Raw genomic sequence first — 57,671 nt, forward strand, 5'->3', positions numbered from 1 at the left:
TGTTTGCACTGTTATCTGTATTTGTAATCACTACATAATAATAAGTTGTTCCTGCAGTACCTGTTGGAGCTGTAAATGTTGGACTTGTCGCACCATTGATTGCTTTACCTCCAATTGTGCTGTTCGTTGTGTTGCTATACCATTGATAGCTTAACGATACTCCTCCACTTGCTGTAACATTTAGAGTGGCTGAATCTCCCACATTAATCGTTTGGTCTGTTGGTTGAGTGTGTATGCTTGGTTTCGCTGCGTTTGTATTCACTTGTACCTTTGCCACCGAACTCGTAGCTGTTGCCGTTTGTTGGCCTGTCGCACTGTTATCTGTATTTGTAATCACTACATAATAATAAGTTGTTCCTGCAGTATCTGTTGGGGCTGTATATGTTGGACTTGTCGCACCAGTGATTGCTTTACCTCCAGTTGTGCTGTTCGTTGTGTTGCTATACCATTGATAGCTTAACGATACTCCTCCACTTGCTGTAACATTTAGAGTGGCTGAATCTCCCACATTAATCGTTTGGTCTGTTGGTTGAGTGTGTATGCTTGGTTTCGCTGCGTTTGTTAAACTTGCCGTTGTTACTTGTTTCATCTGGTAAACACTCTTATTTCCTACAGCGTCCTTAACAAGGATATTGAAAAAATATGTAGTATTTGGAGATAAACCAGTAAAATTAAATATGTTAATACCTTTAGATACAAACAACGGGCTAATACCACTTGATTCAATATTACTAACAGTATCAATATTGTTAGTAGTAGATTGATAGACTTGATACTCTAAATCATTTGGGGCGGTATTATCATCTGTAGCTTTTGTCCAACTTAAAGTCAAACCTGAAGTGTTAATATTAGAAGTAGTAATATTACCATTGTTTCCTGCAGATGGAGCATTATCAACTTGATTAGCTATTTCTACGATGTAATATTCATTATCTAATATAAATGAATCAATACCAGTTTCATTAGGTGCAGTATAGTTTAAGATTTCATCTTTATATACCCCCCACTCATCCCATTTGTATTCGATACCTTCATAGATAGAAAACCCTTTACCTTTCTCAGGCATTAGAATATTTTTTGGATTCGATATATCTGGACCACCGTATGTCCAAGAAATTGATTTTCCAGGTGCAACTTTTAATATTTTGGGTATAACACCATTTACTGTAACATCTTTTTCGAATATATTATTTGCACTATCTGTTGCCCTAACTCTGACCGTTGCTTTTTTTCCAGCAGCCAGAGTTTTTCCTTCTTTAATCCGTAACATCCCTAATTTTTTAGAACTATCGATTGTTGATATTTCAAACATATCGTTAGGATTATTTACAATACTATAACTATTAGTATCGTAATAATAGTCGCTACTTTCAATATAACCTACTCTTACTCCTGAATATCCATCAGGTACATTTGAATTTATTAATTTAATATCTGTTGGAGGACCATTGACTACTAAAATTGTAATTGTAATTGGTTCTGTATAAGGAGCCATTTTAGTTCCTTGGAGTCCTTGCCCTGATTGCCAACTAACTTTAAAGGAATAAACCCCTGCTACATCAGATTTAAATTTTATTTGACCTGAATCAACAGTTTCTTTGGGAAAGGAGAATCCAGTTTGTATGTGATTTGTAGCTGATCCGTTTCCTAAATGACTTCCATTTCCAGGAGTAGAGTCAAAATAGATAAACTGATAATCCTTATAGCCCAATTCTTCAGCAAACAAAGAAACCTCTTCACCCATATTCACTGTTTTTGAATAAACTTGAAAGGCAGAATTGTTTGTACTCGCACTTACTTTTTGAAATGGGAATCCAGAAATTATAGAAAAAATCATACAGAAAATCAAAATAAATATAAAACTTTTATTCGCAGTACTTTTTGTATTCATATCAATGCTCCCCTATAATCCTTAAATTATTGGATTTTAATTCCGACTATTTTTCAAATAATCATTTAAAGAATTAATTCCATTTTTCTAAAATCAAATTATTTTAAGAAACACAAGCTTCACAATAAAAACTCCCATCGTTTATGTTTCATCTGATAACACCCCTTTATATGTAGAACAGGTTTTGAACCTATGAAAATCATTGAAAACTATATCAAGTGTTATAAATTCCGCCTACATCATAATCAGCCCACCATATTAAAATCTACTAACTTACAACTACCTTTTACTCTCATCAATTGTTAATTATTCTTTTAGGCATTATGGAAGTCTATTAAACACCCACTTTTTACAAAATTACAACTTCCCTCTATTCCTACTACAAAATTCCTAGTAAACTAAAATGGAATACATACTTTACTAATGTTAGTTTAATTGAAAATGGTTTGTGGGGATGGTTAAGTTTTTCACTTTCAGGTAAAGTTTTCTTATCCTTGGTAAAGGGGGACAACAGTTGAAGAAGATACTTATAATTATGGTTGCTGTTTTCATTATTTCCTTTGTTCCCTTCAATCGGGAGGTTCGTGCAGATAATCTTCAAATCAAACAAGGGGTGCTTGATCTTCAAGAGCAGCCACTTAATAGTCAAGTTCTAAAGCTTGAGGGGGAATGGGAGTTTTATTGGGGAGAGTTATTGACTCCTGAGGATTTTAGCGGACAAACCACACATAAGAAAGATTGGATTCAAGCGCCTGCCGTTTGGTCAATGGCAGAATATACGGGGACAAATGCACTATCAAACGACGGCTATGGTACCTATCGTTTAATCATAAAAATTAATGAAAAAAATCAAAATAAACCGTTGTCGTTTTATTTGCCTTCTGTTGCTTCTGCTTTCCAGCTTTTTGTGGATGGTGAATTACTTGCTAAAAATGGCGTGGTGGGCAAAGATCGAAATAGCATGGAACCAAAATCTTATTCACAAGTAGCCTCCTTTATGCCACAAGCAAATGAAATTGAAGTAATCATGCAAGTATCAAATTTTTATTCGAGAAAAGGTGGAATGTGGTCAGCTGTGAAGTTCGGAACTAGTCAAGAGATATCTAAACTCAGAGAATTAAATGTCATTAGAGAAGTTATCATTGCAAGTAGCCTTTTTGCAATTGGTTTATATCATATTTCTCTTTGGTTGTTTCGGGCAACAACTACACTTCCACTATTCTTAGGTGTTCTTTGTCTAGGTATTTCGCTGCGAACCATTTTAGTTGGAGAACTACTTTTAATCTATCTCTTTCCGACATTCTCATGGGAGCTCAGTGTTAAACTTGAATATCTAACTATTTATTTCGGTATAATGATTATTTTTATTTTTTTAGCTTTTCTTTTTCCGAAAGAAGTAAACAGAAAAATTGTATATGTAGCAAGTATTATTTGTCTATTGTTTAGTTTAACAACCTGTTTTCCTGCAAATATATTTACTCACTATAGGCGACCATTCGAAATCTTTTTAGTGTTCATGTTCATTTACTATATTTATGTTCTTATTCTCGCGACCATTCGGAAACGGGAAGGAGGTTTAATTAGTATTCTCTCAGTGATATTGTTGGCTTTAGGAATTCTCAATGATAGTTTTTACTATGAACAACGAATTAATAGTATGGACTTAACTCCAATTGCGGCACTAACCTGTCTATTTATACAAACTCTAATTGTTGCAAAGAAAAGTTCGAACGCTTTTAAACGAGTTGAACTACTCTCAAACGAACTGCATGAAGTAAATTCATCGCTTGAACAAATTGTTGCAACCCGAACGAAAGACCTTGAAAAAACTAATAAGGAATTACGCTATATTGAAGAAACGCGTAAATCCTTCTTTTCTTCCGTCGCCCATGAATTTGGAACACCGATGCAATCCATTCAAGGCTATATCCAATTGTTACAAACAAAAGCACCTTCAAAAGAACAGGAAAAATACTTAAATATTATGTTTGAAAAAACAAAATTACTTAATCATTTATCAAAGGACTTACTAGATTTAGCAAAAATGGATGAAGGACAATATGAGTTTACTTTTGAACAAATGGATACGATTTATTTACTAGACTATCTTTATCAACGGTATAAGCATGATATCGATAAAGCTGGTTTGAACAGTATATATACCCCACCCCGAGATGTACCAGACGGAGTAAGCATTCTTATCAACATTGATGTCTTTCGTTTTGAACAGGTCATGTCAAATTTAATCAATAATGCGATTAAGTTTACTCCTGTTGGGGGACAAATTCATGTTCAAGCTGAATTGATTTATAAGAATACTTGTTTCAAAGAAAAGGAACAAGGTATACTCCTACTAGAAATATCTGACACCGGGATAGGAATCGACGAGGAATTACTTCCACATATTTTTGATCGGTTTATAAAAGGGGAAAATTCTTTAAAGCAAATAAAAGGCTCAGGATTAGGACTAGCTATTTGTAGGGAAATTATTAAAAAACATGATGGAACAATTTCAGTAAAAAGTAAATTAGGAAAAGGGAGCAGCTTTACAATTAGGCTTCCAGTACAACTAGTGAAGGAGGATGAGGGCCTTGAATTCAAAGATTTTAATCGTTGAAGATGACTTGGATATACAACAATTTCTTGAAGATGCACTTGAAAGTTATGGATTTCAACCAATTTCTTGTGCAACCGGAATTTCTGCATTACAGACATTTGAAACAAATGATATCGATTTAATTTTATTAGATGTACAGCTTCCAGATATGAACGGCTTTGAAATTTGTGAAACCATCCGTAAATTTTCGAATATCCCAATTATTTTTGTAAGTTGTTTACAAGATGGTTCTGACATAATTCACGGTTTAGAATTAGGTGGAGACGATTATGTTACGAAGCCATTTGACTTACATCAGCTGATTGCTCGTATAAAATCGAATTTAAGGAGAGCCCCTTTATATAATCGACAATTGATGACTAATGAAAAACCTCCGCTTGATATCAACCAGATCATCATTGAAAATTTGAAAATTAATTTTTACCTTCAAAAGGTATTTGTGAATGATGAGATTGTACCACTTTCGAATAAGGAATTTCTAATCTTATCAATCCTTGCACAAAATCCAAATAAAGTATTAAACAACCACGAACTTTATACGCTTATCTGGGGAGAAGAAAGTCTTGGTGATACGCGAACATTGAAGGTTCATATTAGTAATTTAAGGAAAAAACTAGAAGAATACACGGGACATTCAAATTTCATACGGACAGTTCGAGGGCTTGGGTATCAGTTTTATTTAGCAGAAAAAAATAGGAACGAATGAAGCTAGGACTATTCAAAAAAATGAATGCACATAGGGGATTCGATTAACTTAATTCTGTTGATTGAATTGTCGATCTCCTTTAGCTGCGAATTCTCTTAGAGGCTGAATACAATAAGGGCTGTCAAAAGTAGACAGCCCCCCAAATTTACTCTACCTTTCATTCTGAAATTACGGTGAATTTAATCCATGGCTCCCAGAATAAGAAATTTATCAGATTTTAAATTATTTACATTGTAAAAGGCTAGTGAGTATTCAAAATTAGCCCCGTAGTAATTGGAGTACGCCAATTGGGTTCTGGTTTTGATGTAGATTATTAATAATAGGAACCATCTTCTGCTTCATTTCTTCTAATTTTTTCATTTCTTCCTCTATATTAATGCTAGTGGTGCGAGAAGTGGAGTTAGTATTTTCTAAATATTCAATACTCGGTTGAATATTTCTAAACATTTTATCTAGCCGATTCGATTCTGCGCCAACAGACGAAAGCTGGTCTGAAATCGTAGACATGGCCTCTTCAATTTTTGAAAATGCAGCAGTAGCATCTGTCTTAGTAGAAATCGATAAACCCGAAATACCCAGATCCCCTGGAAGCATATCTCCAATTTTTCCAGAACGATCATGACCCCCAAGATTGCTCGTCTGCGTCACAAGGTTTAATATTCCATCTAATGCATTCTCCCCATTAATTTTCATTTTATCACCAATTTTTGTGATTTCTTCCGCTAAGCTATTAAATTGCTCTTGATACGAAGAACGATCAGAATCCGAAATATCGTTACTAGCTTTTCCTGCTAATTCTTTCATCTGAAACAACAACGAATCCGTTTCCTTAAGGCCGCCTTCTGCAATATCTAATTTAGCTTTCGTATCTTGGATTTGTTTTTGTGGAGCTGACAATTTATCTATTTCATATCTTCGCCTCGCCAATTCCAAGTTAATCTCATTTGAAGTTGAATTTATATTGTTACGTAAACTCAGCTTCTCAAGACTCTTATTAGTGTCCACTGTGTTTGTAGTTAATTGTTTATACGTGTTATACGCCAATAAATCATGATTAATTCTCATAATAACCACTCCATTCTCTTCTAGTTAATTAAGTTACCAATAAAAACCCAATTTGAATATAAATCATAACACCCTTTTTTAAGTTGTACAGGTTTTGAACATATGAAATTCATTGGTAATTATGACCCGCCTACACCAGATTAATGTTATAAATCTACTAATTAGATTTATCCATATTACTCTTATCCATTGTTGATTATTCTTGGAGGCATTATAAAAATTCGTCAAATTCCAATTTTTTTAAAATAACAACTCCTCTCTATAACTAATTCAAAATTCCTAGTAAAACTAAGAATAATTTACTAATTTCAGTTTAATTGAAAATGGTTTGCGGAGATATTTAAATTTTACATTTTTAGGTAAAATTTTCTTAACCTTGGTAAAGGGGGACAACAGTATGAAGAAGATACATAAAATCATGGTTACCTTTAATCGGGAGGTTCGTGCAGATAATCTTCAAATCAAACAGGGGGTTCTAGTTCTTCGAGAGTAGTCACTTAGTGATTAAGTAAAAAGCTTGAATAATACCAACGAGTGAAGCTACAGTAGTCTAAAAAGTTTCCTCGTACTCCATAGAATGGGATACTTTTTTTTGCAGAAAAAAATACGACTAAATCATAATTCGATTTAGTCGTACTTTGGTTATTTATTATCCAATACTGCCTTCCATCTCGAACTTGATCAGACGGTTCATTTCTACGGCATATTCCATTGGTAGTTCTTTTGTGAATGGTTCAATGAAGCCCATTACGATCATTTCTGTCGCTTCTTGTTCAGAAATACCACGGCTCATTAAGTAGAACAATTGCTCTTCAGACACTTTTGAAACTTTTGCTTCGTGCTCTAAAGAAACGTTGTCATTTAAGATTTCGTTGTATGGAATCGTGTCCGATGTTGATTGGTTATCTAAAATTAACGTATCACATTCAATGTTTGAACGTGCGCCAGTTGCTTTTTTACCAAAACGAACAATACCACGGTACGTTACTTTACCACCTTGTTTGGAGATGGATTTAGAAACGATTGTAGAAGATGTATTTGGTGCTAAGTGAATCATTTTCGCACCAGCGTCTTGGTGTTGCCCTTTCCCTGCAATCGCAATTGAAAGCGTCATACCACGTGCACCTTCACCTTTAAGAATACATGCTGGGTATTTCATTGTTAATTTAGAACCGATGTTACCATCAATCCATTCCATTGTTCCGTTTTCTTCAACAACAGTACGTTTTGTAACTAAGTTGTATACGTTATTAGCCCAGTTTTGAATTGTTGTGTAACGGCAATAAGCATCTTTTTTAACAATGATTTCAACTACTGCTGAGTGAAGCGAGTTTGTTGTATATACAGGTGCTGTACATCCTTCAACATAGTGAACGTGTGCCCCTTCATCAACAATAATTAACGTACGTTCGAATTGACCCATGTTTTCTGAGTTAATACGGAAATAAGCTTGTAATGGTGTTTCAACCTTAACACCTGGTGGTACGTAAATGAATGATCCACCAGACCATACTGCTGAGTTTAGTGCAGCGAATTTGTTATCAGATGATGGGATAACTGTACCCCAATATTTTTTAAAGATATCTTCATTTTCGCGTAAAGCTGAATCAGTATCTTTGAATACGATGCCAAGGTCTTCTAAATCTTTTTTCATATTGTGATAAACTACTTCAGATTCATATTGAGCAGATACACCCGCTAAATATTTTTGTTCTGCTTCTGGAATACCTAATTTATCAAATGTTGCTTTAATTTCATCAGGAACTTCATCCCAAGATTTTTGGGTTGCTTCAGATGGTTTTACATAATATGTGATTTCATCGAAGTTTAATGCAGAAAGATCTCCACCCCATTGTGGCATTGGCTTTGAGTAGAAAATCTCTAATGATTTTAGACGATAATCTAACATCCACTCAGGTTCATTTTTCATATTTGAAATTTCACGAACGATTTCTTCAGTTAATCCACGTTTTGAACGGAAAACTGAAACGTCCTTATCATGGAAGCCGTATTTGTAATCGCCGATATCTGGCATTTGTTTGGCCATTTTTTTCTCCTCCGTTCAGAACTAATTTGATTCGTTTTTAACGCCCTTTTCCATTGCTTTCCAGGCAAGAGTGGCGCATTTAATACGAGCAGGAAACTTAGAAACACCTTGAAGTGCTTCAACATCCCCTAAATCATATTTATCTGTATATTCTTCACCAAGCATCATTTTCGAAAAAATGTCTGCTAGTTCAAGCGCTTCTTCTAATTTTTTCCCTTTAATGACCTCAGTCATCATAGACGCAGAAGACATTGAAATCGAACAACCTTCACCGTCGAATTTCGCATCTTCCACAATACCATCATTTATTTTTAATGTTAAGTGGATACGGTCTCCACATGTAGGATTATTCATATCAATCGTAACGCTGTTTTCTTCTAAAGAACCTTTGTTACGTGGTTTTTTATAATGATCCATAATTACGGAACGATACAATTGATCAAGATTATTAGTAGACATCGTTAAAATACTCCTTCGCTTGGCGTAATCCTTTCACAAGCACATCGATATCTTCTTTGGAATTGTACATATAGAAGCTTGCACGTGCTGTTGCAGACACTTTTAGCCATTTCATAAGCGGTTGAGCACAGTGATGACCTGCACGAATGGCAATCCCATTCATATCTAATACAGTTGCTAAGTCGTGTGGATGTACACCTTCTAAATTAAATGTTATTAAACCACAACGTTTCATTGGATCTTTTGGACCGTAGATTGTAAGTCCTTCGATTTTTTCCATCTCAGACATCGCATATTCTACTAAATTGTGTTCATGTTGTGCGATTTTTTCTAAACCAATTTCCGTTAAGAAATCAATTGCAGCCCCTAAACCAATAGCTCCAGCAATATTTGGCGTACCACCTTCGAATTTCCACGGTAACTCTTTCCATGTAGAATCAAATAATTCTACAAAGTCAATCATTTCACCGCCAAATTCGATTGGTTCCATATTTTCTAAAATTGCTTTTTTACCATATAAAACACCGATTCCAGTAGGTCCGCACATTTTGTGTCCTGAGAATCCTAAGAAATCAACATCTAAATCTTGAACATCAATTGGCATATGTGGTGCAGCTTGAGCAGCATCCACTACAATAATTGCACCATGTTCGTGGGCAATTTGTGCGATTTCTTTAATTGGGTTAATTGTTCCAAGTACATTTGATGCCATTGTAATAGCAACAATTTTTGTTTTGTCCGTAATTGTAGCACGAACCGTATCTAACGTAATCGTTCCATCTTCTTCAAGGTCGAAGTATTTTAATACTGCACCTTTTTCTTTCGCAAGTTGCTGCCATGGAATTAAATTCGAATGATGTTCCATGTAAGAAATAACAATTTCATCGCCTTCTGAAACATTTTGTCGACCAAAGCCTGAAGCAACTGTATTGATAGAAGTTGTCGTGCCTCGAGTATAAATGATTTCTTCTGTTGAAGATGCATTAATAAATTTTCGAATCTTTTCTCGTGCACCTTCATAAGAATCTGTCGCGCGATTACCTAGTGTATGTACACCTCGATGTACGTTGGAATTATCTAAATCGTAATACTTTCTTATAACATCTAAAACTTGTTTCGGTTTTTGTGATGTTGCAGCACTATCAAGGTAAACGAGCGGATGCCCATTTACCTCTTGATCTAGAATTGGAAATTGTTTTCGGATTTCATTCATTAGCGAACTTTCCCTTCAATCACCTTTGTCAATTGTGCTTTTACACTCTCAATTGGAATGTTGTTAACAACTGGCGCAAGGAAACCATGAATTATTAAACGCTCTGCTTCCGCTTTTGAAATACCGCGGCTCATTAAATAGTATAGTTGAACTGGGTCAACGCGTCCTACAGAAGCTGCGTGTCCAGCCATTACATCATCTTCATCAATTAATAACATTGGGTTTGCATCGCCACGAGCGTTTTCAGATAACATTAATACTCGGGACTCTTGTTCAGCATTTGATTTTGTTGCACCGTGTTCGATTTTACCAATTCCATTGAAAATCGTTTGAGCGGACTCTTTCATTACACCATGCTTTAAAATGAAGCCTTCAGAGTTTTTACCCCAGTGACGAATTTCTGTAGTGAAGTTTTGTTTTTGCACTCCGCGACCCACTACTACTGATTTTGAATTGGCTAGAGATCCATCTCCTACTAAATGGGTAATGTTTTCTGAAATTGTATCAGAGTCATTCATTAAACCAAGTGCCCATTCTATTTTCGCATCACGTTTAAGGTGACCACGACGGTTTACATATGTTGTGAATCCTTTTGCAAGAACATCTACCGCACCAAATGTTACTTGGGCATTGTCTAAAGCAACTACTTCTTCAATTAAATTCGCTTGACCTTGAGATTGCTCGACAGTTGATACATAAGTTTCTACATATGTAACTGAAGAATTACTATCCGCAACAACTAGAACATGGTTGAATAATGAAGCTTCTTTATTATCATTAATAAATACAACTTGTAATGGTTTTTCCACTACAACATTTTTTGGTACATATACAAACACTCCGCCATTTACAAGTGCTGCATGGTAAGCTGTTAATTTATGCTCATCAACTTTAACGGCTTCTGTCATAAAGTATTTTTGAACTAACTCGCTATGTTCACGAACAGCCGTTAAAATATCTGTGAAAATAACACCAAGGGATTTAAGTTCTTCTGACATTTTAATAAAAGCAGGTGTATTATTACGTTGAATATAAAGGTTTTCTTGCCCTTTTATATCAATAATTTCTTTAATTTCTGTTGGAAGTTCATCTAATGAATTAAATGGTGCACTTTCAACAGTGTGAACTGGAAACTCAGTAAAGTTCCATTTTGTAATATTTGTTTTATCTGGCTTTGGCATTGGTAGTTCAGCCGCTTTTTCAATTGCAGTAGCACGTAAGTTAGCAAACCAAGTTGGTTCATTATTGCTTTGTGAGAACGAGCTTACTTCCTCCGCTGATAACGCCAATTTTGTTTCAACCGTCATCTGTTTCGTCCTCCTCTAGTTCGCTTGTTCTACTGTTTCGTCTTCAATACCTAATTCTTTTTTAATCCAATCGTAACCTTCAGCCTCTAAACGTTGAGCAAGTTCTGGACCACCAGATTTCACAACTTTACCTTGCATCATAACGTGTACATGGTCTGGTGTGATGTAGTTAAGTAAACGTTGGTAGTGAGTGATTGCGATACATCCGAAACCTTCACCGCGCATTTCGTTAATCCCTTTTGCAACAACTTTTAATGCATCGATATCAAGACCTGAATCAATTTCATCTAAAATTGCAAATGTTGGTTTGATCATCATCAATTGTAGAATTTCGTTACGTTTCTTTTCCCCACCAGAGAAACCTTCATTTAAGTAACGTTGAGCCATGTCTTGGTCCATTTCAAGGAAGTCCATTGTTTTATCTAATTCACGGATGAATTTCATTAATGAAACTTCATTGCCTTCTTCACGACGAGCATTGATAGCAGAACGAATGAAATCTGCATTTGTCACACCTGAAATTTCAGATGGGTATTGCATTGCTAAGAAAAGACCTGCTTTTGCACGCTCATCAACTTCCATTTCAAGCACGTTTTGACCATCTATTTCAATTGTACCTTGAGTAACTTCATATTTAGGATGACCCATGATCGCAGATGCTAACGTTGATTTCCCCGTACCGTTAGGACCCATGATTGCATGAACTTCATTAGTATTAATTGTAAGGTTCAAACCTTTTAAAATCTCCTTATCTTCAATCGATACATGAAGATCTTTAATAACTAAAGTTGACATTGTATAACCTCCGTAATTGTACATTGAATGGTAGAACCATTTCTAATTTATTATCATTCTAATCTTAACCGAAAACATCAAACCATGCAAAACATTTATTCCGCAAACAATATTTTTCAGTTGGAAGCGCTTAAATATTGAGATTTTGTATATTTTTATTATATATGAGAAAAATAATGCGGCGGTAGTTAAGGGAAAATCATTTTCAATAAATAAAAACTAATTGAGAATTTATTTCACTATTGCAATGTTGTTAATCCATGCTTATGACGATGTTAGTTTGCTTCTATTAAATATCATCCTATACATAAAAACAAAAACGGTTTTCAAATTGATGATTCAACTTGAAAACCGTTCAAAATTAGATTGTTACTTTTGTTGTAAAAAATTCATGGACACTTGCAGCGACTGCGCGACCTTCTTTAATTGCCCATACGACTAAGCTTTGACCACGACGCGCATCACCTGCAGCAAATACACCCGGAACATTCGTTTCAAAATCTTTAATGGATGCTTGGATTTTATTATTAGAAAGTTTCACCCCAAACTGTTCTGGTAAAGTTTTTTCTACTCCCTCAAATCCTATGGCAACAAAGACAGCTTGAGCAGGCCAAATTTTTTCTGTACCAGGTAGTTCCTTAAAGTAATGGAATCCATCATCACCTAATATTTTTTCCATTTGAATTGTGTGAAGTTCTTTTACATTTCCTTTATCATCTGCCACAATTTTTTTCGTTTGAATACAATATTCTCTAGGATCTCTACCTGTAATAGCTGCTGCCTCTTCATATGCATAATCTAGTTTATATATATTCGGATCTTGTGGCCATGGACGGTCATCTTGACGAGTTTTCGGTAATTCTGGATGTTTCCCAAACTGGTGAACAGAGCGTGCTTTTTGACGTAGAGCAGTAGCTACACAATCCGCACCAGTATCACCACCACCGATAACAATTACATCTTTCCCTTTTACATCGATAGCCTTATCATCTTGGAAATTTGAATCTAGTAAACTTTGTGTAACACCTGTTAAATAATCCATCGCCAAGTGGATACCTTTTGCGTCACTACCTTCTAAATGAAGTACGCGTTGTTTTTGAGCACCGATACATAAAATAATAGCATCATACTGAGACTTTAATTCATCTGATGAAATGTCTTTGCCAATTTCCGTATTTACAACAAAGTCAATCCCTTCTTGACGAAGCAAATTAATACGTCGCTCAATCACACTTTTTTCAAGCTTCATATTTGGTATACCGTACATTAGTAATCCACCAAGGCGATCATTTCGCTCGTAGACTGTAACACTATGACCTAATTGATTTAACTGATCAGCAGCTGCTAAGCCAGCAGGACCTGAACCGACAACCGCGATTTTTTTCCCAGTACGTGATTGCGGAACTCTTGGTGTAATCCAATTATTTTCAAAACCTTTATCAATGATTGAACGTTCGATTGATTTGATTGCCACTGCTGGCTCATTTATGCCTAACGTACAGGAACCTTCACAAGGCGCTGGACAAACACGCCCTGTAAATTCTGGAAAATTATTCGTCATATGAAGACGATCTAATGCTTCCTTCCAATGTCCTTTATACACTAAATCATTCCACTCAGGGATTACGTTTTGGATTGGACAACCTGCTGCTGCTCCACGAATTTCAACTCCCATGTGACAGAACGGTGTACCACAGTCCATACAACGTGCACCTTGAATTTGCAACGAATCATCGGTTAACCTTGTCGCATATTCATTCCAAGTTGAAATACGCTCATTGGCTGGTTGTTCTTTAATCTTCTCTCTTTTGTACTCCATAAATCCGGTTGGTTTTCCCATTGCTTTCCCCCCTATCGATTTGTAATGGCAAGCTCTTTACCACTAGTTTGCTCAACAAATGCCCGCATTGCTGCATCGCTTTCTTCTAAACCTTGGAATTTATGATATTCAATCTTTTCCAACATCACTTTGTAATCTGTTGGTACAACTTTAATAAATTTCGGTACAATTGAATCCCATTTTGCTAATATATCCAATGCAATCGAGCTTTCTGTATGTTCTAAATGCTTAATGATCATTGAACGAACCGCTTCGATTTCCGATTTGTCGCTTAAACGCTCAAACTCAATCATTTCCTTATTGCAGTTTTCCATAAATGCCGCATCATCTGACGGTAAAACATAGGCAATACCACCGCTCATTCCTGCAGCAAAGTTTTTACCAGCATCCCCTAAAATGACAACGCGTCCACCTGTCATGTACTCACAGCCGTGGTCTCCTATACCTTCAACTACAATGTTTGCTCCACTGTTTCGTACTGCAAAACGATCTCCGGCACGACCATTAATATAAGCAGTGCCACTCGTAGCACCATACAAACATACATTACCAGCAATCACATTTTTCTCTTGTTCTCCTTTAATTGGTGCAATCGCTACTAACTTCCCACCAGATAACCCTTTTCCAAAGTAATCATTCACATCTCCTACACAAGATAAAGTCAACCCACGTGGAGCAAATGCACCGAAACTTTGGCCAGCATGACCTGTAAATTTCAACGTAATCGTTTCATCTTTTAGACCCTTTTCCCCGTACTTTTTCGAAATTTCACTTCCGATAATCGTACCCATTACACGATCTGTATTTTTAATTGTGTATTCAAGTTCAATACGTTCTTTTTCTTGTATACTACTTTCTACTTTTGGCAGTAGCTCACGAAGATCGAAAGTTTCTTCAATCTGTAGATTTTGAGGTGTCTGTTTTGTACGAACACCTTCCACTTGGTAAAGCAATGCGGAAAGATCAAGTTGGCTTGCTTTCCAGTGTGATTTTGCACGGTTACTCACCTGAAGAATATCCGTACGACCAACCATTTCTTCAACTGTTCGGAATCCTAATTTCGCCATATATTCACGCATTTCTTCTGCAACAAAGCGCATGAAGTTTACGATATGATCCGCATTCCCCATAAATTTTCTACGTAATTCTGGATTTTGAGTCGCTACTCCAACCGGACACGTATCTAAGTGACAAGCACGCATCATCACACAACCAAGTACGATTAATGGTGCTGTTGCAAAACCAAATTCTTCTGCTCCAAGTATCGCAGCCATCACAACATCTTTTCCGGTCATAAGCTTCCCGTCTGTTTCTAATGTAACGCGTTCACGAAGGCCGTTTAGCATTAACGTTTGATGTGCTTCTGCTAATCCAAGCTCCCATGGAAGACCTGTATGTTTAATAGAAGTTTTCGGTGATGCACCTGTTCCGCCATCATAACCAGAAATAACAATCACATCAGCTCCACCTTTTGCAACACCTGCTGCAATGGTACCTACGCCAGCTTTGGCTACAAGTTTTACAGAAATACGAGCATAACGATTAGCATTTTTTAAGTCATAAATCAGCTCAGCTAAATCCTCAATTGAATAAATGTCGTGATGTGGCGGTGGTGAAATTAATCCAACACCAGGCGTGGACCCACGAACTTCAGCTACCCAAGGATACACTTTATTTCCAGGTAATTGTCCACCTTCACCTGGTTTTGCACCTTGAGCCATCTTAATTTGTAGCTCTTCTGCATTTACAAGATAGTGCGATTTTACGCCAAAGCGCCCAGAAGCAATTTGTTTGATAGCACTATTTCGATTATCACCATTAGCATCGATTTCATAACGAGAAGAATGTTCTCCACCTTCACCTGAGTTCGAACGACCACCTAAACGATTCATGGCAATAGCTAACGTTTCATGGGCTTCTTTTGAAATCGAACCAAATGACATCGCCCCAGTTTTGAAGCGTTTCACAATACTATCTACTGATTCAACTTCCTCTAAAGGAATTGGATTAGTAGATTTTTTAAATTCAAAAAGATTTCGTAAAAAACCAATTCGCTCTTCATTCGCCATTTCCGCATACATACGATATATCCCGTAATCATTTTTTCTAGTTGCAGTTTGCAATGTATGAATTGTTTTTGGATTAAAGGCGTGATGCTCTCCATTTGCCCGCCATTGATGTTCACTTCCGGATTCTAAATTTTGCGAATCTTGAAGAAATGCTGCTGCATGTCTCCGTTTTACTTCCTCGCCAATCGTTTCTAAATCAATTCCATCAATTTGCGATGCGGTACCTGTGAAATATTGTTCAATCACATCTTTGCTAATACCAACCGCTTCAAATATTTGAGCACCACGGTAAGATTGAACTGTTGAAATTCCCATTTTAGACATCACTTTTACAACGCCTTCAGAAATGCCTTTACGATATTTCTTTACAGCCTCTTGGTAGCTAATTGTAATATGGCTTGATTCAATTGCTTGCTCCACTGATGCATATGCAAGATACGGATTAATTGCATCTGCCCCAAAGCCAATTAATGATGCAAAATGGTGTACCTCCCGAGCTTCTCCACTGTTTACAATAATACTTACTTGTGTCCGCTTACCTATGCGAATTAAGTGTTGATGCAAACCACTGACAGCAAGTAATACAGGAATAGTTGGTGTACTTACATCTTGTAATTCATCAGTTAACACAAGCAATGTAACACCGTTATCGATTGCTGATTCAGCCTCTTTAAATAGACGACCAAGTTCATCTTTTAATGAACCTTTAAATTCTAGTGTTAAAATAGTAGATTTGAAATTCTCCAAAGTTATTAATTGTTGTAACTCATTATTCGTTAAAATTGGTGTCTCTAAAAAGATACGTCGTGCATTTTCAGCATTTGGATGTAGGAGATTTCCTTCTGCTCCTAGAAGAGTCATTGTTGACGTAACGATATGTTCACGAATTGCATCAATTGGTGGATTTGTTACTTGTGCAAATAATTGCTTAAAGTAATTAAATAGTGATTGAGGTCGATCTGATAACACAGCTAATGGTGTATCCGTCCCCATCGAACCAATTGGATCTTTCCCACTACTTGCAATGGGAACAATGTATTTATGAAGGTCCTCATATGTGTAGCCAAAAGTTTTTTGACGTAATGTAAGTTGGTCGAACTTCTTTGGTGATTCTTGATTTTCTTTTAATGTAACTAGATTTTCTTCTAGCCACTTTGCATATGGCTCTGCTTTCGCCATTTCACTTTTTAACTCTTCATCCGAAATAATTTTCCCTTGTTCCAAATCAATTAATAACATACGCCCCGGACTTAATCGCTCTTTATAAAGGACATTTTCTTCATCAATATCAACAACACCAACTTCTGAAGAAAAAACAATCATATCGTCTTTTGTCACGTAGTACCGGGCTGGGCGTAATCCATTTCGGTCTAAAATAGAACCAATTTGTTTGCCGTCTGTGAAACAAACTGCAGTAGGACCATCCCAAGGCTCCATTAAACTTGCATGGTAAGAGTAAAATGCTTTTTTCTCTTCTGAAATATGTGGATTCTCTGACCATGGTTCTGGAATTAACATCATTGCTGTATGCGCGGGCGTTCTACCAGCTAGAACAAAAAACTCAAAAGCATTATCTAACATAGATGAATCAGAACCTGAATGATCGATTATTGGCAACACTTTTTGTAAATCATCACCGAAAGCTTCTGAAATAAATTGTTGTTCACGAGCTGTCATCCAGTTAATGTTTCCTCGCAATGTGTTAATTTCACCATTGTGAACAATATAACGGTTTGGGTGTGCTCGTTCCCAGCTTGGAAATGTATTAGTAGAATAGCGTGAGTGTACAATAGAAAAGGCAGAAATGAAGCTTTCGTCTTGTAAATCAATGTAAAATTCACTAACCTCTTCTGGAGTTAATAAACCTTTAAATACCATTGTTTGGCTCGACATACTCGGACAATAAAATTTGTAGTCATTTTGTTTTGCCCAAAATTCAGCTTGTTTGCGGATTAAATATAATTTGCGTTCAAAGTCTAGAGAATCTTGAATATTGTCATTCTTTTTAATAAAAATTTGACGAACGATTGGTGCAGTTGATTTTGCAATATCACTAAGAGGTTTTTTATTCGTAGGTGCTGTTCTCCAGCCAATCAAATGTTGGCCTTCTATTTCAATTAATTCATTAATTTTTTGCTCAATAGCTTCTCTCTCCACTACATTCTCAGTAAAAAAGAATTGCCCAACCCCATATTCCCCTTTTGCAGGAAGTTGTAATTCCGGACAATTTAATTTAAAAAATGCATCTGGAATTTGAACCATTAATCCCGCACCATCACCTGTTTTACCATCGCCACCACGTCCTGCACGGTGTTCCAAACGACATAACATTTCTAAACCACTTTTTACAATGTTATGTGAAGGACGTCCCTTAATATTTGCGTAAAAACCAATTCCACAAGCATCATGCTCAAAGCTTGGTGAATATAGCCCTTGTGCGTCTGGTAGTTGATGAAAACTCATGTAAATCCCTCCAAAACTTCTTATTTATCTTATTTACATTCTACGTTTTTTGAAATAATATAAACAATATATAGTTTGGATGGAATTAATCTAATAAATAGATAAAGGGGATGAAAATGTTGGAATTACGTCAATTAAGGTACTTTGTAGAGGTAGCAGAACGCGAACATATTTCTGAAGCAGCCGAACATCTTCATGTTGCCCAATCAGCAGTTAGTCGACAAATTGCAAACCTTGAGGAAGAGCTTGGTACACCACTTTTCGAAAGGATAGGACGCAATGTAAAATTGACACCTATAGGGAAGTTATTTTTAGAACATTGTGTTTCCGCATTGAAGGCAATCGATTTTGCAGCCAAACAAGTGGAAGAATATTTAGATCCAGCAAGAGGGACAATTAAGGTTGGATTCCCTACAAGCCTTGCAAGTTATGTACTCCCAACTGTTATTTCAGCCTTTAAAAAAGAATATCCAGACGTCTCATTTCATTTACGTCAAGGCTCCTATAGATATTTGATTGATGCTGTAAAAAATCGTGATCTAAATTTAGCATTTTTAGGACCTGTCCCTCAAAAGGATGAAAGCATCAATACAATGATCCTTTTTAGCGAAAAAGTTCATGCATTACTTCCTGCGAATCATCCTTTAACAGAGAAAGATAAATTGAATTTAGCCGATTTACGAAAGGAAAATTTCGTATTATTTCCGGAAGGTTATATTTTAAATAAAGTGGCAGTGGATGCATGTAAATCTGCAGGCTTTGTCCCAAATGTTACATCAGAAGGGGAAGATATGGATGCATTGAAAGGACTAGTTGCAGCAGGAATTGGGGTTACCTTACTTCCTGAAAGTTCTTTATATGATATAACTCCACGTCTTACAGTGAAAATGAAAATCGAAACTCCTTCAATAACACGTACTGTTGGAGTTATTTACCCTACAAATCGAGAATTAGGACCTTCTGAGAAAGTATTTTTAAATTTCATTAGCACATTCTTCTCTAGATTAAATCAATTTAATGGCTACTCGGACTAATCTAATCCGGGTAGTTTTTTAATGCGAGGAGATAAATAATAGAAACTTTCGTACTAATAATATAAAATTTTGATGCTTTAATAGAAAAATCTGCGAGGTAATAGAAAATCCCACATTAATAGAAAATTTTATACTAATAATAGAAAAATTAACTAAGATAATAGAAAATTTTCATGCATTTATAGAAAAAATCAGTGTGTTAATAGAACATCCCACATCAGTAGACAAAATCTTTGAGTAATAGAATTTATAAACAACAAAAAACCTTCAGGAACAACTCCCAAAGGTTTTTACTGTCAATTATTCATTTACAGGTACTACAGCGCCGCCCCACTCTTCAAGAATGAAGTTTTGGATTTCATCAGTGTGTAATACTTCAATAAGACGTTTGATAGCTTCATTATCTTTATCTTCAGCACGAACTGCGATTACGTTTACGTATGGAGATTCAGATCCTTCGATAGCAATTGAATCTTCCACTGGGTTAATGCCTGCATCGATTGCGAAGTTAGAGTTGATAACTACTGCATCTCCTTCGCCTTCTTCATAATACGTTACTAACATTTCTGGAGCAGAACTTGCATCAATTTCTAAGTTTTTAGGATTTTCAATGATATCATCTACAGTTGCAGCTGTTTTATCAATACCGTCTTTTAATTTAATTAATCCTTGAGTTTCTAATAATGATAAAATACGCCCTTGGTCAGATACAGAGTTTGAAATGATAATTGTTGCGCCATCTGGAAGCTCATCTAAAGATTTATACTTCTGAGAATAAATACCGATTGGCTCGATATGGATTCCACCAGCATTTACAAAGTCATAACCTTTTTGTGCAATTTCAGTTTCTAAGTACGGAATGTGTTGGAAATAGTTTGCATCTAATTCACCAGATTCTAAATCTTGGTTAGGCATTACATAATCTTGGTATGGTTCGATTACTAATTCGATACCTTCTTCAGCTAAAATAGGTTTTGCTTGTTCTAAAATAATGTCATGTAAACCGTTAGAAGCCCCTACAGTTAACGTAACTGTTTCTGAATTTGTTGGTGTTTCTTCTGTACCTTCATCTGTTGCTTTGCTGTTTGTAGCAGCATCATCTTCTTTAGTGCCACAAGCTGCTAAAGCTAGTACGAATACAGCTAATAATAAAAATGATAATAACTTCTTCATTTTTTATATCTCCTTTTATTTTGTTATATGTGAACGGATATTCCGTCTGCACCAAGTTATCGTTTATCTGTTTTTGAAGTAATAAAGTCTCCAATAAATTGGATAACGAACACAACGATTAGAATTACAATTGTAGCCATCAACGTTACATCATCACGGCTACGTTGGAAACCATCAATAAATGCCAAGTTTCCTAATCCACCAGCTCCGATAATACCAGCCATTGCCGTATAACCTACTAATGTAACAGCAGTAACTGTAATACCTGATAATAAAGCAGGCATTGATTCTGGAATAAGTACTTTCCAAATAATCGTGGATGTTTTTGCCCCCATCGACCTGGCCGCTTCAATTACACCTTTATCGATTTCACGTAATGCAATTAAAACCATCCTTGCATAGAATGGAGCAGCACCAATAATTAATGCCGGTAGAGCTGCATTTACTCCACGAATCGTACCTAATAAAAATTTTGTGAATGGAATTAATAAAATAATCAATACAATAAATGGAATTGAACGGAAAATATTTACTAAAGAGCCCGTAATAAAGTTCGCTACCTTGTTTGCCCATATTTGATGAGGACTCGTTAAAAATAATAAAATCCCAATGGCTAAACCTAAAATAAATGTAGCTCCTGTAGAAATGATTGTCATATACAATGTGTCATATGTAGCTTCCCACATTTTGTCCCATTGTACATTCGGAAATAATCCACTAAGCATGATCAATCACCTCCGTTTGTACTTCTTGCTGGTCTAAAAGATGTAACGCTTGGTTAACTTTAACGTCATCCCCATCTATTTGAACAATTAATGTTCCATAGGGGCCACTTGTTGTTTGTGAGATGTTTCCGTGCACAATATTTACTTCAACACCAAAATCTTTAATAAGTCGAGAAATAATCGGTTGTTCTGTTTTATTGCCGATGAACGTTAATTTTACAATCTTCCCTGTAGGATAGTTTGCCAAAATCTGTTCAATTGATTCTTTTGATTCCTTCGTTCCAGAAACTTGCATAACAAAGTTTTTCGTAATATCTGCTTGTGGATTTTGGAATACTTGAAGAACATCGCCTTGTTCAACAACTTGTCCGGCTTCCATCACCGCTACACGATTACAAATTTTGCGAATTACGTGCATTTCATGGGTGATAAGAACAATTGTTAATCCTAGTCGCTTATTAATATCTAGTAATAGTTCTAGGATGGAATCTGTTGTTTCTGGGTCAAGTGCACTTGTCGCTTCATCACATAACAATACTTCTGGATTATTTGCTAATGCACGGGCAATCCCAACACGTTGTTTTTGACCACCGGATAATTGGGAAGGATACGCATTTTCTCTTCCTGATAAGCCAACAAGGTCAATAAGTTCTTTCACACGTTTACTGCGCTCATTTTTTGTAATACCTGCAATTTCTAGTGGGAAGGCAATGTTATCCGCTACTGTTCGAGACCATAGTAAGTTAAAATGTTGAAATATCATACTAATCTTCTGGCGAGCATTTCGAAGTTCATTTCCGGATATAGAGGAGATTTGCTTACCATTGACAATTACCGTTCCGTTCGTTGGTTTCTCAAGGCCATTTAATAAGCGAATCATTGTACTTTTTCCGGCACCACTATATCCAATTATTCCGAAAATTTCACCTTTATTAATAGATAAATTTACATTTTTAACAGCAGTGATCTCACCATTTTTTGATTGATATATTTTCGAAATGTCTTTTAATTCGATCATGATTGTTCTCCTTTAATTCGCTGCTGTATTTATGTAATTTAGTATATTGTTACCAATAAAACCCCTTCTACATAGACAAGTAGAAGGGGTTTCGCACTATATTTTATGTTTATACGAACCGTTCTCTCATCTTCCAAAGTATCCACTTCGCGTGACTTGGCACCTTTTCACTTTAGTGATGGTTGCCGGGCTTCATAGGGCACTTCCCTCCGCCGCTCTTTATAAGAGGTACGATATTTAATTAATTGAATACTACTTGAGTTACTTTATCATGATAGATTTATAAAGTCAACTAGATTTTCAACTTTTCATATAGAAATGGTACGGATTGGAAAGCGTATATTTTATCTGTAAGTTTTCCATTGTGATGTATGAGTAAACAAGGTACGCTCTCTATTTTATAGTCCATTGCTAACTGTTCAATAAAGTTAATATTTGCTTTACCAATTGGTGTGTCAGGCAATACTTCCTCAACAACTGATAGCATTTTTGAAGCTACTGCGCATGTCCCACACATTGGGGTATATAAATAAAATGCTACAATTTTATTTTCAGATAGTTTTTGCTCCCATTGTTGTATCGTCCATTCTTCCATTAAATCAACCCTATTTCTAAATAATTTGTGTAGTACCCCTTTACAAAATAAAATTGCGACTTTTGCTCATAGTATGGGAAAAGTCGTATGGGAAAAGTCGCACATAAATATTTCGTTATTTTAAGAAGATAGATATTGTTTGTGAACAGAAAAACTTGCCTCATTTAACAACTGTGCCAATACTTTTTTCGGTGCATTCGCAACCTCGATATATGTTCTTGGAATGAAAAGATGAACCGCTTCAGAATAAATTCTCTTCGTAAGCTTTCTCAACTTTTCTCCTGATTTATCTGCATCAAATAAAGTATAAAATCTACATTCTTCAAAAGGCTCAAGTAAGTCTAATAACGCATCCTCACTAATTGTCCCATTTGTACATATAATTTGTACATCTTCTGCAAAAATTGGTTCAATGTTTAATTTATCCGATCGACCCTCAACAATTATACACTTTTCAACAATCATTCGCTCACCCCACGATTTTGTAAGTAAACTTGCTAAAAATGTGTGAAAAATATGCATAACAAATGCAAAAAAAGAAGGTGGTTAAATTATTATATTTTATTGTAAAAAAAACGCCAGTGCTAATCTGGCGTTTTTTAATATATTATATTCCTATTCAGCTTCGATTAATTCCTCATATTGCTCAGCTGTTAGTAAAGATTCTACTTCTGCGATGTCAGTAGGTTCAACAACGATCATCCAAGCTTTTTCATAAGGAGATTCATTTACAAATTCTGGGCTGTCTTCAAGGTCAGCATTAACTTCTACAACTTTACCAGAGATTGGTGCATATAGCTCAGAAACTGTTTTTACAGATTCTACACTACCAAATGGTTCGTTTGTTTGAATTTCGTCGCCTACTTGTGGAAGCTCAACGAATACGATGTCACCTAATTCTGATTGTGCGAAATGTGTAATACCAACACGTACTTTTCCATCTTCTACTTTTACCCACTCATGTTCTTCTGAGTAACGTAATTCTTTTGGTGTGCTCACAAATACCCCTCCAAAACATATGTAATATGATTATAAGTTTGACATATTTCAACAGTAAAAACAAGTTAATAACCGTTTTTTATTTCCACGTCTTTGTGAATTCTTCCTCTTTAAAGCCCAGTGTTATTTTTTCACCATTTGTTACGATTGGACGTTTAATTAACATTCCATCTGAGGCTAGAAGGTCTAACTGTTCTTCTTCTGTCATAGTACTTAATTTATCCTTCAAACCAAGTGTTTTATACTTCATGCCAGAAGTGTTGAAAAATTTCTTCAAAGGAAGACCACTTAGTTCCCAAAATGATTTCAACTGCTCTTTTGTTGGTGTTTGTTCTACTATATTAATAAGGTCGTACTGAATTTGGTGTTCATCTAACCATTTGGCTGCTTTTTTACAAGTTGTGCAGCGAGGATACTGGATTAATTGAATTGTCATCGTAGTGCTCCTTATAGTTTATTATTTATACCTATCTTAACAAATAATGTACTCTTCTGATAATAAAAAGAAGAAGGCAGTTTAGTTAGCGCCTTCTTCTTCATTGATTATACTACATATTTTTCAGCGTCAATTAGCTTTTGTGCAGCCTCACGCTTTTTCAAAATTAAATTATATGGGTTGTGACGTGTAAGTTTGCGAAGAGCAGATAAAGTCATTCTTCCTGCATCACCTTCTACTGAAGCAATAATTGTTTCTTTTGCTTCTTTTTCAATTTCTGCGAAGGCTTCTTGACAAAAGATTTCTGTGTAAAGGATTTTTTGTTTTGATTTTTCTACACCATCACGTTCGATTGCTTTTGCCGTACGAAGCACTGCTGATTCCATTGCATATAGTTGATTTGCAATATTTGCAATGTTAACAAGAACTTCTTGCTCCGTTTCTAGCTTTGTACCAAATCTTTGTGCTGCTACTCCCGCTGCTAAAATGCCAATTTTCTTTGCATTTTTCATTAAATACTTTTCTTGCGCTAATGGCTCATCACCAATTTCTTCTGGCATTAGCATTAACAATTCTTCTTGTAGTTGTTGTGCAGCTTGAAGAAGTGGTAATTCACCTTTTAATGCTTTCTTCATAAATGTACCAGGCACAAGTAAACGGTTAATTTCATTTGTTCCTTCAAAGATACGGTTAATACGAGAGTCACGGTAAATGCGTTCTACTTCATATTCAGCCATGAAACCATAGCCACCGTGTAACTGTACTGCTTCATCTGCAATAAAGTCTAATGTTTCAGAACCGAACACTTTGGCAATGGAACATTCAATCGCATATTCAGCAATCGCTGCGGCAACTGCTCTTCCATCCTTTTGTTCCTCGTCTGTTAATTGACTTAAGCGATCTTCAAAATATCCGACAGTACGATAGTTTAATGATTCAGAAGCATATAGTTGAGATGCCATCGTTGCTAGTTTTTCTTTTGTTAAATTAAAACTAGATAATGGTGTTTTAAATTGTTGGCGTTGATTTGTATAGGCAGCAGCTAGCTCGAATGCACGTTTACTAGCTCCCACTGTTCCAACGCCTAATTTATAACGACCAATGTTTAAGATGTTGAAGGCGATAACATGACCACGGCCAATTTCACCTAATAAGTTTTCTACTGGTACTTCTGCATCTTGTAAAATTAATGTACGAGTTGAAGAAGATTTGATCCCCATTTTCTTTTCTTCCGCACCAACTGAAACACCTGGGAAAGTACGTTCAACGATAAATGCAGAGAACTTGTCACCATCGATTTTCGCATAAACAACAAATACATCAGCAAAGCCAGCATTCGTAATCCATTGTTTTTCACCATTTAAAATATAATGTGTTCCTGCATCGTTTAGTTTTGCAACTGTTTTTGCACCTAACGCATCCGAGCCAGAACCTGGTTCAGTTAACGCATATGCTGCTAATAACTCACCTGAAGCAAGTTTCGGTAAGTATTTTGATTTTTGCTCATGATTACCGAATAACACGATTGGTAAAGATCCGATACCAACATGAGCTCCATGTGTTATAGAAAATCCACCTGCTGGAGACATTTTTTCTCCAATTAATGCAGAAGAAATTTTATCTAAACCAAGACCTTCATATTCTTCTGGAATATCAGCAGCAAGAAGTCCAAGTTCACCAGCCTTTTTTAATAGGCGTACGGAATGTTCAAATTCATGGTTTTCTAGGTTCTCAACTACCGGTTTCACTTCAGTTTCTACATACTCTGCAGTAGTTTGAGCAATCATTTTTTGCTCATCTGTAAAATCTTCTGGTGTAAATACGCGATTAACGTCCACATCTTCAACTAAGAAACTTCCGCCTTTAATAATGTTCGTTGTTTGAACCATAATAATTCCTCCCTATTTTTAAGATCACTATGACAATCCGCCAATATTTGTCGAATATCCGCCAAATTGAACCATTTATCCGCCATTACAAGGTTTATAGCAACTCAAATACGCCTGCTGCACCCATTCCGCCGCCGATACACATTGTCACTACTCCATATTTTTTACCTTGGCGTTTTAATTCGTGTATCAGTTTTAATGTAAGCATTGTACCTGTTGCGCCAAGTGGGTGACCAAACGCAATAGCTCCACCGTTTACATTTACTTTTTCCATATCAATTCCTAAATGACGAACGACTTGCAGCGACTGTGATGCGAAGGCTTCATTTAGTTCCCACAAGTCAATGTCACCTTGAGATAATCCAGCAATTTTTAAAGCTTTTGGTATTGCTTCAATCGGACCAATCCCCATTACTTCAGGCGGTACTCCTCCAACAGCAAAACCTAAAAATTTAGCCATTGGTGTTAATCCTTGAGCTTCTGCTTCTTCACGATCCATCACTAGCACAGCTGCTGCGCCATCTGATGTTTGCGAAGAGTTTCCTGCTGTTACGGACCCCTTTATGTTAAACGCTGGCCGAAGTTTTGCTAATATTTCCATTGTTGTTTCCGGACGAACACCTTCATCTGTATCAAAAATAAATGTCTTCTTTTGAAGTTTGTTATTTTCATCTACATAATGGTTTACAACTTCAATTGGGACAATTTCATCTTTAAACTTACCTTCTTGAATGGCTTTTGCTGCTAATTGGTGTGAACGAACAGCAAAGGCATCTTGATCTTCCCTTGATACTTCATAACGTCTCGCTACCTCTTCTGCTGTATGTCCCATGCTCATGTAATATTGCGGTGCTTCTTCTGCTAGTTTCGGGTTTAAACGTACAGTATTACCAGGCATTGGAACTAAACTCATTGATTCAACGCCACCTGCAATTATTGCTTTTGAATGCCCTAGCATGATACGTTCTGCTGCATAAGCAATTGATTGCAAGCCGGAAGAACAATAGCGATTAATGGTAATGGCTGGTGTTGAATCTGGTAAACCTGCCAATGCACCAATATTTCGAGCAACGTTTAATCCTTGTTCAGCTTCTGGCAATGCACATCCCATAATTAAATCATCAATAGGTCCAACATAACCTGCTCTATTTAATGTCTCTTTCACGACAATTCCACCAAGATCATCTGGTCGTACCGTTGCAAGAGACCCCTTTACTGCCTTCCCAATTGGTGTTCTTGCACCTGCCACTATTACGGCTTCACGCATATATCGTATCCCCCTTCTTAAAAAGCTGTACTAGATCATTGTTTAATTTCGTAATGGCTTCCCTTTTATCAGCATGTGTTGCATTCTAGCTTGAGATTTTGGATCCGCAACAAGCTGGATAAATGCTTCTCGTTCAAGATTTAGTAAATAATCTTCCGTCACTTCTGTCCCATAAGGTACTAAACCGCCCGCAAGAACAAAGGCAAGCTTTTTCGCAATCTTTAAATCATGTTCACTAATATATCCTGATTGGTACATTCCTTGAGCACCTAACAGTAAAGTTGCATATCCAGGTGCGCCTACCACTTTAATTTTCTTTGGTACTGGCGGTTTATAACCTGCTTCATAAAGTGCCAATGCTGCTTGTTTCGCATCATAAATTAGGTGGTCAGGATTTACTGAAATACCATCAACAAAATTTAAGAAGTTATTTTCCCGAGCTTCTTCAGCCGAAGTAGATACTTTCGCCATGGCAATTGTTTCAAATACTTTGTTAGCAATTGCTTGATAATCTACATCTACACCTTTTGGCAATCCTTTGATGAATTTTTCGTAAAGGCCAAGATTTCCGCCACCGCCTGGAATTAAACCAACACCTACTTCTACTAGTCCCATATAAGTTTCACTAGACGCTTGAATATGAGCAGCTGGTAAACAAACTTCTGCTCCTCCCCCTAGTGCCATACCAAATGGAGCTGCCACTACAGGTTTTTTACTATATTTAATACGACGCATTGCTTTCTGGAAGGCACGAATCGTGAAATCTAACTCGAAAATGTTATCGTCCTGGGCCTCCATTAGAATCATTCCAAGGTTTGCACCAACGCAGAAGTTTTTCCCTCGGTTTCCAATAACGAGCCCTTTATAATTTGCTTCCACTTCATCAATAGCGAAATTAACCATTTGAATAATATCTAGACCAATTGCATTAGATTTTGAATGGAACTCAAGTAAGGCAATTCCGTCACCTAAATCTATTAAACTAGCTCCAGAATTCGATTTTATGACGCCATGTTTTTTCTTATAACGTTTTAAGTCGATTTCCTTTTCGTTAACTGGAACTTTTGAGTAGTCTGCGCCATTGAAATAAGCAATTTCCCCATCTACTTCTTTATAGAAAGTTTCATAGTCTTTCTCCAATAAATCTTTTACGAATTGTGGGATTTCTCTACCCTCTGCTTGCATTTTTTCTACAGATTGTTTTACACCAATTGCATCCCACATTTCAAATGGTCCTTGAGTCCAGCCAAAGCCCCATTTCATTGCATTATCAATTTCTACAATGTTATCTGCAATGATACCCGTTAGTTCTGCAGAGTAAATAAGTGTTGGTGCAAAGATATTCCACAATAACTCTCCAGTGCGGTCTTTTGCGTAAACTAATGTTTTTACCTTGTTGGAAAGTCCCTTCGTTTGTTTAGCCATTTCGATAGAAGGTGTTTGCAACTTCTTAACCGGCACATATTCCATTGAAGTTGGGTCAATCTCGTAAATGTCTTTTCCTTTTTTCACAAAGAAACCTTGACCAGATTTTGCCCCAAGACTTCCTGCATCTACCAGTTTTTTCATCAATTCAGGCACTTCAAATACTTTTTGCTCTTCACCTGTTGTTTGGTCGTATACAGTTTTTGCTACATGTAAAAATGTATCTAACCCAACAACATCTAACGTTCTGAATGTTGCTGATTTTGGTCGACCAATTAATGGCCCTGTTACAGAATCCACTTCACCAACAGAATACCCACGATCTAACATTTCTCGAAGTGTAATCAGCAGCCCATAAGTTCCAATTCGGTTTGCTACAAAGTTTGGTGTATCTTTGCCAATTACTACCCCTTTACCTAATACATCTTCCGCAAAAGTTTTCATGAAACCTAGTACTTCCTTGGATGTATACTCTGTTGGAATAATTTCTAGCAATTTTAAGTAACGTGGTGGATTAAAGAAGTGCGTTCCTAAGAAATGCTTTTGGAAATCATCAGAACGACCTTCTATCATTGCATTGACGCTAATTCCTGAAGTGTTAGATGTAACGATAGTGCCCGGTGTACGAACCCCATCAATTCGTTCAAATAACTTTTGCTTTATTTCTAAATTTTCAACAACAACTTCGATGATCCAATCTACATCTTTTAATTTTTCAAAATCATCTTCTAAGTTGCCGACAGTTAATAATGCTAAATTTTCTTTGGAAGTGAGAGGAGCAGGTTTTTGTTTTAGTAGTTTTTGAACAGCAGTCTGTGTAAAACGATTACGAACAGCTGAATGTTCTAAAGTTAACCCATTTGCTTCCTCTTCTTTTGTTAACTGATTTGGAACGATGTCTAAAAGTAATGTAGGAATTCCGATATTCACCAAGTGTGCTGCAATACCTGAACCCATAACCCCTGAGCCAAGCACGGCTGCTTTTTGAATTTTATAAGTCATAAGCATCCCCCTTTATCCATCCTCTTGAATGAATACTCATTCATTTTACGTGTAAAAAAAATAATTCCTAAAAAAACTAAATTGAACTACTTTTCTGTTCTTAGTGTAGTTGATTTTGTCAATTTTAGCAATCTTTTTTATCCCAATTTTCAAAAAAATTAGTAGTTTTATATAGATAGTTTATGAGCAGCCATTCATTTAAGTCAAAATGCTTTTATAAAATTTTTTAAATGTGTACACTATTCTATAAGGAGCGTGATTCAAATGAAAGCAATTACTACACAAGATCAATTTAATGAGGTAATCGGATCAGAACAATCTGTTATCGTAAAATTTTATGCAGGCTGGTGCCCAGATTGTACTCGTATGAACATGTTTATCGATCCAATTATTGAAGAATACAGCCAATATGAATGGTATGAAATTAATCGTGATGATTTCCCAGAGATTGCGGAAAAATATCAAGTAATGGGCATTCCAAGTTTACTAATTTTCAAAAACGGAGAAAAATTAGCTCATCTACATAGTGCTAATGCAAAATCTCCTGAACAAGTTACAGAATTTTTAAATGCTCAAGCTTAAAATTGTAGCTATAAGTAACGCCTAATGTGCTTACTTATAGCTTTTTTATTGGTTGGGATGTCGAACCTGTTTTGATTTCCTGCTGACTTCTGTCTTCATCGGCGGAATGAATCATTTTCTCACGGATTCTTTGCTGATTTCTGTCTTCATCCGCGAGATGAATGCATTTTCTCACGGATATCCCGCTGATTCCTGTCTTCATAGCGGAATTAATATCTTCAAAATGATTCCCACTCATTATATCTTTCATCACGAGATTGTTAGTTTGATGGAATAAGTAAAACCAGCCGCTTTTATTCACTAGGTTATTTTATATTTAAAACTTCATAAAGCTCGTCCAACTTCTTTATTTCATAAGTAGGGATTATTGTCGTGTTATTTTCCTTACCTCTAATATTAATCCAGCAAGTATCAATACCTGCATTATGTCCTCCAGTAATATCCGCGCTTAAACTATCTCCAATGATTAATGTGCTTTTAGTATTTAATTCCTCTATATTAGAAAATACATAGTCAAAAAACTCTTTTCTAGGCTTTTGATGACCAACTTCTTCTGAAATGAACACTTTTTTAAAATAACGTTCTAAGCCAGAATCTTTTAACCGCTTATATTGCGTATTTGATTCGCCGTTTGTTACTACATATAAATCGAATTGTTCATAAATGTCTTGTACTAATTCAAGGGCACCTTCAATTAAATGATGACCTTCTGCAAGAAATGTACGATACCTTTTTTCTAAGGCAACTCCATCTACATTTAAACCATAATGTTCAAATAAAAGAGAAAATCGTGAATTTACTACTTCTTCCCGCTCCATATCTCCCACTTCGAAGGCTTTCCATAAACGGTCATTTAAGTCCTTATAGTAAGCTCTAATTTCGGGTGTAAGTTCAATCTCCTGTTCCGAAAAAAGCTTTTGCAATGCTGCGTCTTCTGTTGCTCCAAAGTCAAGCAATGTATCATCCAAGTCAAATAATAAAGTTTTATATCTTTTCAAAATAATTCCTCCATACAAAAGGATTTCCTAAAAAAATTATACCATTCAATTTGGAAAGTTTGATGTAATTCACATATTATAGAAGAAAGAATGTTAGAGGTGGGAAATGAAGGTTGAACTAAATTTAAAAGGAATGTCTCAGTACAGCGAATCAGTAAATTCACAATATCAAAACTCAGCATGTGGACCAACAACCATTTATGTTATTTTAAATTATTTAATGGAAAATACAAAACATGACGTAAACTCTCTGTATAAGTTTCTCGGAAGTACTCCCATTGGCCTTTTTAAATGGCGGCTAATTAAAAATCTTCAGAAACTACTTGGTCCAGATTGGAATGTAAAAAGTTGTACATTATATGAAGCGTTGAAAGAGATTGATGCAGGAAGACCAGTTGCAATGAAATTTGATGAATATTTTACTTTTCAATGGAAAGAAAAGCATTCCTTCAAATATCATTGGGTGCCTTTAATTGGCTATGAAATGAAAGACAACACGCTTTATTTAATCGTCCATGATAATGGAGGCAAAAATCGAGACAGCCAAATTCGTGTTGTAAAATACGCTGAAAATTACAAAGTCTTAAGTTTCGTAAAAATAGAGCCGAAGTGAATCAAATCACCTCGGCTCTAAAAAATTATACTAATGAATATAATGACCTTGCATGTTTCGCTATCAATTTGAACCCTTTATTTTCAAGGTTTTCAAAGATATCGTTTGCATAGTCGTTTAATTGTAATTCATCTAAAGTCGCATGAATAGGCATTTCTCTATGGATTGTTGCTAATTGCAATGACAATTTCAACATATCAACATTATCACTAATTTTTGAACGCTGACCAGGTTTCAAATCTTCTAAGTTATTTAAAACCCCTTCAATAGAGCCATATTTTTGAATTAATTGTAAGGCAGTTTTTGGACCAATACCTTTTACACCAGGATAGCCATCGCTTGTATCGCCCATAAACGCTTTCACTTCAGCAAACTTCTCCGGTTCGATTGCATATTCCTCTTTAAATCGTTCTTCAGTATAGAAATCGTACTCAGTATACCCTTTTTTTGTAAAGGCGATTTTCGTGGAAGCATTTAATAATTGAAGAAGATCTTTATCCCCACTTATTATTGTAATTTCCGCATCATCTTTCCACTTTTCTACCATTGAACCAATTGTATCGTCGGCTTCCATTCCAACTTCCCCAAAGTTTTGCCAGCCAATCATTTCTGAGACTTCTTTGGCCATATCAAACTGTGGCAACATTTCCTCGGGTGGTGCAGGTCTGTTTGCTTTATATCCATCAAATAATTCATTTCTAAAAGTTTGTGCTCCCATATCCCAACATACCGCTAAATGTGTTGGTTTCATTAAGGATTGGGCTGTTAGTACGTGGCGAGCAAACCCTTGCACTCCATTCGTAGGTGTTCCGTCTGCCATTCTTATAAACTGCCCCATTGCACTCGAAGCAAAAAAAGAACGGAAAAGGAGCGCCATGCCATCGACTACTAAAAGATGTGGTTTATTCGTCATCATAACAATCCTCTCTAATTCTAGTTCTTTTATTATAGCAAATTACACGAAGTTATGACGCTACCAAATTATTCATTGCGCTTCATATCTCGGATAGCTTGGATCGATAACCTTACAAGGAGGATTGCGCATAAGAACAACCCTAAATAAGCAGCCGTATTTAAATAGATTGCATAGGCAGTATTAATAAACTGAGAAATAGCAAGTAATGCAACAGATATTAACCCAAATGTAATCCCTACCATTAAAAGGACAAACTTCGAAAATAGTTGAGTAATAAACTTTGAATTATTTTTATCAGAAAAGATATCATGATGTAAAATGACCTTTCCATCTTCCACCCGTTTGAATAACTGGTCAACTCGTCTAGGAATCTTTCTTAAGTTTGGCAAAATCAGTGCCAATTCTTCTTCTAATCGATCCTTAGTAGCAATTGGCTCTTTAAATGGCTTCTTGAATGCTTGTTTTAAATATTGATTGGAGAATTTTTTTGCTTCTTCAAAAATATTGAAAGTTGGTTCAATGATGCGAAGGGTACCATCTAAAGTGACGACAACTCGTAACGCAACGCTAACGGATGGATAAAATTGAAGACCATAATCTCGAATTACTGTAAAAATCGAATATACTAATTCATCCGTTTGAATTCGATCAACATAAGATATTTTTAAAATGATTTGGCTAATCGCTTGTTCCAAATCATGGCGGTCTACATCGTTTTTGTTTTTTACTAAAAGCGAAATACCATCAAATAATATTGATGCGTCTCGTTGTTGAATGCCAATAAAGAATAATTTTAACCCTTCTTGCTGAGTTGTAGGAAGTCGACAAACAGCACCAAAATCAAGTAACGTAATCACTTTTGTCTCTTCATCGTAATAAATATTTCCCGGGTGTGGATCTGCATGGAAAATGCCTGAAACTAAGGCTTGCTCTAAATAAGAAAACAATAATGTTTCTGCAACATCATGACAGTTTGAATTATAAAATTGATAACGATTTGACACACTTCGACCTTGTGCTAAGCCCATTATAAGAATATTTTCGTTACTGTATTGTTCGTATATTTTTGGGATATGCACTTTTAAATTACTATTTTGCATGACGTTTTTGATTTGAATCATATTACGCGCTTCGATATTGAAGTCAATTTCTTCCCTTAATGAAGCTGCAAACCCTTCTGCGATATCACGAAAACCTAAATTTTCAGCCCACTGAGATTTAGAAGAAACCCAATTCGCAAATTCTATTAAAATACTTAAATCTTCCCGCATAATTTCTTTTACTTCAGGACGTAAAAGTTTTACAACAACTTGTTCCTTTGTACTTTTTAATATTGCACGATGAACTTGTCCAATAGAAGCTGCAGCGATTGGTTTCATACTAAAATAAGAAAAAACTTCATCGATTTCCCCGGGTAAATTTTGTTTCATAATACTTTTTACTTGCTCATCTGTTAGGTGCGTTACGTTTTGCTGGAGTTTCTCCAATTCCTCAATAAAGATTGGAGAAAAAAGCTCTTTGCGTGTAGACAACACTTGACCGAACTTAATGAAGATTCCCCCGCACTGCTCAAGAGTATCTCGAAAGGCAACAGCCAATTCCCGATCAGAGTCACGGTTCCGCGCATATTTCATCGTTCGAGTAATACCATTTGTTACAGCAATTCTTAGAACGGTTCTTAATCTTTTTTGGTGTCTCCAGTATCCAATTAATCGCTTGATAAAAGATTTTTTTCCTACTACACGGCCATTGTTTTCATCCAGGGCAATCGGATCAAATAACTCGAAAAATAAATAAATGAGCATGGAAATTAAAAGCATGCTTCCTATCCAAAGCAATGTGGCAACATTCACAACACTATTTACTGTCGTGAAAGAATAATCCATTCCCCTCAAATAGGTATACCAAAAGATAAAGGTTGTGAAGGAGACACTAATAATCACAGATAAAATCCTTTTGAAAATATTCACATTTGAACCAATTAATCGTCCACTTATAAAAAAGATTATGACCGAAACAATAAAAATTTGAACGATTGGTGTAATAATGTGCATTCTCCTCACCCACTTTCTTTATGTAGTAATTGTACAATTCACCGCAACATTTACATTCCCTCTTATAGCTTTACTAATCATACAAGTTTGTTCTGCTTTAATTGCTAAACGATTTGATAGTCGAATATGTTTCTCACTATTTTCTTTTAAAGCGATTTCAACATGATGAATGATTTCTTTATAAGTTAGAGTAGAATTATTTACTTCTACAATTCCTTCAGATTTTAATGTCAAATGAGCTGGTACCTTTGACAGATCCAACATAGTTGCTAAAGAAATGAGATAACAAGTAGCCGCTGCACTTAATAACATCTCATCTGGATTAGTCCCGATACCGGGGCCATTCATTTCTTTTGGTATAGAGACTTCTGTTTTCAAATTGCCACAGGAGATTGTTCCAACCTCGTTACGTCCACCATCCCAAGTTGATTCATAGTTAAAAATATGACGGCCATTTTTTAGCATTGTCTCACTCCTTTTCTTCTTATATATAAGGAAATGAGGACTCTAATATTAAGAGCCCTCACTTAAAGCACCATTGTACTTGTTTTCACAGTTTCATTTCTCGAAGCTGAATATATAATGATTTCATTTGTGTTATTCGAAAAAACCAATCCGTGCAACTGTCCTTTTTCATAAATAGCGCCTCCACCATCAATGCCAATTTTCTTCTTGTCTGGAGAGACCCACACATCACTGGATTGGTCCGTATTTAAAAGGGGCGTTGGTGTGTGACCAAATACGACGATTTCTTTTGCTAAATGGGGGCTCGAGAAAAATTCCTCACGTATCCAAAAATAGTCGTCAAATTTAGTTTCTCTAAAGTTTTCTACTGTTGCATCGATGCCAGCATGAACAAAAAGATATGGTTCCCACAAGTAAAAACTTCTTAATTTTTTAATAAACTTAATAACATCACTATTCTTTTTTCGAATACTTTGGGTTAGTTCTTTTACGGAAAAGTTATCAGATGCGATATTGAAATCCGGCACATCATAAAAACTTTGAACCGTAGCAATGCCTCCAACCTTTTGATTGAAGTAAAATTGGGATACCTCTTCCGGCTTTTCTAACCAGTTAAGAAAAATCTGCTCATGATTTCCGCTTAAAGTAACGATGTCGTACTGCTCGGACAGCTCCATCACCTTTTGTAGAACCTTTAAACTATCCGGCCCACGATCAATGTAATCCCCTAAAAACACGAGTTGTTCCTCTTGCGGATTCCAATAATATAAAATTTTCTCTAATAAATCGTAACTTCCATGTATATCGCCAATGACAAACACTTTCTCCATTCACACACACCCCACTAACAAAGCACTTTTGAAAAAGCCATCTTGAAATATGTATTCTATATATTATTTTACCCTTCTTTTACAAATGCTCAACTATTTATACTAAACTATACCATATTTATTAAAGGATGTTTAATTCATCCAAATAAAAGAAGCCTCAACTTTTAATGTTGAAGCTTGGTTAATTGTAATGAGTAATTTTATCCCTAGTGATTTCGCTTTCTTTTGTCAAGGGTAGCACCACTTCTTTTGAAGGTGTTAATAGTAGTTTGACAGAATATTCTATTATCCCATTATTATTAACTACTTGTACAAAGGTGTTCCATTCATTTTCCCACATGTGATGTGGACCACCATTCTTAGTAGGATTATCATCTGGATTTTGTGCATACATTTCAAACCCATGGCTATCAAAGGCATCCATATAACCTTTGTTAATTAAATAACCTAAAGGAATAAAAGATTTGTTCCCCACACTTGGTCTGACATCACTTTCTTCAATACTCAATAATCTCGTAGCTTCAATCATCGCTTTTGCATTTGCAATATGAGCGTCCTTTTTTGTATTTTCAATTATGTTCCCAATAGCGGGTATTGCAATTGCCGCGATAATACCCAAAACAACGATTACAGCCAATAATTCGATTAAAGTAAGTCCTTTTTCATTTTTCATTCTATTAATTTTCATATTCTAACACCTCTTACATTGCTTTTAAATTGATAGTGTTAAAACCAATTATTGAATTGTAATATCCTCACGTGTAATATCATTCACTTTAGTTAATGGTAAAATAACTTTATTGTTATAGGTAATGAGTTTTACGTAGTATTCAATTGTGCCGTTATTATTATCTATTACTACAAATGAATCTTGTCCGTCCGCCCACTTATTATTAGCATGATCATCAAAAGCTGGTATATGCTCTTTTGTTTGTGCATAACGTTCATATCCTGGACTATCTATCTCATCAAGGTATCCTACATTTATTAAGTATCCTAATGGGACAAAAGTTCTTCTTCCTTCGCTGGGCATAATATTACTTTCAGAAATACTAAGCAATCTCGTAGCTTCTACCATTGCCCTTGCATTTCCGATATGAGCATCTTTTTTTGAGTTTTCTATCATATTACCAATTGCAGGTACCGCGATAGCTGCAATGATTCCTAAAATCACAATCACTGCAAGTAATTCAATTAATGTAATTCCCCTTTGATTTTTATGTGACTTTATAGCTTTCATAATCCACCTCTTAGTCCATCCAGAGATTTAGGAAATATCTTTTTTTGATTTACTTATACATATTATGGATATTTTATCATACTATCGAATAACATTTAACGTATTATGGAAAAACCCACCAATTGAACCAGAGTCGAATCAAGAAAAATAGACAATATTCCTGTTCTCGAGTTAATTTTGGGCGAAAAATAATACAATGGTTTTTGTCTTAATCGAGATATATAGTTCAATCAAGTTAAACTAGCAATAGTCCGTATTTCCCCACTAAACGTTTCACTCCAAACAAAAAAACACATTCTATTCAAAAACGAACAGAATGTGCTTATCCTAATTTAAATTAAGCTGGCGAACCTTACTATTTGCATCTTGCTGTATGTCTGTATATTTTGCAACTAAATCTTCAAAATTGATTGGCTTGCTAATAAAGTATCCTTGGATGCAATCACATTTTTTCATTTGTAGATAATGAAGTTGTTCAATCGTTTCAATTCCTTCTGCCACTACACTTAACTTTAAGTGCTGTGCCATGGAAATAATCATGTCAACTAACGGTTCTCGGTCTTCAATATTATTGATTTTCTGAACAAAACTTCTGTCAATTTTCAAGCAATCGATTGGAAGATCTTTTAAATATGAGAGTGATGAATATCCAGTACCAAAATCATCTATTGCAACAGTAATCCCGATTTCTTTTAAATCTTTCAGTATAGGTGTAATATAATTTGTGTTCATCGTCATGCTCTCTGTTATTTCTAATTCCAACAATTGCGGCGGTAATTTCGTTTCCTGTATAACTTCTTTTATAATATCAATAAAATTTTCTTGGAATAACTGCCCCACGGATAAATTAACTGCAACTTTGAACGGTTTCTTCACTACCTTTTGTAGCTCCATCGCCTGTCTACATGCCGTTTCAAGCACCCATCTGCCAAATGGAATAATTAACCCGGACTCTTCAGCAATCGGAATAAAGTCCATAGGCGAAATCCAACCCTTTGTAGGATGATTCCATCTAACAAGAGCTTCCATTGATCTAATTTCCCCAGTTTGTAAGTCCAACTGAGGTTGATATTGTAAAAACAATTCATTATTTTCAAGTGCTTTATATAAATCATTTTCTAACTCTACACGCTTTGTTCGTAAATTTAGCATTGAAGTTTGGTAGAACAAAATTCTTTCTGGCACTTTACCTGCTTCATACATTGCAAACTGAGCATGTTTAATTAAATTTTCACTTGAAGTAGAGTCTTTAGGATAGTGTGCAATTCCAATGTTTAAATTTCCAATTAATGAAAAGTGTTGAATATGGAACGGTGCAGCCATAATGTTTTGTAGAAGTTTACAAAGTTTCGTAATCTCCTCGTTATCTAAATGATCGTTTATATAAATAACAAATTGATCGATTCTTAATTTACTAATAAAATGTTTATCACCTATAACATTACTAATTCTTTCTGCGGCCATTTTTAACATTCGTTCAGAATAAAATGAACCTAGGGAAGATTTAATCGCTGAGATGCGGTCAAATTCCATTACAATTACCGTTTTTTGAGTCAACCCATTTACGATTGTTTTATTTAAAGTTTCAATTAAAAATCGTTCATTAGGCAATGATGTTATTTCATCATAATAAGCCATTTGATGCATTTCTTTTCTTGAATGTTCAAGATGTGCATTTGCTTCACGCATACTTTTAAATGGAAATTCAACAGTTGTATAATACACAGCTCTAAAAATTACGATAAATGAGAAGAATTGGAACAAATGACCTGTAAAATTATAAATGTCATAAACATCTTTATATGTTGTAAAAAATATATCACTAAAAATTATGTATATGGATGCTGTAATAAATAATAAACTTCTTCTTTGTGCAATTTTAACTTGTTTGATTAAATAAATAATCAAGATAATCTGTACAACGAGTGCTGTATACTGGAGTGTGTTTTTTAATAAAGTTGTGCCGATTCCCTCAACAACTAATGAAGGTAAAATTTTATTAGGCATATAAATTATAAAAATAAATGCTAAAGTAAGTATTAGTGAAATACCAAAGACTACATTTCTTGCTTTAGGTGTACTATTTTTTACTTTTAACACCATAACTGCAAATATGCCAATAGATAATAATAATCGTGTCACTATATAAAACCATGTTGCTTGGTAAGGACTACTATCCATAATAAAAAACGGCATACCTTTATAGGAAATGGTATGGAAAATTGTTAGAATTGCAACTGCAAGAAATAAAGCACCTAAGTAGATATCTTTATTTATTAAATTAAAACGTGTTGTTAACCATAGCTGAGCAGCAATCGACATCGAAACAATTGCACTTAATAATTCAATTACTAAATGAATCGAAGTATAATTTTTCTCTCCAAATATTCCGTATAATTGTTCACTAAAAAGTACAACGAATAATATTAATAGGAGGGAAAGTGAGATATAAAGAGAAATATTTCTAAAGTATTTACGATCAAATGTTTTTGTCATATGTATCTCTCCGTAATTAATTTGCAATCTTACATAATTCTTACAAAAACTTATTTATTATTTTCATCATATCAATTTACTGAACGAATTAAAATACTTTTCGATTAACATTTTTAAATGGTATAGAAAATTAATAATATTCATAAAAATAACCATTTAAAGTAGAAATAAATACCTTTTTCACAAGGAAAGATCCCCCTAAAATGCTAATTCCAAAATATTCTTTAAATTGAAGAGAGAAAAAAGTAGACAGAACTAAATTTATCATGTATATTATAGAAAGTAATTATATCGCTTCTATCTAATGAATTCACATGTTACAAAAAGTAATCGTGATCGTTCGGTACTTTTTGTAATGTGTGAATTTTTTTTAGTATTAGAAGTATTTAATTATGGAATAAATTTTTGGAGGTCTATTTAAATGACACAAGGTACAGTAAAATGGTTTAACTCAGAAAAAGGTTTTGGATTTATCGAAGTTGAAGGTGGAAACGACGTATTCGTACACTTCTCTGCTATCCAAGGCGAAGGTTTCAAATCTTTAGAAGAAGGTCAAAAAGTTGAATTCTCAGTAGAAGAAGGAAACCGTGGACCACAAGCTTCTAACGTAGTAAAACTTTAATCCTTAAATAATCAAAGGACAATTTCAAATTTGAAATTGTCCTTTTTTTTATTCCTCTTCCTCTTTATCAAACCATAGTAATTCTTTGTCATCCACATCACCATTATAATTAATTAATATCTCTTCCCCTGCTTTTATATCTTTATAAGCAAAGAAATCAAATGTGTGGTTGTCAAAGTTTATCTCATATGTCGCATTTGGTTCATATGAGTGGTTAAACAACATCCCATAGCCAAGAAGGATCGCAGTATGGTTTATGCCGTACTCAAAAGCATAGTCCGCAAGTAATGTCTTTTCAATGTGTTCATGTTGTTCGTTCGGATAAGCTATTACAGGGGCTTTATGTAATAGCTCTCCCTTTTTAATGTCGCGTGTTGCAAATACCCCTCTATTGAATTCTCCATCACTTAAGGGTGAACTTTTTACTTCTATCATAATATTCTCCTACTTACATTTAAATTTCTTCTTACTATAACACGAAATTGACCTTTGAGCTTGATATTTACATTATTTTAATCATTTGAACATTGTTTCTTCCAATATTTTTCGCAGCATATAGCGCTTGGTCTGCTATTCGTATCGCTTGTTTCAAAGCCTCACTTTGATTATCGTTTGTAAGTTGTATATTGGAAACGCCAAAACTAGAAGTAACGGAAATTATTTGGTCTTCCACACGAATCATACAATCCGAAATCGTTCTTCTAATTGATTCTGCTAGTTGATATGCTTCCCCTATCTCTAATGATGGTAAAAAGATGATAAACTCCTCTCCACCGTAACGTCCAATTAAATCGTGTGGTCCTATAAGACTCTTTGCCAATTTTGCCACTTCTGTTAGTACGATATCTCCAGCATCATGACCATATGTATCATTAATATTTTTAAAGCGATCAATATCAAACAATATCAACGACGCAACATTTTGTTGTGTTATAAGTCCAAGTTTATTTGTAGATTGCTCCAAAAAATAAGTCCGATTATAAATATTTGTTAAACCATCAAAGCTTGCAAGTTGCTTGAGTTTCTTTTGCATTTCAACTCTATCTGTCATATTTACAAAGGTAATAATATTCCCAATTGGAGTCCCACTTTTATTTACTATTGGAGAAAATCGAACTTGGTAATAGGTGCTTTCGTTATTATTAATAAACTCATAGTCACAATCTTCACCACATTGGATAAGGTTTGCAAGTTTTTCATCTTCGGCTAGTATTGTTTGTATTTCCTTACCAATGGAAAATGAGTTTAACATAGGTAGCACTTGTAAAACGGATTGATTATAGTCAAGTATTGCTCCATGTTCATTAATTACAACAACACCCTCTAACATATTTTCAAACACACTTTCCCTTGCAATAGGAAGTACATTAAACATTTGAAATGAGAATAGTGCAATACCATGAAGAATAAAAGATACACTCATCGAAACAGGACCAAGATCAATTCCATATGGGCTTAATTCATTTAAATAAAAAGTGTTAGCAAAAACAGGAACGAGCAATCCTAAAACCATTGTAAGTATTTGCATTTTAAAACGAAATAACGATTTCTTTAATTGCATTAATAAAATTACTACACTCAACGACAAACATAGAAAGAGGAACAAAGAATGGACATAAAAAAATGGTCCATATTCCATTTGTGCAATAGGAAATGGTGTACCCTCTCGTAAAAAAATTGATTTGTAATATAAGTGATGTAATCCATTCGTGTGGTGAGTAAATACAGTGATTAATGGAATGAAGAGTAAGACCGATAAGAGCATTCGATGTATTTTTATGCCCACATAATCTAAACACATTAATAAGATAAAGCTAGGAATAAACGGCATCACATAATATTCGATACTTATCCAAAACTTTATTTCTTTTAACGAAGAACTCGCCAACTCTAATGCATAGGCAAATGTAAATATTGCCGACAATAAGGTGACCATTGAATAATGCTTAGCACCTGGAGCATTTTTTAACTTAAAATACGAAAATAAGCATAACGATAAACTTAAAACAGTAGCAAAAACATTTAACAGAATATACAATAATAACTCTTCATTCATACATTTTCTCCTAATTTTAAATAACGCTGTAAATTATAATACTGCTAAATTATAACGAGTGGAACTTATTTTTTTAAAACTAGTCATTAGATATCGAACTTCCAATCGTGAAAGGACTAAATGAGCACGTTCATCCATAAGAGTAACAAAGCCCATTTCCCAAATGAGAAGTGGGCTTTTCATTATGACAGTTCTATTTCATCACCAATTGCTGCGTAAGCCATTGTTATTTTTTCTTTTAAATCGTCTAGAAATTGACCACGTTGATCTAGTTTGATTGACTCTTCACTAGTCCAAGTGTATTTCATCACAAAACCTGGACAGATATTCAGACGATCATAATTTTTACTTAATATTTTTTCTTGAATGCTAATATGATCTTCTGCAACAATCAAACCATCCTTTTCAAATGATTGAAATAACTCTGGAAAACCTTCCCGCTTGCATTGATGCAAAGCTGGTGCGTGTTTTTTCCAGTACTGAATATATTCATCAAAAGATAGTCTTCCTTCGAACCATAAAAGATTACTAGAACGATAAGAAACATGGAAGTTGCTAGCAAGTCCAAATCCCTTCATCTTTAATTCCTTTAATTTTTCAATATTTAAGTTTTCAAAAGTTTTCTTAGCCGCATGCATTGTATCTCCAGCAAAGAGCCATAAATGGATTTGCCAATTGTCTCCTTGACCACTCGAATCAAGCGCAATTTGTTTTACTGTATTTTTACGACTTTCAGCATAATGCTTCCATCCACGGTGATACTTCACATTCGCTGGTTCACCGCTAATAATTAAATCTTCTAATAACGCGACACATCGCTTGTTTAATAAAAACGGATTGCCTTTACAAACAGCAAATTGCGTATACGGGTTTAGATAAGAGAATTCGTGATCAACATACTCTACAAAGTCTTCTATTAATTGTTTTTCCAACCCCGAAACCATTTCGTTTAATAACAATATGTTTAACTTTTCAATAACGACACGCCATGATAGTGCACATGGATGCTCCACAATGTGTACCTCTATTTGTTCTGAAAAAGCAGGATTTAATTGACGTGACCAAATATGTTCACGAAGGGGCTTATTTTCTACGATAAAAACCCATCCTGGATCGGCAAAAATGACTCCATCATATCGCGCACCACGGTCATCATTTTCTACTTTCGTATCCTCTACAAATTTGTCATCTGAAATAATAATCGATACAACTTTTCGTCCTTCGATTTCGCTCCCCTTAAAGAGTTCATTCATATGACTTAGCTGTGTGCTCACGGATTCAATTTTTAAATCACCTAACCCAATCGACTCAATTTGTTCTTCTTCTTTCAAGTCATATTTCATAAACTCTTGGCGAACTAATTCAAAAAACATAATTTGTACTGATGGGATATTTTTCAACAGAATTAGAAAGGTTCTCGTTAACTCATCTTCATGATGATGGGGCTTATTTTTATAAGAATTAAAAACATTTAAGTGATTCACTGTAGCGCCTCCTTTAAGACCTTCAAGTAAATAGTTTCTATCGATTATCTCAAAGAAATCAAGAAATATGTAGTAATACGTTAATGAAAAGAGATGTATAAAAATAAAAAGCCGCCATTTTTTAATGACGACCTCTAAATATTACTCTATTATCTCTGTTAATTTTGTATCTTTATTTTTAATCTTTTCTATAGATTGTTCATTATAAGATTTGATATATGAATGTTTTTCACCAACAATGACTAACGCAATTGAAGCGAGTACGCCGGGAATAGCAAAAACGATAAAATTCATTTCAATCGGTAATGAAATTGACAGTAAGAATCCACCTAAAATAGGACCCATCATACCACCCATTCGTCCGATACCCGATGCCATCCCTAATGCTGTAGAACGAATATATGGTGGATAATATTGAGAAACGTAAGCTTGTACAATATTTTGTGCACCAATTGTTGCAGCACCTGCTATAGCAACTAAAACATAAATATAAAATGTATTTCCACCAAGACCAAGTAATGTTAAAGCAATAGCACCAGAAGCATACATCGGAACAAGCATTTTCTTCGATCCATATTTATCACATAGTCGACCAATAATAATTGTACCAACAATAGCTCCACCTTGAAGTGTCACTAGGAAGCCTAAACTCGAGTTTAAGCCATATCCAGCTTCAATCATTAATTTCGGTAACCATGTATTTAAACCATAAACCATTAGTAAACATGAGAAAAATGCAATCCAAAACATTAATGTGCTAAGAGCTCTTTTTTCTTTAAATAGCCCAACAACCGGAACTTTTGAAACGTCTTCCTGAATAGTTTCGATTTCTTCATTCCCATTAAAACTTAAGTTTGGATTCACTTTTTGCAGATTTTTAAATAACTCTTCTTTTCTACCCTTTCTAACAAGGAAAACTGCCGATTCTGGTAACTTCTTATACATTAATGGTAAGAATAGTAGTGGTACACCTGCAAACCAGAAGATTGACTCCCATCCTAAACTTGGCATAACAAATATTCCTAAAATCGGTGCTAGCATCCCGCCAACAGAGTAACCACATAGCACGATTGAAACTACCATACTTCTCATTTTTTTCGGTGAGTAATCTGTTAATAATGCAATAACATTCGGCATTATACCACCTAAACCAAGACCAGCAATAAAGCGGAAGATTGAAAACATTGTAGCACTTGTTGCAAATCCACAAAGTAAAGTAAATAAACTGAATAAAATTAATGAGATAGCGGTTACATTTTTACGTCCTAAACGATCAGCTAATACCCCAAAAATCATAGCGCCGAACATCATTCCAAATAACCCATAGCTCCCAATTGCTCCGGCTTCTACAGTATTTAAGCCCCACTCTTCCATTAATAATGGCACTGCAGTACCGTAAACTACTAAATCATAACCATCGAATAGAATAATAAAAAAACACCAAGCTAATAAACCGAAATGAAAGCGGTTAAATTTACTTTCAGCAATAATGTTTGCAACATTAATTCTGTTCATGATTTTCCCCCTTTAAATCTATTTTCTAGTTAATATTTAACAATATTAAAATGATATATTCTGTTATAATACAATAATATAATATTCTGAATTTCAACAAAATTCAACATTATATTAATAGATATATATCAAACCTACTGAACCAAAAACTAAAAATGTATAATAATTAAGAGAATTCACCATTAAAACAGTTAAAAATGTAAAAAACTTTTTATCATATTAGAAAAAGAAGTTCCCTATTAGAGAACTTCTTTATTGATTGAACTATCCATATTCCATTATTCTTTTAATCAAGAACTAATATAAAGGATGATTTTATGTCACAACATGATTACGTCAAACAAACATTTAAAGATATTACAACAAAACTTGAACTGGCTGATGCTCAAACGATTCAAATCCAACTACTTCGAATTCATAAGCTAGAACAGATTATGAATGAGTTAATTTCAAAGGCAACAGTACATTATGAAAAAGAAGAATATGAAAAAACTAAGAGACTATTATTTTCCCGTCACGGTGAACTATATGCACAACTAGCTAATCTTTATGTGCTAGATGAAAATTACGAAGCTGCTGAGATTAGTTTTTTAAATGCAATTTCCTATGAAGATCAACCCCATTACAATTGGGATTTTATTTTATGTATTTTGGCAAAGAACAATTTATCACCATCTACTGACGTCCGAGTAACGGTTAATTATATTACAGAGCGTAATGTGAAACGTATTTTTGAGGACATTAAGCGAATTGAAGCTTTAGTGAACAATCCAAATCTTCGCACTTTTTACCTAGATGAATGTAATAAACTGCAAAAATGGCTAACGGATTTACATAAAGAAATCTATATGCGCCCACATTTAAAGGAAGCATTATTAAAGCCGCTACGTATAACAGAAGCAATGCCGATTGAGGAAGCTTTACAACTGTTAGAGAAACTCACAGGATTGGAAGAAGTAAAGAGGCGAATTAGTCGTATTCACGATTGGATATTATATTGCGGAATGCGTAAGGAGCAAGGCCTGAAAACAGAACCTATGAATTTACATATGGTCTTTCATGGAAATCCGGGTACTGGTAAAACAACAGTTGCCCGAATTTTAGCAACAATCTATAAATCATTAGGCGTATTAGAAAGTGGACATCTTGTGGAAGTGGATCGTTCCCATTTAGTTGCTGGTTATGTAGGACAGACAGCTATTAAAACTCGGGCGAAAATTGAAGCAGCGCTAGACGGTGTTTTATTTATCGATGAGGCTTATTCACTAGTTCGAGGTTCTGATAATGATTTTGGGATGGAGGCAATTGATACCCTTGTAAAAGCGATGGAGGATTACCAACATCGTCTCGTTGTAATCTTAGCTGGATATCCTCAAGAAATGCATAGATTTTTGGAGAGTAACCCAGGCTTACAATCCCGTTTTAAATATCATATTAACTTCCCAGATTACTCGAAAGATGCATTGCTCGATATTTTGCAAACAATGCTACTTGAACGCCAATATCGTCTAGATGAGAAAGCAATCCCATACGTTCAGCAACTACTTGACCACGCCATTTCACAACATCCTGAAAAACACGGAAATGGACGACTTGTTCGTAATTTACTGGAGGAGTTAATATTTACGAAAGCAACCTATGCCGTTCAAAAACTAGATAAAACACCGCTAGATTTACTAACAATCGATATTGTAAAACAAGTAGTACTGTAAATAGGATAAAAAGCTGAGCTCTTTATAAAGTTCAGCTTTCATCCAAAATTCCGGTCCAAAAATAACACCACATAACTTGCTGCACAAAGATAAATCGCAATACGAGTTACAATATATATAACTGATTCATTAAATGTTAGTTTTCTTTCCTTCCTCGTTTTTTTAAAATGTCGATAATAATAAATTGAACAAAGCGCTAAAATAATTGCCGATAATTGAAAAATGTTCTCCAATATAAAAATCATACATCACTCCTCACCCATTTAATACCAATATAAGTATTGCAACATCCCTTTTAACAAACAATCCCTCCTAGTAAAAGGTATGTCCATTGTCTAAAGGAATAACACTATTGCTAAAGTTGATTATCTAAATGGTAGGCTCAAGATATAGCCATTATAAAAAAACACTTCGCGAAGTAAGAAAGGTATTTTGCTGTTCATCGTTTTATATACAGAACTTTGGGATGGTGATGAATATGCATCCATTCCAATGGTTTCTGCCATGAAAATTGCTCTTTTCATATGGAGTGGGTCACTGACGATTGTGAAGGTTTCTAAATCTTCTTCAATCGCGAAATCATATGCATAGTTAAGATTTTCTTCTGTTATTTTAGATTTTGTCTCAATGAAAATATCCTCAGTTAAGACATTGTTTGCAATTGCATAATCTCTTGCAACTTCAGACTCTGCCAACTGATTTCCTTGTGCCTTGCCACCAGTAAAAATGATTTTCTCTACATAGTCATTTTCATAAAGCCAAATTGCATGATTTATTCTTTCGCGAAAAACAGGTGATGGTTCATCTCCCCACACGGCGGCACCCAAAACTATAGCTGCATCTGTTTTCACCCTTTGAACTTTATTCCCGAATGTCCAAATACTTGCTGCCGAATACGAAATATAAATAAGAAAAAATCCTACTATTAGGAGAGAAAACTTAAATAACCCTTTTTTCAATTAATCCCACCTCATCTCAACTACCTTTAACCTTATATTATCAGCACTTTCCATTTTTGTCTGAACCAGATATGTTCACAATACACTACCAGAAGACAATAAACTTTCGAAATAAAAAATGTAGACAAACCCAATTGACCTTGAGTTTGTCTACATATTTTCAAGCTATTTATCTAAGAAACTACTTCCTTTTTATTTCTGCGAGTCCATGCAATTAACACAGCGATAATTAATGCAAATCCTAAGTATCCCATTGTTGAATACACTTTACCTACTAATGTAGTAAAGCCGACTAAACTTGCTACAAACCCTACTAAGCCAACTGCAACAATTGTTGGTTTAAATACTTTATGGTCTGGTGCAACGAAACGTACTGTAAATGCATAGAACATTCCCACCGCTGTGTTGTACATCATACCAAGCAACGCAATCGCCATCAGCACACCAACTGCTGGATGGATTTGTTTAGCTAGCTCTAATGTAGGCATGTCCACACCTGCAACAACATCCATTTTTACAAACATCGTTAAGTTAATTAAGATAATTAATACACCTAGCATAACACCACCGAAAATACCACCTAGACCAGCTACTTTACTATCCTTTTCTGTACCCCCCATTACGATTAGCAGAGCTGCACCTGCTGCAAGATTGTACGATACATAAAGCAATGCGCCCATAAACCAGTTGGAAGCAGCACTTGCTTGATTTTGTGCAATTTCATTTGCTTCAGAAATAGAAATATCCATAGTAAATAATGAGTAGATTAAGATAATGAAAATTACGACCATTAAATAAGGTGTAATAACAGCAATTAGATTCATAATATTTTTTACATTTAATAGCAGCGTTCCAATTGTTAGTGCTACCATGATAATACTCCCAATCATCGGGTCAATCCCAAACATTTGATTAAATGTAGAACCAGCCCCCGCAAACATAACTACAGCTACTCCGAATAAGAAGAATGTGATTAGAACATCTAGCACCACTCCTACATAACGACCACCAATATGATAAATTACACCTTTATGAGATGTTGTTTGAAGTTTCGATCCAAGTTGTGCAAGCGTCATCCCTAAAAAAGCAAAAGCAACTGTTGCAACTAGCCCTCCAATAATTCCCAAAATACCAAAACTCGTAAAATACTGCATTATTTCTTGACCTGAGGCAAAGCCGGCACCAACAATTAGTCCGACAAAGGCCCCTCCAATTTGTAAACTTTTCTTCATACTATTCACCCGCTATTCTAAGATGTTTAAAGATTCTGAAAAAAATAATTTCAAGTTATCCTTAAGTATCTTTTATTGATACTTAAGGATTTTCGCTTATTTATATACCTTTTTATCGACTGTATACGATTCAACTGTTTCAATATCTACTTTGTAACCAATACCAGCTGTTTGTGGTACTTGAATATAGCCATTTTCAGCCACAACTTCCGGCTCGATAATATCTTTTTCCCAGTAACGATTTGAACTAGCTGTGTCCCCTGGTAAAATGAAGTTCGATAATGTGGTTAATGCAACATTATGAGCTCGGCCTATGCCAGACTCTAGCATTCCACCACACCAAACTGGAATTCCTTTTAACTCACAGTAGTCATGAATTTTCTTCGCTTCTGTTAAACCGCCAACTCGACCAATTTTAATGTTAATAATTTTTGTCGCACCTAGCTCTACTGCTTTCCGTGCATCTTCAAGTGAATGAATACTTTCATCTAGACAAATAGGTGTATTCAATTGTTTTTGTAAAGTAGCATGATCGATTATGTCATCAGATGCTAAAGGCTGTTCAATCATTGTTAAGTTAAACTCATCTAATTGCTTTAACAATTCTGCATCACTTAAACGATACGCTGAATTAGCATCTGCCATAATTGCCACATCCGGGAATTTTTCACGTAATGTACGCATTACTTCAACATCCCAGCCCGGCTTAATTTTTACTTTAATTCGTTTATACCCTTCGTTTACATACTCATCGACAAGGGATACTAGTTCGTCAATGCTTTTTTGGATGCCGATACTAATTCCCACTTCAATTTTATCCTTCTTCCCACCAAGCGCTGATGCTAATGATTGATTCGTAAGTTGTGCGTAAATGTCCCAAACAGCACCTTCAATTGTTGATTTTGCCATGTTATTTTTACGAATTGGCTCAAAAATTTCGTTCACTTCATCTGGATGAGAAATATCTTTATTTAAGATAAGCGGAATCAAAAAGTCTTCAAGCATATGCCAGTTTGTTTTTAATGTTTCTTCATTGTACCAGGGCGAATGAAATGCTACCGATTCTCCCCAGCCAATTGTGCCATCTTCATTTTTCGCTTCTAAAAGTAAAAATTCTTTATTTGTAAATGTCCCAAAACTTGTTGTAAATGGGGACTTTAATTTCATTTGTAAATGGCGAATCGTAATTTCAGCAATTTTCATCTTCATTTCCTCCAAGCTCTAACGTATCTTTTTTAACAAAAATATAGCTATTCCATTGGTCGTTCTTTTGTATTCGAACAGCCGTGTAACCTGCTGCAAATACTTTTTGAAATACTTTTCGTGTTTCCATTCGCCAGTGCATCGCGTGTTCCTGGCTTTTTGCTTTTAAACTTTGAAAATCCCATGGAACAGGAAGTGAATATACCTCTGATGTTAAAGCATCTAATGCAAATATTTTCAACGATGGTAATCCTGCTTCGTCAAAAATGATTTCCCCGAGTGGTTGAGGATGACTAATTTGCGGTTCAATTTGCTTTTCGACATAAGGACTTTTTAAATACCAATGAACTTCAAAACGGTCAGATGGTAACCCTTGATTAAAGCCATCCTTCATTTCACCATAACAATTTTCAATGTATGTATGACAAACTCCATTCAACTTCGTCAGGTTTAAATAGCCATTTCGAGTTTCGAGTGGATCATATGTCCAATGCATCATGTCGTAACCTTTACTGATAGCAATTGTTCTTTGTGCATGTTTTAGTTGCTCGCCAATTTGTTGTGAGCGATAGTTTTCATCGATTCCAAGCATGTGTGAGCAAAGAGACACTTTACTGTTTTTAAAGCCTGCAAATCCGTAACTAAACCCGACAAGCTTTTCATCATCATAGGCACCAACCATAATCCCCCCATTTTTAACGGCGGTTAACGTTTGGTGAGTAGGAATTGGCTCAATACCCCATACTTGTTTTTCTAAGAGTTGAACTTGTTCCATTTCTTCTAACGTTGTTAATTCTCTCACTTGTATCATGTCTAATCTCTTCTTTCTACTTGCTGTAATGCAATAAGGAGCGCTTTAGTAATAATACGTGCCCCTACAGGTAACTGCTGCTGATTAAATGTCATTTGCGGATGATGAAGTCCTGGTGCAACCCCACAGCCGAGCCCAAGCATTGTGGACTTTAAGTGAGGTTTTGAGTAGGAATAAAAGTGAAAATCCTCTCCACCTGGTGTGATAACTTCAGGAGCACAATGTTCTTCGCCAACCGTTTCAATAATTGCCTGCTTCATAATCGCTTTCGCCTCAGGATGAACTTGTGCTGCAACGATATGAGTAGCTACCTTCGTTGTAATCGTTGCGTCGTATAATGTACTAATGGCCTCTACTGCCTTTTCAAACCCATTCGTCAGTGCATCCATCGTTTCATTCGTTTGTGCACGCGTATCAATACTAAATGTTGCACTACCTGGAATAATATTCGATGACATTCCACCTGCTTGGAGCTGAGTCATTTTGATGGAACCTGATTCGGTTGGGCTAATCCAAATACGTTTCAATGCATCCACTAAAGCAGAAGCTATTTCAATGGCATTGATTCCTTGTTCAGGTCGTGCACCATGAGCTTCTACACCTGTTATTGTCCCTGTAATCAGTTTTGCAGCCCCATGATATAACGCTGGTGAATGGGCCCCATCTTGAAGCTCTATAGACGGCCTAACATGTACACCAAATAAATATTCCAAGGAGTCGATTACACCTTGTTGAACAATTGCCTTTGCGCCCTCTCCCTTTTCTTCAGCTGGCTGAAAGATCAAACGAACAGCTCCTGGCAACGATTCTTTTTCTTCATTTAAAAGGAGTGCTGTACCAATTGCCATTGACATATGTCCATCATGCCCACATGAGTGATTAGCTTGAAACTCTCCATCCACTTCTTGCCATAGTGCATCAATATCTGTCCTAAATCCTACTTTTGGGATACCTTGTCCAATATCAACATATAATCCTGTCATATCTTCAAAAGATTTAGGCTCTAATCCTTCACTCTTAAGAAGCTCTATTAAATAAGCTGTTGTATTTGTTTCTTCCCAGCTGATTTCCGGGTTTGCATGTAAATGAGCAAACACCTTTTGCATTCGTTCAGTTAATTGTTGCTCTGTCATATCATTCAACTCCATCGATTTGCAATAAAGCTATTTTGAAAATCATCATATTTTACCCGTTGCTCATTATAATAGTCTTGATCATTAGACATCATGCCGACAACAAGGGTATTTAAAAAGGCAATTAAAGCAGGCATCATATCTATAGTGGATAACTCAGGTTGTTGCAAAACAAATGATTCATTTGCAAATGCATGAATCGGTGCGACATTTGAATCTGTTATCGCAACTGTATATACACCGCGCCTTAAAAACTCTTCAGCAATTTGAATTGGTTCTTTGTAATAGCGATGCAGTGAAATGACTATGGCAAGTTCCGATTCTTCAACTTCTTGCAATGTACGAATTAACATCCCCGTTTCAGTTTGGACAAGTTCTACATTTGGCCGAAGCATGTTTAATGTAAATTGAAACCATTGTGCTGCAAAACTAGATGCCCCAGAGCCAATTATGTAGATACGTTTTGCCTCGTGTAACTTTTTCGTCGTGTTATGAAACTGTTTAGGATTAACTTGTTTTGCAATTCTGACAATTTGATTGCTAGTTTGGCCCATCACTTTTTCACAAAGTTGTTGTTCTTTAAATAGCTCTTCTTTAGAAGATACATAGTTACCTAAAGTGCTATTCGTATTATTTTCAAATAAATACATCGTCAGCTCTTTTTGCAACTGAGCATAGCCATTTAAACCAATCGTATAGCAAAATCGAATGACCGTTGTTTCACTCGTTCCCGCTTGCTTTCCGACTTCACTTGCTGAGTGAACGCCTACATAAGTTGGGTTATTTAATATAAAACTTGCCACCTTTTGTTGTGACTTTGATAAAGAGTTATATTGTCGTTCAATTCGTTCTTTAATTGTTCCTATTGTATTCAGAGGAAGTCTCCCCTTTATTTTTTCTTTTATTGAAGTTTAGGCTTCATAAATATAATTAGTAATCTAACATGAAAAAAATAGACTAGCAACAAGTATTCTGAAATTTCTCAGTTGTTTGTTTATTGAAAATTAGCATGAAAGCATTTTAAAACATGAAAATCATTAATAAGCTAGCGATTTTACTAATAAAAAAGAAGAGAGGCATTATAATAGAAATTCACCGTAATCAGGCCTTTTTCCAATAATAACCTCAGAAAAATAGTTATTTTACACTAATGTAAACAAAGTCTTTGTTCCGTTTTTTCTTCTCTTTTAAACAGGTATGATTAAAATTAGGGCACTGAAAAAGTCGATTTTGATAAATTTTTATAATAAAAATACGCTCAGATCTTTTAGGAAGTGGGATTCACGAAGACTCCTACGGGAACAGCTTGAGCTGAAGACCCCGCAGGAGCTTGCGACGAGGAGGCTGAAGCCAAGCCCGTGGAAAGCGAAGTGAATCCCACCTTCTATTTAGAAGCAAATAATTACTATAAATTTTTATCGGTATTTAGTTTTTCAGTGGCTTCGATTAAAATAGGGAACATTTTGAATTTATGGATAAGAATTAGGAGGATCAGCACTAGATGAAATATGTATTTCTTTATTTATGTTTAACATTACTCCTTTTAGTGGGGTGTTCATCTAATGAAAAGGAAAAACAAGAGGAAAAGATTGAGCAAACTACAACTGAGACTAAAAAAGAAGAGGCTCAGGATGGGTCCAAAAACAAGGAAGATATATCGTATGACGAAACAAAATTAGTTGAAGCTGTTGATACGGCTAAAGTTTATCCAGAAATAACTTTTCAAAATATTAATTGGTTTTTTGGAAGCCCAGATCGTCAGCCGTATGGAGGAATTTGGGTATATACTTCAGAAACCATTCCATCTGGTTATGATGACACTATTGATTGGGAGCAAAATGACTTATTGTTATTACAAGTAAACGATGCTCAATATGTTGATCACGAGCTAGAAATCAAAGCACTGCAAATACTAGATGATAATGTCGTAAAAATTGTAGTAAGTATTGAGCCAGATGAATATAGTACAGATAAAAAAGCAGCAAGAAGATATGCATCAGTTGAAAAAGGTCAACTAGGTGGCAAGAAGTTTTTAGTTGAAACAGTTGAGGGAGATCAAATAGACGTAGGAACCGAAGTAAAAACAAGCGAAATTTCTAAATAGACAAGAGTTTTAGTGTAATAAACGCGAGCGCCTATCCATCAAATTCAAAGGGTAGGCGCTCATTTATTTATTGAAACATTACAGTGAAACCAATCCATCCAATTAGTAAAATATTGGGGGAAATTAACATTGCAGACAACCATCTTATGTTTTTTCTTAAGAAGTATGCTGCTCCAAGGTAAAACAAAGGAAAGACCATTCCCCACCATTCAAAACGTGGTGTTGCAGCTAAATAAAGAGAAATCGGGATAAATAAGATAAAGGTAATGACAAGTAAAGATGCCTTTTTTGAAGCTATTGCCATGACCGACAGTACAATGGATGCAATCATAAATGGCCAAAAGAATATCCCCATCGGACTCCTCCTTAACAAATTTGATAACAAAAAGTAAAGGCTTTCACTAGATTATAGTACAACGAGAAATATATTTCCTTAAAATAGGGCTTTATCAAATTAATTCTATTTTCGTTTAATGATTTTCAAACCGTCTAAACTTGACCATTGAAATGATTCCTAATAGCGGCCCAATTGCTAATATTGTAAAAACCCACTCCCACCCTATTATTTGCTGAATAAAAGGAATTAGATTAATAGAGAATATCGTGAGTAGAAAACCAATACACATTTGAAAAGTTAGAGCTGTACCTACATACTCCTCTTCCGCTACTTCTGAAACGGCTGCAGAGAATTGGGCGGAATCAGAAATAACAGACATCCCCCAAATGACTGAAATTATTAAAGTTAGCCAAATAGATTGACCAAATGTAAAACCAATCATTACACAACAAATTGCACTAACTAACATAGAATAAATTGTTAAATTGGCTCTACCTATTTTATCGGAAATTACTCCACCAACCACACAACCAATCCCCCCTGCAATACCGATAGACAAAAATGAAGCAAATGCACTGAACCAATAAGGAATTTCCGGTGAATAGGTTGTGAAACTAACGATTAAAAATACAGGTAGCCACGTCCACATCGCGTACAGTTCCCACATATGCCCAAAGTATCCATAGTTCGCGAGCATTACTCGTTTATTTAGTACAACCTTTTTAATAAATTTAAACGAGAAAGGTACCTTGTTTGCTTTTACAGGGGCATCTTCTAAAATATACGTCACAATAAGTGCCGATAGTAAAGCCAGTATTGAACTACATATAATGACCATTTTCCAATTCACTGAAAAGAAAAACATAGCAACAAAATGTGGTAACGAAGACCCTAAAGTTAAAGCTGCAATTAAAATCCCAATAGCAATGCCCCGTTTTTTAGGAAACCATTGCGATAAAATTTTTACAGCAACTGGATAAACTCCTGCCAATGTAACTCCGGTTAAAATTCTTAGTAATATACCAAAAAATGCGGTATCAACTACTATTAATAAAGCATTTAATAGTGCACCTAAAATTGCTGATATTGCAAAAATCTTACGTGGATTAAAGCGATCAGCAATTCCAAAATATGAACTTAACAAGGCACCAATTACAAACCCAATAGGAACCGATGTAGAAAGCCAAGCTTCTGTTGTCGAGCTTAGATTCCAAATATTCATTAGTTCAAGTGCAATAACGGATGCACTAAACCACAAACTTAGAGCAAATAACTCTGCTAATCCAATCCATAGTAACGCCCTCCAACTACCGTGAATCATAACTTCCCCCCTTAAAGATAGATTTAAATTAATTATACAAAATATTAAAAAAAAAGAATTATATTCGATATTTTTCAAAATAAAAAAAGGATTGCCTTAGCAACCCCACAAAAAATAATGACGACTAATTATAAATTTAGAATTCTTTAAACTTTTCGAATGTTTCAAAATAATAATAAATCATTGAACTTCAACATCTTCAGCTTTTATATAACCAACCCGATTGCCTATTAAAATTCCATAGTAATTCTCATTGATTTTAGCAACTGAAATTCGAAGGCCTTTACTCAATCTTGCAAATGGAGTTGAATCAACGGTTGGTTTGTGTAAGACAGCTGTATCATTATTGAGTGTACGAACGATTTGGTCAAATTTTAAAGTTTGATTGTTCATTTTTACTTGTGCGTCTGTATATCGTTTAAGTGACTTTGCTTGAATATATCCTCTCGTCTTTCCAAGTTCAATTCTTATCCAATCACCATAGTCACCTGTTATTTTCAACACTTCATTTTCATCTATTGTTGCCACTTGGAATTTAGCATTTTTATCGGAATAGACCGCAACAAGTGAATTTACTTTAATATAGTCGGCTTTTCTAATATGATGCTTATTAACAATTCTCGAAATATCTGCAATAATTTTTTTCGACTTTTCATAAGAAAATCCTTTCGTCATCACTGCTATTGCATAAGGGCTTTCATCATAGACAATTCCAACGTCATGAGACAGTTGATACATCGGGATCATCCCAACTTTATGCGCAACTTTTACTCCTTTTACTCCAGCTGGAATTGTTTCATTGTAAATCGTTTGTTGTAGATATTTATTTAATTCATTTCCATTCTCAGTAGTTTGGCCTAATTTATATAATTGCTGTACATATAGTATTAAATCATGGGCAGAAGTATTACTCAGTGCATTTCGGGAAGAATAAGTCGCCCCCAATTTCTTCA

At 35.2% G+C, this 57,671-nt stretch carries 49 protein-coding genes and 1 riboswitch (1 of these 50 cut by a window edge); of the genes, 8 read left to right on the top strand and 41 right to left on the bottom strand.

What is annotated here, in order from left to right; genetic code table 11:
• The coding region (locus CRO00_RS20160; RefSeq protein ID WP_419865881.1) for a fibronectin type III domain-containing protein at positions 1-1,891 on the bottom strand (1,891 nt) is incomplete at its 3' end.
• A 514-nt stretch (positions 1,892-2,405) separates the two neighbouring features.
• Between CRO00_RS20160 and CRO00_RS11665 the strand changes: the two genes are divergently transcribed.
• Both CRO00_RS11665 and CRO00_RS11670 read left to right on the top strand, forming a co-directional pair.
• Entirely contained in the window at positions 2,406-4,508 is a 2,103-nt protein-coding gene (locus tag CRO00_RS11665; RefSeq protein WP_141396963.1) for a sensor histidine kinase, read from the top strand.
• Positions 4,483-5,214: a response regulator transcription factor gene (locus tag CRO00_RS11670; protein ID WP_161946671.1), complete on the top strand. Its 732-nt coding sequence runs from the start codon at positions 4,483-4,485 to the stop codon at positions 5,212-5,214. The genes CRO00_RS11665 and CRO00_RS11670 overlap by 26 nt, the downstream gene beginning before the upstream one ends.
• 258 nt (positions 5,215-5,472) lie before the next feature.
• On the opposite strand, the gene CRO00_RS11675 is transcribed toward CRO00_RS11670, so the two are convergent.
• From CRO00_RS11675 to gltB, 8 genes are all read right to left on the bottom strand, one after another.
• Positions 5,473-6,279 carry a flagellin N-terminal helical domain-containing protein gene (locus CRO00_RS11675; protein ID WP_097073847.1) on the bottom strand — a complete coding sequence of 269 codons (807 nt, stop codon included), beginning with the start codon at positions 6,277-6,279 and terminating at the stop codon, positions 5,473-5,475.
• A 649-nt stretch (positions 6,280-6,928) separates the two neighbouring features.
• On the bottom strand, positions 6,929-8,326 hold the full coding sequence (sufB, locus tag CRO00_RS11680; RefSeq protein ID WP_097073848.1) for a Fe-S cluster assembly protein SufB: 1,398 nt from the start codon (positions 8,324-8,326) through the stop codon (positions 6,929-6,931).
• A gap of 21 nt (positions 8,327-8,347) precedes the next feature.
• Positions 8,348-8,785: a Fe-S cluster assembly sulfur transfer protein SufU gene (gene sufU, locus CRO00_RS11685; protein WP_097073849.1), complete on the bottom strand. Its 438-nt coding sequence runs from the start codon at positions 8,783-8,785 to the stop codon at positions 8,348-8,350.
• Entirely contained in the window at positions 8,775-9,998 is a 1,224-nt protein-coding gene (locus CRO00_RS11690) for a cysteine desulfurase (protein ID WP_097073850.1), read from the bottom strand. Before CRO00_RS11690 ends, sufU begins: the two co-directional genes overlap by 11 nt.
• The gene (sufD, locus tag CRO00_RS11695) at positions 9,998-11,305 is read right to left on the bottom strand and encodes a Fe-S cluster assembly protein SufD (protein WP_097073851.1); all 1,308 of its coding nucleotides are present in this window, start codon (positions 11,303-11,305) and stop codon (positions 9,998-10,000) included. The genes CRO00_RS11690 and sufD overlap by 1 nt, the downstream gene beginning before the upstream one ends.
• A 15-nt stretch (positions 11,306-11,320) precedes the next feature.
• The gene (sufC, locus tag CRO00_RS11700) at positions 11,321-12,100 is read right to left on the bottom strand and encodes a Fe-S cluster assembly ATPase SufC (RefSeq protein ID WP_097073852.1); all 780 of its coding nucleotides are present in this window, start codon (positions 12,098-12,100) and stop codon (positions 11,321-11,323) included.
• Between the two features lie 361 nt (positions 12,101-12,461).
• A complete protein-coding gene (locus tag CRO00_RS11705) occupies positions 12,462-13,940 on the bottom strand; it encodes a glutamate synthase subunit beta (RefSeq protein ID WP_097073853.1) in 1,479 nt (492 codons plus the stop codon).
• An 11-nt stretch (positions 13,941-13,951) separates the two neighbouring features.
• Positions 13,952-18,472, bottom strand: a complete 4,521-nt coding sequence (gene gltB / locus CRO00_RS11710; protein WP_097073854.1) for a glutamate synthase large subunit — start codon at positions 18,470-18,472, stop codon at positions 13,952-13,954.
• A 119-nt stretch (positions 18,473-18,591) separates the two neighbouring features.
• Between gltB and CRO00_RS11715 the strand changes: the two genes are divergently transcribed.
• The gene (locus CRO00_RS11715; RefSeq protein WP_097073943.1) at positions 18,592-19,506 is read left to right on the top strand and encodes a glutamate biosynthesis transcriptional regulator GltC; all 915 of its coding nucleotides are present in this window, start codon (positions 18,592-18,594) and stop codon (positions 19,504-19,506) included.
• Between the two features lie 300 nt (positions 19,507-19,806).
• On the opposite strand, the gene CRO00_RS11720 is transcribed toward CRO00_RS11715, so the two are convergent.
• The 10 genes from CRO00_RS11720 to CRO00_RS11765 all read right to left on the bottom strand — a co-directional run bounded on the left by CRO00_RS11720 (position 19,807) and on the right by CRO00_RS11765 (position 30,035).
• Positions 19,807-20,679, bottom strand: coding sequence for a MetQ/NlpA family ABC transporter substrate-binding protein (locus CRO00_RS11720; RefSeq protein WP_097073855.1), 873 nt, complete (start codon positions 20,677-20,679; stop codon positions 19,807-19,809).
• Between the two features lie 56 nt (positions 20,680-20,735).
• The gene (locus tag CRO00_RS11725) at positions 20,736-21,404 is read right to left on the bottom strand and encodes a methionine ABC transporter permease (RefSeq protein ID WP_097073856.1); all 669 of its coding nucleotides are present in this window, start codon (positions 21,402-21,404) and stop codon (positions 20,736-20,738) included.
• Positions 21,397-22,422: a methionine ABC transporter ATP-binding protein gene (locus tag CRO00_RS11730; RefSeq protein ID WP_097073857.1), complete on the bottom strand. Its 1,026-nt coding sequence runs from the start codon at positions 22,420-22,422 to the stop codon at positions 21,397-21,399. The genes CRO00_RS11725 and CRO00_RS11730 overlap by 8 nt, the downstream gene beginning before the upstream one ends.
• 123 nt (positions 22,423-22,545) lie before the next feature.
• Positions 22,546-22,650: riboswitch (SAM riboswitch) on the bottom strand.
• Between the two features lie 64 nt (positions 22,651-22,714).
• Entirely contained in the window at positions 22,715-23,017 is a 303-nt protein-coding gene (locus CRO00_RS11735) for a thioredoxin family protein (protein WP_097073858.1), read from the bottom strand.
• Positions 23,018-23,137: 120 nt separating this feature from the next.
• Positions 23,138-23,482, bottom strand: a complete 345-nt coding sequence (locus CRO00_RS11740; RefSeq protein ID WP_097073859.1) for a toprim domain-containing protein — start codon at positions 23,480-23,482, stop codon at positions 23,138-23,140.
• A gap of 150 nt (positions 23,483-23,632) precedes the next feature.
• Complete coding sequence (gene gcvH / locus CRO00_RS11745; RefSeq protein ID WP_097073860.1) at positions 23,633-24,016, bottom strand: glycine cleavage system protein GcvH; 384 nt, start codon at positions 24,014-24,016, stop codon at positions 23,633-23,635.
• 79 nt (positions 24,017-24,095) lie between these two features.
• The gene (locus CRO00_RS11750; RefSeq protein ID WP_097073861.1) at positions 24,096-24,452 is read right to left on the bottom strand and encodes an arsenate reductase family protein; all 357 of its coding nucleotides are present in this window, start codon (positions 24,450-24,452) and stop codon (positions 24,096-24,098) included.
• A 107-nt stretch (positions 24,453-24,559) separates the two neighbouring features.
• Positions 24,560-26,341 (bottom strand): acyl-CoA dehydrogenase family protein, encoded by a 1,782-nt coding sequence (locus CRO00_RS11755; RefSeq protein WP_097073862.1) that lies wholly within the window; start codon positions 26,339-26,341, stop codon positions 24,560-24,562.
• A gap of 94 nt (positions 26,342-26,435) precedes the next feature.
• Positions 26,436-27,608, bottom strand: a complete 1,173-nt coding sequence (locus CRO00_RS11760) for an acetyl-CoA C-acetyltransferase (protein ID WP_097073863.1) — start codon at positions 27,606-27,608, stop codon at positions 26,436-26,438.
• A 42-nt stretch (positions 27,609-27,650) separates the two neighbouring features.
• Positions 27,651-30,035, bottom strand: a complete 2,385-nt coding sequence (locus tag CRO00_RS11765) for a 3-hydroxyacyl-CoA dehydrogenase/enoyl-CoA hydratase family protein (protein WP_097073864.1) — start codon at positions 30,033-30,035, stop codon at positions 27,651-27,653.
• Positions 30,036-30,299: 264 nt separating this feature from the next.
• On the opposite strand from CRO00_RS11765, the gene CRO00_RS11770 reads away from it, so the two are divergent.
• The gene (locus tag CRO00_RS11770) at positions 30,300-30,617 is read left to right on the top strand and encodes a thioredoxin family protein (RefSeq protein WP_097073865.1); all 318 of its coding nucleotides are present in this window, start codon (positions 30,300-30,302) and stop codon (positions 30,615-30,617) included.
• Between the two features lie 305 nt (positions 30,618-30,922).
• On the opposite strand, the gene CRO00_RS11780 is transcribed toward CRO00_RS11770, so the two are convergent.
• Positions 30,923-31,615, bottom strand: coding sequence for a YjjG family noncanonical pyrimidine nucleotidase (locus CRO00_RS11780; protein WP_097073867.1), 693 nt, complete (start codon positions 31,613-31,615; stop codon positions 30,923-30,925).
• Positions 31,616-31,721: 106 nt separating this feature from the next.
• Between CRO00_RS11780 and CRO00_RS11785 the strand changes: the two genes are divergently transcribed.
• On the top strand, positions 31,722-32,228 hold the full coding sequence (locus tag CRO00_RS11785) for a C39 family peptidase (protein ID WP_097073868.1): 507 nt from the start codon (positions 31,722-31,724) through the stop codon (positions 32,226-32,228).
• 25 nt (positions 32,229-32,253) lie between these two features.
• On the opposite strand, the gene CRO00_RS11790 is transcribed toward CRO00_RS11785, so the two are convergent.
• From CRO00_RS11790 to CRO00_RS11820, 7 genes are all read right to left on the bottom strand, one after another.
• A complete protein-coding gene (locus CRO00_RS11790; protein ID WP_202615667.1) occupies positions 32,254-33,141 on the bottom strand; it encodes a 5'-3' exonuclease in 888 nt (295 codons plus the stop codon).
• A gap of 68 nt (positions 33,142-33,209) precedes the next feature.
• Positions 33,210-35,198 carry an ABC1 kinase family protein gene (locus CRO00_RS11795; protein WP_097073870.1) on the bottom strand — a complete coding sequence of 663 codons (1,989 nt, stop codon included), beginning with the start codon at positions 35,196-35,198 and terminating at the stop codon, positions 33,210-33,212.
• Positions 35,199-35,216: 18 nt separating this feature from the next.
• Positions 35,217-35,663, bottom strand: a complete 447-nt coding sequence (locus tag CRO00_RS11800; RefSeq protein WP_097073871.1) for an SACOL1771 family peroxiredoxin — start codon at positions 35,661-35,663, stop codon at positions 35,217-35,219.
• Between the two features lie 62 nt (positions 35,664-35,725).
• Complete coding sequence (locus CRO00_RS11805; RefSeq protein WP_097073872.1) at positions 35,726-36,493, bottom strand: metallophosphoesterase family protein; 768 nt, start codon at positions 36,491-36,493, stop codon at positions 35,726-35,728.
• A 181-nt stretch (positions 36,494-36,674) separates the two neighbouring features.
• Positions 36,675-37,181 (bottom strand): type II secretion system protein, encoded by a 507-nt coding sequence (locus CRO00_RS11810; RefSeq protein ID WP_097073873.1) that lies wholly within the window; start codon positions 37,179-37,181, stop codon positions 36,675-36,677.
• A 48-nt stretch (positions 37,182-37,229) separates the two neighbouring features.
• Entirely contained in the window at positions 37,230-37,733 is a 504-nt protein-coding gene (locus CRO00_RS11815) for a type II secretion system protein (RefSeq protein WP_097073874.1), read from the bottom strand.
• 327 nt (positions 37,734-38,060) lie between these two features.
• Positions 38,061-40,229 carry a bifunctional diguanylate cyclase/phosphodiesterase gene (locus tag CRO00_RS11820; protein WP_097073875.1) on the bottom strand — a complete coding sequence of 723 codons (2,169 nt, stop codon included), beginning with the start codon at positions 40,227-40,229 and terminating at the stop codon, positions 38,061-38,063.
• Between the two features lie 421 nt (positions 40,230-40,650).
• On the opposite strand from CRO00_RS11820, the gene CRO00_RS11825 reads away from it, so the two are divergent.
• Positions 40,651-40,851, top strand: coding sequence for a cold-shock protein (locus CRO00_RS11825; protein ID WP_097073876.1), 201 nt, complete (start codon positions 40,651-40,653; stop codon positions 40,849-40,851).
• Between the two features lie 48 nt (positions 40,852-40,899).
• On the opposite strand, the gene CRO00_RS11830 is transcribed toward CRO00_RS11825, so the two are convergent.
• The 4 genes from CRO00_RS11830 to CRO00_RS11845 form a co-directional block, all read right to left on the bottom strand.
• Positions 40,900-41,286: an SET domain-containing protein gene (locus CRO00_RS11830; RefSeq protein ID WP_097073877.1), complete on the bottom strand. Its 387-nt coding sequence runs from the start codon at positions 41,284-41,286 to the stop codon at positions 40,900-40,902.
• 67 nt (positions 41,287-41,353) lie between these two features.
• Complete coding sequence (locus tag CRO00_RS11835; RefSeq protein ID WP_097073878.1) at positions 41,354-42,907, bottom strand: histidine kinase N-terminal 7TM domain-containing diguanylate cyclase; 1,554 nt, start codon at positions 42,905-42,907, stop codon at positions 41,354-41,356.
• 182 nt (positions 42,908-43,089) lie between these two features.
• A complete protein-coding gene (locus CRO00_RS11840; protein ID WP_237658401.1) occupies positions 43,090-44,391 on the bottom strand; it encodes a hypothetical protein in 1,302 nt (433 codons plus the stop codon).
• A gap of 141 nt (positions 44,392-44,532) precedes the next feature.
• Positions 44,533-45,906: an MFS transporter gene (locus CRO00_RS11845; protein ID WP_097073879.1), complete on the bottom strand. Its 1,374-nt coding sequence runs from the start codon at positions 45,904-45,906 to the stop codon at positions 44,533-44,535.
• A gap of 317 nt (positions 45,907-46,223) precedes the next feature.
• Here CRO00_RS11845 and CRO00_RS11850 point away from each other — a divergent pair, with 317 nt between their 5' ends.
• Positions 46,224-47,618, top strand: a complete 1,395-nt coding sequence (locus tag CRO00_RS11850; RefSeq protein WP_097073880.1) for an AAA family ATPase — start codon at positions 46,224-46,226, stop codon at positions 47,616-47,618.
• 38 nt (positions 47,619-47,656) lie between these two features.
• On the opposite strand, the gene CRO00_RS11855 is transcribed toward CRO00_RS11850, so the two are convergent.
• The 7 genes from CRO00_RS11855 to CRO00_RS11885 all read right to left on the bottom strand — a co-directional run bounded on the left by CRO00_RS11855 (position 47,657) and on the right by CRO00_RS11885 (position 53,861).
• Positions 47,657-47,863 carry a hypothetical protein gene (locus CRO00_RS11855; RefSeq protein ID WP_097073881.1) on the bottom strand — a complete coding sequence of 69 codons (207 nt, stop codon included), beginning with the start codon at positions 47,861-47,863 and terminating at the stop codon, positions 47,657-47,659.
• A 120-nt stretch (positions 47,864-47,983) separates the two neighbouring features.
• On the bottom strand, positions 47,984-48,577 hold the full coding sequence (locus CRO00_RS11860; RefSeq protein WP_097073882.1) for a YdcF family protein: 594 nt from the start codon (positions 48,575-48,577) through the stop codon (positions 47,984-47,986).
• A gap of 173 nt (positions 48,578-48,750) precedes the next feature.
• A complete protein-coding gene (locus tag CRO00_RS11865; RefSeq protein WP_097073883.1) occupies positions 48,751-49,809 on the bottom strand; it encodes a YkvI family membrane protein in 1,059 nt (352 codons plus the stop codon).
• A gap of 96 nt (positions 49,810-49,905) precedes the next feature.
• Entirely contained in the window at positions 49,906-51,012 is a 1,107-nt protein-coding gene (menC, locus tag CRO00_RS11870; protein ID WP_097073884.1) for an o-succinylbenzoate synthase, read from the bottom strand.
• Entirely contained in the window at positions 50,999-51,823 is an 825-nt protein-coding gene (locus tag CRO00_RS11875) for a GNAT family N-acetyltransferase (protein WP_097073885.1), read from the bottom strand. The genes menC and CRO00_RS11875 overlap by 14 nt, the downstream gene beginning before the upstream one ends.
• Positions 51,824-51,825: 2 nt before the next feature.
• On the bottom strand, positions 51,826-52,971 hold the full coding sequence (locus tag CRO00_RS11880; protein ID WP_419865882.1) for an amidohydrolase: 1,146 nt from the start codon (positions 52,969-52,971) through the stop codon (positions 51,826-51,828).
• Positions 52,962-53,861: a MurR/RpiR family transcriptional regulator gene (locus tag CRO00_RS11885; protein WP_337189416.1), complete on the bottom strand. Its 900-nt coding sequence runs from the start codon at positions 53,859-53,861 to the stop codon at positions 52,962-52,964. The genes CRO00_RS11880 and CRO00_RS11885 overlap by 10 nt, the downstream gene beginning before the upstream one ends.
• Positions 53,862-54,457: 596 nt before the next feature.
• On the opposite strand from CRO00_RS11885, the gene CRO00_RS11890 reads away from it, so the two are divergent.
• On the top strand, positions 54,458-55,060 hold the full coding sequence (locus CRO00_RS11890; protein ID WP_097073888.1) for a hypothetical protein: 603 nt from the start codon (positions 54,458-54,460) through the stop codon (positions 55,058-55,060).
• A 67-nt stretch (positions 55,061-55,127) separates the two neighbouring features.
• Here CRO00_RS11890 and CRO00_RS11895 read toward each other — a convergent pair whose 3' ends face one another.
• The 3 genes from CRO00_RS11895 to CRO00_RS11905 form a co-directional block, all read right to left on the bottom strand.
• On the bottom strand, positions 55,128-55,415 hold the full coding sequence (locus CRO00_RS11895; protein WP_097073889.1) for a hypothetical protein: 288 nt from the start codon (positions 55,413-55,415) through the stop codon (positions 55,128-55,130).
• A gap of 115 nt (positions 55,416-55,530) precedes the next feature.
• A complete protein-coding gene (locus CRO00_RS11900; RefSeq protein WP_097073890.1) occupies positions 55,531-56,718 on the bottom strand; it encodes an MFS transporter in 1,188 nt (395 codons plus the stop codon).
• 180 nt (positions 56,719-56,898) lie between these two features.
• A protein-coding gene (locus tag CRO00_RS11905; protein WP_097073891.1) for a serine hydrolase crosses the window boundary here: on the bottom strand, positions 56,899-57,671 show its 3' portion. It continues 484 nt past the right edge of the window; the window shows 773 of its 1,257 coding nt (coding positions 485-1,257); the start codon falls outside the window, past its right edge — the gene reads right to left on this strand; the stop codon is at positions 56,899-56,901.

This window comes from Ureibacillus xyleni, assembly GCF_900217795.1.
GTDB lineage: Bacteria > Bacillota > Bacilli > Bacillales_A > Planococcaceae > Ureibacillus > Ureibacillus xyleni.

Coding starts and splice junctions, on each gene's coding strand:
- CRO00_RS11675 (WP_097073847.1), bottom strand. CDS start 6,279: ATGAGAATTAATCATGATTTATTGGCGTATAACACGTATAAACAATTA.
- sufB (WP_097073848.1), bottom strand. CDS start 8,326: ATGGCCAAACAAATGCCAGATATCGGCGATTACAAATACGGCTTCCAT.
- sufU (WP_097073849.1), bottom strand. CDS start 8,785: ATGTCTACTAATAATCTTGATCAATTGTATCGTTCCGTAATTATGGAT.
- CRO00_RS11690 (WP_097073850.1), bottom strand. CDS start 9,998: ATGAATGAAATCCGAAAACAATTTCCAATTCTAGATCAAGAGGTAAAT.
- sufD (WP_097073851.1), bottom strand. CDS start 11,305: ATGACGGTTGAAACAAAATTGGCGTTATCAGCGGAGGAAGTAAGCTCG.
- sufC (WP_097073852.1), bottom strand. CDS start 12,100: ATGTCAACTTTAGTTATTAAAGATCTTCATGTATCGATTGAAGATAAG.
- CRO00_RS11705 (WP_097073853.1), bottom strand. CDS start 13,940: ATGGGAAAACCAACCGGATTTATGGAGTACAAAAGAGAGAAGATTAAA.
- gltB (WP_097073854.1), bottom strand. CDS start 18,472: ATGAGTTTTCATCAACTACCAGACGCACAAGGGCTATATTCACCAAGC.
- CRO00_RS11720 (WP_097073855.1), bottom strand. CDS start 20,679: ATGAAGAAGTTATTATCATTTTTATTATTAGCTGTATTCGTACTAGCT.
- CRO00_RS11725 (WP_097073856.1), bottom strand. CDS start 21,404: ATGCTTAGTGGATTATTTCCGAATGTACAATGGGACAAAATGTGGGAA.
- CRO00_RS11730 (WP_097073857.1), bottom strand. CDS start 22,422: ATGATCGAATTAAAAGACATTTCGAAAATATATCAATCAAAAAATGGT.
- CRO00_RS11735 (WP_097073858.1), bottom strand. CDS start 23,017: ATGGAAGAATGGACGATACAACAATGGGAGCAAAAACTATCTGAAAAT.
- CRO00_RS11740 (WP_097073859.1), bottom strand. CDS start 23,482: ATGATTGTTGAAAAGTGTATAATTGTTGAGGGTCGATCGGATAAATTA.
- CRO00_RS11750 (WP_097073861.1), bottom strand. CDS start 24,452: ATGACAATTCAATTAATCCAGTATCCTCGCTGCACAACTTGTAAAAAA.
- CRO00_RS11755 (WP_097073862.1), bottom strand. CDS start 26,341: ATGGTTCAAACAACGAACATTATTAAAGGCGGAAGTTTCTTAGTTGAA.
- CRO00_RS11760 (WP_097073863.1), bottom strand. CDS start 27,608: ATGCGTGAAGCCGTAATAGTGGCAGGTGCAAGAACACCAATTGGGAAG.
- CRO00_RS11765 (WP_097073864.1), bottom strand. CDS start 30,035: ATGACTTATAAAATTCAAAAAGCAGCCGTGCTTGGCTCAGGGGTTATG.
- CRO00_RS11770 (WP_097073865.1), top strand. CDS start 30,300: ATGAAAGCAATTACTACACAAGATCAATTTAATGAGGTAATCGGATCA.
- CRO00_RS11785 (WP_097073868.1), top strand. CDS start 31,722: ATGAAGGTTGAACTAAATTTAAAAGGAATGTCTCAGTACAGCGAATCA.
- CRO00_RS11790 (WP_202615667.1), bottom strand. CDS start 33,141: ATGACGAATAAACCACATCTTTTAGTAGTCGATGGCATGGCGCTCCTT.
- CRO00_RS11795 (WP_097073870.1), bottom strand. CDS start 35,198: ATGCACATTATTACACCAATCGTTCAAATTTTTATTGTTTCGGTCATA.
- CRO00_RS11800 (WP_097073871.1), bottom strand. CDS start 35,663: ATGCTAAAAAATGGCCGTCATATTTTTAACTATGAATCAACTTGGGAT.
- CRO00_RS11805 (WP_097073872.1), bottom strand. CDS start 36,493: ATGGAGAAAGTGTTTGTCATTGGCGATATACATGGAAGTTACGATTTA.
- CRO00_RS11810 (WP_097073873.1), bottom strand. CDS start 37,181: ATGAAAATTAATAGAATGAAAAATGAAAAAGGACTTACTTTAATCGAA.
- CRO00_RS11815 (WP_097073874.1), bottom strand. CDS start 37,733: ATGAAAGCTATAAAGTCACATAAAAATCAAAGGGGAATTACATTAATT.
- CRO00_RS11820 (WP_097073875.1), bottom strand. CDS start 40,229: ATGACAAAAACATTTGATCGTAAATACTTTAGAAATATTTCTCTTTAT.
- CRO00_RS11825 (WP_097073876.1), top strand. CDS start 40,651: ATGACACAAGGTACAGTAAAATGGTTTAACTCAGAAAAAGGTTTTGGA.
- CRO00_RS11830 (WP_097073877.1), bottom strand. CDS start 41,286: ATGATAGAAGTAAAAAGTTCACCCTTAAGTGATGGAGAATTCAATAGA.
- CRO00_RS11835 (WP_097073878.1), bottom strand. CDS start 42,907: ATGAATGAAGAGTTATTATTGTATATTCTGTTAAATGTTTTTGCTACT.
- CRO00_RS11845 (WP_097073879.1), bottom strand. CDS start 45,906: ATGAACAGAATTAATGTTGCAAACATTATTGCTGAAAGTAAATTTAAC.
- CRO00_RS11850 (WP_097073880.1), top strand. CDS start 46,224: ATGTCACAACATGATTACGTCAAACAAACATTTAAAGATATTACAACA.
- CRO00_RS11855 (WP_097073881.1), bottom strand. CDS start 47,863: ATGATTTTTATATTGGAGAACATTTTTCAATTATCGGCAATTATTTTA.
- CRO00_RS11865 (WP_097073883.1), bottom strand. CDS start 49,809: ATGAAGAAAAGTTTACAAATTGGAGGGGCCTTTGTCGGACTAATTGTT.
- menC (WP_097073884.1), bottom strand. CDS start 51,012: ATGAAAATTGCTGAAATTACGATTCGCCATTTACAAATGAAATTAAAG.
- CRO00_RS11875 (WP_097073885.1), bottom strand. CDS start 51,823: ATGATACAAGTGAGAGAATTAACAACGTTAGAAGAAATGGAACAAGTT.
- CRO00_RS11880 (WP_419865882.1), bottom strand. CDS start 52,971: ATGGAGTTGAATGATATGACAGAGCAACAATTAACTGAACGAATGCAA.
- CRO00_RS11890 (WP_097073888.1), top strand. CDS start 54,458: ATGAAATATGTATTTCTTTATTTATGTTTAACATTACTCCTTTTAGTG.
- CRO00_RS11895 (WP_097073889.1), bottom strand. CDS start 55,415: ATGGGGATATTCTTTTGGCCATTTATGATTGCATCCATTGTACTGTCG.
- CRO00_RS11900 (WP_097073890.1), bottom strand. CDS start 56,718: ATGATTCACGGTAGTTGGAGGGCGTTACTATGGATTGGATTAGCAGAG.